General features: G+C 47.9%; 49 protein-coding genes, 1 tRNA gene and 2 pseudogenes (2 of these 52 cut by a window edge). 37 read left to right on the top strand and 15 right to left on the bottom strand.

Features of this window, described 5'->3' with window-relative positions:
• Positions 1-154: the end of a D-sedoheptulose 7-phosphate isomerase gene (lpcA, locus tag OGW16_RS14625; RefSeq protein ID WP_043015239.1), read on the top strand. Its footprint begins 425 nt before the window's first position; the window shows 154 of its 579 coding nt (coding positions 426-579); its start codon lies off the left edge, out of view; its stop codon occupies positions 152-154.
• A 163-nt stretch (positions 155-317) separates the two neighbouring features.
• Complete coding sequence (locus tag OGW16_RS14620; RefSeq protein ID WP_003031388.1) at positions 318-1,085, top strand: class II glutamine amidotransferase; 768 nt, start codon at positions 318-320, stop codon at positions 1,083-1,085.
• Here OGW16_RS14620 and dpaA read toward each other — a convergent pair.
• Positions 1,056-1,796: a peptidoglycan meso-diaminopimelic acid protein amidase gene (gene dpaA, locus OGW16_RS14615; RefSeq protein WP_043015241.1), complete on the bottom strand. Its 741-nt coding sequence runs from the start codon at positions 1,794-1,796 to the stop codon at positions 1,056-1,058. The genes OGW16_RS14620 and dpaA overlap by 30 nt on opposite strands.
• A gap of 349 nt (positions 1,797-2,145) precedes the next feature.
• Between dpaA and OGW16_RS14610 the strand changes: the two genes are divergently transcribed.
• Entirely contained in the window at positions 2,146-2,907 is a 762-nt protein-coding gene (locus OGW16_RS14610; protein ID WP_043015242.1) for a C40 family peptidase, read from the top strand.
• 38 nt (positions 2,908-2,945) lie between these two features.
• Here OGW16_RS14610 and OGW16_RS14605 read toward each other — a convergent pair.
• Positions 2,946-4,664 (bottom strand): annotated as a pseudogene (locus OGW16_RS14605) (flagellar biosynthesis protein FlhA); the annotation flags it as partial.
• On the opposite strand from OGW16_RS14605, the gene lafU reads away from it, so the two are divergent.
• The 3 genes from lafU (at position 4,576) to dinB (ending at position 7,309) form a co-directional block, all read left to right on the top strand.
• Complete coding sequence (gene lafU, locus OGW16_RS14600; protein WP_286518564.1) at positions 4,576-5,490, top strand: putative lateral flagellar export/assembly protein LafU; 915 nt, start codon at positions 4,576-4,578, stop codon at positions 5,488-5,490. The pseudogene OGW16_RS14605 and the gene lafU overlap by 89 nt on opposite strands.
• 55 nt (positions 5,491-5,545) lie before the next feature.
• Entirely contained in the window at positions 5,546-6,187 is a 642-nt protein-coding gene (locus tag OGW16_RS14595) for a DNA primase (RefSeq protein WP_075145145.1), read from the top strand.
• 66 nt (positions 6,188-6,253) lie between these two features.
• Positions 6,254-7,309: a DNA polymerase IV gene (dinB, locus tag OGW16_RS14590; protein WP_043015284.1), complete on the top strand. Its 1,056-nt coding sequence runs from the start codon at positions 6,254-6,256 to the stop codon at positions 7,307-7,309.
• A gap of 102 nt (positions 7,310-7,411) precedes the next feature.
• On the opposite strand, the gene pepD is transcribed toward dinB, so the two are convergent.
• Positions 7,412-8,869 (bottom strand): cytosol nonspecific dipeptidase, encoded by a 1,458-nt coding sequence (gene pepD / locus OGW16_RS14585; protein ID WP_043015287.1) that lies wholly within the window; start codon positions 8,867-8,869, stop codon positions 7,412-7,414.
• Between the two features lie 261 nt (positions 8,870-9,130).
• Between pepD and gpt the strand changes: the two genes are divergently transcribed.
• The 3 genes from gpt to crl all read left to right on the top strand — a co-directional run bounded on the left by gpt (position 9,131) and on the right by crl (position 11,393).
• Complete coding sequence (gene gpt, locus OGW16_RS14580; RefSeq protein WP_003031380.1) at positions 9,131-9,589, top strand: xanthine phosphoribosyltransferase; 459 nt, start codon at positions 9,131-9,133, stop codon at positions 9,587-9,589.
• Between the two features lie 100 nt (positions 9,590-9,689).
• Positions 9,690-10,934, top strand: a complete 1,245-nt coding sequence (frsA, locus tag OGW16_RS14575; RefSeq protein ID WP_043015288.1) for an esterase FrsA — start codon at positions 9,690-9,692, stop codon at positions 10,932-10,934.
• A gap of 57 nt (positions 10,935-10,991) precedes the next feature.
• Positions 10,992-11,393 carry a sigma factor-binding protein Crl gene (gene crl / locus OGW16_RS14570; RefSeq protein ID WP_087051686.1) on the top strand — a complete coding sequence of 134 codons (402 nt, stop codon included), beginning with the start codon at positions 10,992-10,994 and terminating at the stop codon, positions 11,391-11,393.
• 57 nt (positions 11,394-11,450) lie between these two features.
• On the opposite strand, the gene phoE is transcribed toward crl, so the two are convergent.
• Complete coding sequence (phoE, locus tag OGW16_RS14565) at positions 11,451-12,506, bottom strand: phosphoporin PhoE (protein ID WP_286518563.1); 1,056 nt, start codon at positions 12,504-12,506, stop codon at positions 11,451-11,453.
• Positions 12,507-12,795: 289 nt separating this feature from the next.
• Between phoE and proB the strand changes: the two genes are divergently transcribed.
• The 14 genes from proB (at position 12,796) to OGW16_RS14495 (ending at position 27,848) form a co-directional block, all read left to right on the top strand.
• On the top strand, positions 12,796-13,899 hold the full coding sequence (gene proB / locus OGW16_RS14560) for a glutamate 5-kinase (RefSeq protein ID WP_003031373.1): 1,104 nt from the start codon (positions 12,796-12,798) through the stop codon (positions 13,897-13,899).
• Positions 13,900-13,910: 11 nt separating this feature from the next.
• Entirely contained in the window at positions 13,911-15,161 is a 1,251-nt protein-coding gene (gene proA / locus OGW16_RS14555) for a glutamate-5-semialdehyde dehydrogenase (protein WP_286518562.1), read from the top strand.
• 283 nt (positions 15,162-15,444) lie between these two features.
• Positions 15,445-16,164: a Crp/Fnr family transcriptional regulator gene (locus OGW16_RS14550; protein WP_213732584.1), complete on the top strand. Its 720-nt coding sequence runs from the start codon at positions 15,445-15,447 to the stop codon at positions 16,162-16,164.
• A gap of 596 nt (positions 16,165-16,760) precedes the next feature.
• The gene (ecpA, locus tag OGW16_RS14545; RefSeq protein WP_003031365.1) at positions 16,761-17,348 is read left to right on the top strand and encodes a common pilus major fimbrillin subunit EcpA; all 588 of its coding nucleotides are present in this window, start codon (positions 16,761-16,763) and stop codon (positions 17,346-17,348) included.
• A 52-nt stretch (positions 17,349-17,400) separates the two neighbouring features.
• A complete protein-coding gene (locus tag OGW16_RS14540) occupies positions 17,401-18,078 on the top strand; it encodes an EcpB family pilus assembly chaperone (protein ID WP_087053123.1) in 678 nt (225 codons plus the stop codon).
• A gap of 58 nt (positions 18,079-18,136) precedes the next feature.
• Positions 18,137-20,629: a CS1-pili formation C-terminal domain-containing protein gene (locus tag OGW16_RS14535; protein WP_043017848.1), complete on the top strand. Its 2,493-nt coding sequence runs from the start codon at positions 18,137-18,139 to the stop codon at positions 20,627-20,629.
• 4 nt (positions 20,630-20,633) lie between these two features.
• The gene (locus OGW16_RS14530) at positions 20,634-22,250 is read left to right on the top strand and encodes a fimbrial adhesin EcpD family protein (RefSeq protein ID WP_043015293.1); all 1,617 of its coding nucleotides are present in this window, start codon (positions 20,634-20,636) and stop codon (positions 22,248-22,250) included.
• Entirely contained in the window at positions 22,247-22,942 is a 696-nt protein-coding gene (locus OGW16_RS14525) for a fimbrial biogenesis chaperone (RefSeq protein ID WP_043015294.1), read from the top strand. Before OGW16_RS14530 ends, OGW16_RS14525 begins: the two co-directional genes overlap by 4 nt.
• 144 nt (positions 22,943-23,086) lie before the next feature.
• Positions 23,087-23,818: a winged helix-turn-helix domain-containing protein gene (locus OGW16_RS14520; protein ID WP_043015295.1), complete on the top strand. Its 732-nt coding sequence runs from the start codon at positions 23,087-23,089 to the stop codon at positions 23,816-23,818.
• Positions 23,793-24,266 carry a FidL-like protein gene (locus tag OGW16_RS14515; protein WP_047413239.1) on the top strand — a complete coding sequence of 158 codons (474 nt, stop codon included), beginning with the start codon at positions 23,793-23,795 and terminating at the stop codon, positions 24,264-24,266. The genes OGW16_RS14520 and OGW16_RS14515 overlap by 26 nt, the downstream gene beginning before the upstream one ends.
• A 341-nt stretch (positions 24,267-24,607) precedes the next feature.
• Positions 24,608-26,056, top strand: a complete 1,449-nt coding sequence (locus tag OGW16_RS14510) for an EAL domain-containing protein (protein WP_043015297.1) — start codon at positions 24,608-24,610, stop codon at positions 26,054-26,056.
• A 192-nt stretch (positions 26,057-26,248) separates the two neighbouring features.
• A complete protein-coding gene (locus OGW16_RS14505; RefSeq protein WP_087051683.1) occupies positions 26,249-26,713 on the top strand; it encodes a methyltransferase family protein in 465 nt (154 codons plus the stop codon).
• A gap of 165 nt (positions 26,714-26,878) precedes the next feature.
• A tRNA-Thr gene (locus OGW16_RS14500) sits at positions 26,879-26,954 on the top strand.
• A 390-nt stretch (positions 26,955-27,344) separates the two neighbouring features.
• Positions 27,345-27,848: an ATP-binding protein gene (locus tag OGW16_RS14495; protein WP_286518561.1), complete on the top strand. Its 504-nt coding sequence runs from the start codon at positions 27,345-27,347 to the stop codon at positions 27,846-27,848.
• Positions 27,849-28,144: 296 nt separating this feature from the next.
• Here the strand turns inward: OGW16_RS14495 and OGW16_RS14490 are convergent, their stop codons facing one another.
• From OGW16_RS14490 to OGW16_RS14475, 4 genes and pseudogenes are all read right to left on the bottom strand, one after another.
• Positions 28,145-29,539, bottom strand: a complete 1,395-nt coding sequence (locus tag OGW16_RS14490) for a glycerophosphodiester phosphodiesterase family protein (RefSeq protein ID WP_286518560.1) — start codon at positions 29,537-29,539, stop codon at positions 28,145-28,147.
• A 22-nt stretch (positions 29,540-29,561) separates the two neighbouring features.
• Positions 29,562-30,941: a glycerol-3-phosphate transporter gene (gene glpT, locus OGW16_RS14485; RefSeq protein ID WP_075145105.1), complete on the bottom strand. Its 1,380-nt coding sequence runs from the start codon at positions 30,939-30,941 to the stop codon at positions 29,562-29,564.
• Positions 30,942-32,016: 1,075 nt separating this feature from the next.
• Positions 32,017-32,284 (bottom strand): annotated as a pseudogene (locus tag OGW16_RS14480) (VOC family protein); the annotation flags it as partial.
• Between the two features lie 233 nt (positions 32,285-32,517).
• A complete protein-coding gene (locus tag OGW16_RS14475) occupies positions 32,518-33,513 on the bottom strand; it encodes a LacI family DNA-binding transcriptional regulator (RefSeq protein ID WP_043015302.1) in 996 nt (331 codons plus the stop codon).
• Between the two features lie 264 nt (positions 33,514-33,777).
• Between OGW16_RS14475 and OGW16_RS14470 the strand changes: the two genes are divergently transcribed.
• The 6 genes from OGW16_RS14470 to OGW16_RS14445 all read left to right on the top strand — a co-directional run bounded on the left by OGW16_RS14470 (position 33,778) and on the right by OGW16_RS14445 (position 41,368).
• Positions 33,778-35,016, top strand: coding sequence for an MFS transporter (locus OGW16_RS14470; protein ID WP_286518559.1), 1,239 nt, complete (start codon positions 33,778-33,780; stop codon positions 35,014-35,016).
• A gap of 19 nt (positions 35,017-35,035) precedes the next feature.
• Positions 35,036-36,472: a glycoside hydrolase family 32 protein gene (locus tag OGW16_RS14465; RefSeq protein ID WP_043015304.1), complete on the top strand. Its 1,437-nt coding sequence runs from the start codon at positions 35,036-35,038 to the stop codon at positions 36,470-36,472.
• Positions 36,473-36,605: 133 nt separating this feature from the next.
• The gene (locus OGW16_RS14460; protein ID WP_373870749.1) at positions 36,606-37,838 is read left to right on the top strand and encodes an OmpG porin family protein; all 1,233 of its coding nucleotides are present in this window, start codon (positions 36,606-36,608) and stop codon (positions 37,836-37,838) included.
• 14 nt (positions 37,839-37,852) lie between these two features.
• Positions 37,853-39,346: a glycoside hydrolase family 32 protein gene (locus OGW16_RS14455; RefSeq protein ID WP_286518558.1), complete on the top strand. Its 1,494-nt coding sequence runs from the start codon at positions 37,853-37,855 to the stop codon at positions 39,344-39,346.
• 12 nt (positions 39,347-39,358) lie between these two features.
• Positions 39,359-40,372 (top strand): OmpG porin family protein, encoded by a 1,014-nt coding sequence (locus tag OGW16_RS14450; RefSeq protein WP_286518557.1) that lies wholly within the window; start codon positions 39,359-39,361, stop codon positions 40,370-40,372.
• 45 nt (positions 40,373-40,417) lie between these two features.
• Positions 40,418-41,368, top strand: coding sequence for a PfkB family carbohydrate kinase (locus OGW16_RS14445; RefSeq protein ID WP_286518556.1), 951 nt, complete (start codon positions 40,418-40,420; stop codon positions 41,366-41,368).
• 219 nt (positions 41,369-41,587) lie between these two features.
• On the opposite strand, the gene OGW16_RS14440 is transcribed toward OGW16_RS14445, so the two are convergent.
• Complete coding sequence (locus tag OGW16_RS14440; protein WP_286518555.1) at positions 41,588-42,037, bottom strand: GNAT family N-acetyltransferase; 450 nt, start codon at positions 42,035-42,037, stop codon at positions 41,588-41,590.
• Positions 42,038-42,163: 126 nt separating this feature from the next.
• Here OGW16_RS14440 and pdxR point away from each other — a divergent pair, with 126 nt between their 5' ends.
• Together pdxR and OGW16_RS14430 are read left to right on the top strand one after the other, a co-directional pair.
• The gene (gene pdxR / locus OGW16_RS14435) at positions 42,164-43,633 is read left to right on the top strand and encodes a MocR-like pyridoxine biosynthesis transcription factor PdxR (protein ID WP_043015310.1); all 1,470 of its coding nucleotides are present in this window, start codon (positions 42,164-42,166) and stop codon (positions 43,631-43,633) included.
• A gap of 190 nt (positions 43,634-43,823) precedes the next feature.
• Positions 43,824-44,537, top strand: a complete 714-nt coding sequence (locus OGW16_RS14430) for a GNAT family N-acetyltransferase (protein ID WP_075145099.1) — start codon at positions 43,824-43,826, stop codon at positions 44,535-44,537.
• A 155-nt stretch (positions 44,538-44,692) separates the two neighbouring features.
• Here OGW16_RS14430 and OGW16_RS14425 read toward each other — a convergent pair whose 3' ends face one another.
• The 4 genes from OGW16_RS14425 to puuD form a co-directional block, all read right to left on the bottom strand.
• Positions 44,693-45,973 carry an NAD(P)/FAD-dependent oxidoreductase gene (locus OGW16_RS14425; RefSeq protein WP_016155784.1) on the bottom strand — a complete coding sequence of 427 codons (1,281 nt, stop codon included), beginning with the start codon at positions 45,971-45,973 and terminating at the stop codon, positions 44,693-44,695.
• Positions 45,974-45,975: 2 nt separating this feature from the next.
• Entirely contained in the window at positions 45,976-47,463 is a 1,488-nt protein-coding gene (gene puuC / locus OGW16_RS14420; protein ID WP_200007633.1) for an aldehyde dehydrogenase PuuC, read from the bottom strand.
• A 138-nt stretch (positions 47,464-47,601) separates the two neighbouring features.
• Positions 47,602-48,159, bottom strand: coding sequence for an HTH-type transcriptional regulator PuuR (gene puuR, locus OGW16_RS14415; RefSeq protein WP_003830877.1), 558 nt, complete (start codon positions 48,157-48,159; stop codon positions 47,602-47,604).
• Between the two features lie 25 nt (positions 48,160-48,184).
• A complete protein-coding gene (puuD, locus tag OGW16_RS14410) occupies positions 48,185-48,949 on the bottom strand; it encodes a gamma-glutamyl-gamma-aminobutyrate hydrolase (RefSeq protein WP_286518554.1) in 765 nt (254 codons plus the stop codon).
• A gap of 212 nt (positions 48,950-49,161) precedes the next feature.
• Here puuD and OGW16_RS14405 point away from each other — a divergent pair, with 212 nt between their 5' ends.
• The 4 genes from OGW16_RS14405 (at position 49,162) to OGW16_RS14390 (ending at position 53,889) form a co-directional block, all read left to right on the top strand.
• Positions 49,162-50,580, top strand: coding sequence for a glutamine synthetase family protein (locus tag OGW16_RS14405; RefSeq protein WP_043015314.1), 1,419 nt, complete (start codon positions 49,162-49,164; stop codon positions 50,578-50,580).
• 343 nt (positions 50,581-50,923) lie between these two features.
• Positions 50,924-52,312, top strand: coding sequence for an APC family permease (locus tag OGW16_RS14400; RefSeq protein WP_087053110.1), 1,389 nt, complete (start codon positions 50,924-50,926; stop codon positions 52,310-52,312).
• Between the two features lie 177 nt (positions 52,313-52,489).
• On the top strand, positions 52,490-53,080 hold the full coding sequence (locus tag OGW16_RS14395) for a YiiX/YebB-like N1pC/P60 family cysteine hydrolase (protein ID WP_051642623.1): 591 nt from the start codon (positions 52,490-52,492) through the stop codon (positions 53,078-53,080).
• Positions 53,081-53,325: 245 nt separating this feature from the next.
• On the top strand, positions 53,326-53,889 hold the full coding sequence (locus OGW16_RS14390; RefSeq protein WP_043015316.1) for a DJ-1/PfpI family protein: 564 nt from the start codon (positions 53,326-53,328) through the stop codon (positions 53,887-53,889).
• A gap of 48 nt (positions 53,890-53,937) precedes the next feature.
• Here the strand turns inward: OGW16_RS14390 and OGW16_RS14385 are convergent, their stop codons facing one another.
• Together OGW16_RS14385 and OGW16_RS14380 are read right to left on the bottom strand one after the other, a co-directional pair.
• Entirely contained in the window at positions 53,938-54,684 is a 747-nt protein-coding gene (locus OGW16_RS14385; RefSeq protein ID WP_286518553.1) for an SAM-dependent methyltransferase, read from the bottom strand.
• 10 nt (positions 54,685-54,694) lie between these two features.
• Complete coding sequence (locus tag OGW16_RS14380) at positions 54,695-54,952, bottom strand: YjhX family toxin (RefSeq protein ID WP_286518552.1); 258 nt, start codon at positions 54,950-54,952, stop codon at positions 54,695-54,697.
• Positions 54,953-56,264: 1,312 nt separating this feature from the next.
• Between OGW16_RS14380 and pepT the strand changes: the two genes are divergently transcribed.
• Together pepT and dcuC are read left to right on the top strand one after the other, a co-directional pair.
• Entirely contained in the window at positions 56,265-57,521 is a 1,257-nt protein-coding gene (gene pepT, locus OGW16_RS14375; protein ID WP_047413179.1) for a peptidase T, read from the top strand.
• A protein-coding gene (gene dcuC / locus OGW16_RS14370; protein WP_286518551.1) for a C4-dicarboxylate transporter DcuC crosses the window boundary here: on the top strand, positions 57,518-57,671 show its 5' end (the start). The gene runs 1,208 nt beyond the window's last position; only the first 154 of its 1,362 coding nucleotides appear in the window; it begins with the start codon at positions 57,518-57,520; its stop codon lies beyond the right edge, outside the window. Before pepT ends, dcuC begins: the two co-directional genes overlap by 4 nt.

Genomic DNA, 57,671 nt, shown 5'->3' with positions numbered 1-57,671 from the left:
CACCCTGACCGGGAAAGATGGCGGCAAAATGGCGGGCAGCGCAGATATCGAAATTCGCGTGCCGCACTTTGGCTACGCTGACCGTATTCAGGAAATTCATATCAAAGTGATCCATATCCTGATTCAACTGATCGAAAAAGAGATGGTTAAATAAGCCGATAATTTTTGCCGGTCTTATCGGGCCAGGAACTTGTAGGCCCGATAAGCGAAGCGCCATCGGGCATTGTGCCGGATGGCGACGCAAGCGTCTTATCCGGCCTACAAGCTGTGCTTTGCCGGTCTTGGCAGGCAATTAACCGTTTTAAGGTAGGTGATGTATGTGCGAACTGCTCGGGATGAGCGCCAATGTGCCAACCGATATCTGCTTTAGCTTCACCGGGTTGGTCCAGCGCGGCGGAGGTACCGGGCCGCACAAAGACGGCTGGGGTATTACGTTTTATGAAGGTAAGGGCTGCCGTACGTTTAAAGATCCGCAACCCAGCTTTAACTCGCCTATTGCCAAACTGGTACAAGACTATCCCATCAAATCCTGTTCCGTGATTGCCCATATTCGTCAGGCGAATCGCGGTGAAGTAGCACTGGAAAATACCCATCCCTTCACGCGTGAGCTGTGGGGACGTAACTGGACGTACGCCCATAACGGACAGCTCAGCGGCTATAAATCGCTGGAAACCGGTAATTTCCGCCCGGTTGGGGAAACCGACAGCGAAAAAGCCTTCTGCTGGCTGCTCCACAAGCTGACAGAGCGTTATCCGCGCACGCCTGGCAATATGACGGCAGTGTTTAAATATATCGCGATGCTGGCAGGAGAATTGCGGGAGAAGGGCGTCTTCAACATGCTGTTGTCTGACGGGCGTTATGTGATGGCCTTCTGCTCGACCAATTTGTTTTGGATCACGCGCCGTGCGCCGTTTGGCGTAGCGACACTGTTGGATCAGGATGTGGAAATCGATTTTAGCTCAGAGACCACACCCAACGATGTGGTCACCGTGATTGCCACTCAGCCGCTAACCGGCAATGAAACCTGGCAAAAGATTATGCCAGGCGAGTGGGCATTATTTTGTCTCGGGGAGCGTGTAGTTTGATGCCAGCTGCGGCTGAACCACTTCGTGACTCAACGGCTTGCTGATAACGTAACGGCCATCGACGACGGAAACGGTCGGTGGCTTACGCGTCTGTTCAAAGTAATCGTATCCCGGCTTTAGCTGCGACCAGAACTCTTTGTAATACGAGAACTTATGGCGCTGCATGTTGGCGTCGGTCATGCGGAACGGATAAATGCTAACCTGGACGCTGGACTGTCCGAACACCAGCGCGCCGGTGACAAACTGGAAAATCTCATCAATGCCGTTGTCGGTCATCGCGTAGCAGCCGACGGAAACACAGGCGCCGTGGATCATCAGGTATTTACCTTCATAACCGTGGGCGCGGTCGTAGGCGTTAGGAAAACCAATGTTAATCGCTTTATAGAAGCGGCTATCCGGTTTCAGCTGTCCACGCTGTACGCTGTAAAATCCTTCCGGACTTTTGAAATCACCCTGACGCTGTTTCGGCCCTAAGCCGCCGGAATAATTGCAAATCTTATAGCTGTCGAGCAATTGATACTGTTCGCCCATCTTGACGTACAGATCCAGCGTGCGCTCTTCTTTGAAGATCTGGATATAGACGGGGGAGCCCATTAATTGCTGCTTATATTCTTTGCTGACAGGCGTAGTCGGGCTGCTGCTGCTCAGCAAACCGGCAAATGAAACGCACGGCAATAAAAGCATCGCAAGAAAAAATGCGATTTTACGCATACTGCTTATTCCTTGATAAAACGATTACACACGCCAGGACGGCAAAAAGAGTCCCCAAATCGGATAAATCTGGATCTGGAGCGCTCACATTATCACCCAGAGAGTTTTTCGCAAGTCTCTCGTGCGGCGTTTACACTTTAGATTTTCTTTATACGGAAAATTGTACTTAAAGGCAGTCAGACAGCGGCGTATTTTGCGCGTGAGCGCACTTCATTTAGTCTTATGAGTGCAGAATTCCTAATGTATTGAATTTAAAAAATTAATAATTTAATAATCGAATATTAAAATGGAATACCCGGCAACAGCGGTAGACTGCGCCGAACGTGTTTAATTAGGTATTTTTGTTTTCATGTCTTTTGTCTCTGCACCCCGACGCTTTTTGCCGGGTCTGCTGTCTTTGTGTGTTGTGTTGTCCTCACCGTCTGTCGCCAAAGTTCAGCCCCTCTTATCTGACGCCCATTTAAGCTATGCGGCGCAAATGCGCATGCGTAACCGCGCCCGGCTGCTTAAGCAGTACCACGCGCAGGTAAAAAAGCAGGCAAGTTATGTGGTGGAAGGAAATGCGCAAAGTAAAAGCGCGCTGCGACAGCAGAACAGGACGCTGATTAAACAGCACCCGGAGTGGTTCCCGGGGCCGCTGAAAGCGAGCGATCATCGCTGGAAAGAGCTGGCTGAGAATGACCATTTTCTCAGTAGCGATCATCTGCATAACATGACCGAAGTGGCAATCCATCGTCTCGAGCAGCAGCTGGGTAAACCTTATTTGTGGGGAGGGACCAGCCCGGATCAGGGCTTTGACTGCAGCGGGCTGATTTTTTATGCCTACAACAAAATCCTGGCGGCAAAATTGCCGCGTACGGCGAATGAAATGTATCACTATCGGCGGGCGACCATCGTCGCCAATCGCGACCTTCGTCGTGGGGATTTATTGTTCTTTCATATTCACAGTCGGGATATTGCCGATCATATGGGCGTCTATTTGGGGCAGGGACAATTTATTGAATCGCCGCGTACCGGAGAAACCATTCGGGTGAGTAATTTATCCGATGACTTCTGGCAGGATCATTACCTCGGCGCCCGTCGTATTCTTACGGAAAATACCATTCTGTAATCAACAAGGCGGTGCAAATGACACCGCCTCGTCAGGGGTTAACTCAACGCCCCCATGATCTTTAATTCTAGCTCGTCCGGAACTTCGTTATAAGACAACACCTGCAAACCCGGAGCGAACAGGCGCGCATAGCGCGCGAGCAGAGGACGTAGCTGCGGTGCGACCAGCAGGACCGGCTCTTTACCCGCGGCTTTCATCTGTTCTTTAATCTGCGGCATATTGGTCTGGAATTGATTGAGCATATTCGGATCGACCGGTACGCTATCGAGCACCACTTTGCCGCTTTGCTGCGCCTGATTCACCACATTTGCCAGCAGATTCTCCAGCTCATTATTCAGGGTGTACACCGCCAGCTCATCTTTGCGTACAAACGGATGGGTAATGCTGCGACGAAGCGCCAGACGCACATCTGCCGTTAACAAAATATGATCTTTGGTGACGGCGCTACTGGCGACCAGAACGGTAGCAATAGTGACGATATCGCGCAGCGGCACACCTTCGACCAGCAGTGCCCGGTAAACCTTCAGGAGCTGGCTGTAATTCAGCGCCGCGCTCAGATCCTCCGCCAGACGGGGCGCCATCGAAGAGAGGCGGTTATGCAGTTGCGTAATATCGTCGTAGTTAAACAGGTCGGGAATATAGTTGCGAATGATCTTATTCACGTGCGTTGCAATAACGCTGGCGCTATCAATGACCTGATACCCCATATTTAGCGCTTTGGCTTTTTGCGCCGGGACAATCCACGTGACCGGCATACCGTAGGCCGGATCGTGACCTAAAACACCATCGATCTCACCGTAGGTTTCACTGGAAGGCAGCGCCATCAGCTTATCTGAGGGAATATCGGCCTCATCAGCCTTGATCCCGTTGATAAAAATGGCGTACTGGGTCGGTTTTAGACGGAAGTTTTCCCGAATGCGAATTTCCGGTAGCAACACGCCGTTCGTGTCTGAAATAACCTGCCGCACACCGCGAATACGTTGGGTGAGCGGATTCCCTTTAGATTTGTCCACCAGCGACACCAGCTTGTAGCCCAGGCTCAGGCTGATTGGCTCAATCAAGGGGATCGTTTCCCAACTGACCTGTTGCTCAGTGGTTTCAACGATAGTTTTGGTCAGCGTCTCAAGGTTTTTCTCTTCGGTCTCAGCCACCTTCGGGCGCTTGCTCATACGCCAGGCGGTGAACCCCAGCAGGGCGCTGAACACCAGGAATGGGAAATGCGGCATTCCCGGCACCACCGCCAGTACAAACATAATGCTGGTGGCGGTATAGAGCACGGAGGGGCTGGCCAGCAGCTGGCTTCGCACGTCAGTGGCAATATCGCCGCTGTCGCTCACGCGAGTAACGATAATCGCCGCCGCCGTTGACAGCAGCAGAGACGGGATCTGGGCGACCAGACCGTCACCGATGGTCATCAGTACGTATTGCTGGAATGCAGCTTCGGCGCTTAAATCGTATTTGAAAATACCGATACAGACGCCGCCGATCAGGTTAATGGCCAGGATCATCATCCCGGCGATGGCATCACCGCGCACGAACTTCGACGCACCGTCCATTGCGCCATAGAAATCCGCTTCGCCCGCCACGTCTTTACGTCGCGCCTGCGCCTGGGCCTGATTAATCAGCCCTGCGTTCAGATCGGCGTCGATCGCCATCTGCTTGCCGGGCATGGCGTCGAGGGTAAAGCGGGCCGAAACTTCGGAGATACGCTCGGCGCCCTTGGTCACCACGATAAAGTTGATTGTGAACAGCGTCAGTAAAGCTGACCGTGAAAACATCGTGGCAGCGCTGCATGGCCAATCAATCTTTAACGGTGGCGGTATGGCGCCGTTAAACAAGCTGGGCAAGCAGCCGATAGCGCCGGGTGCGCAGAAGAAAAACGTCACGCGCAACAAACTCGATAAAACCGCCAACCCGCAGGAGACGGCGAAGATCACGGAAGAAAACGCGAAAAAGGCGTTAGACGTGAACGAGAAAACAACGTTACTGAAGCAAAAATCAGCCCGTGAATTGGGCGAGCTGGCGACCGACATTAATGCCATCGCCCGCAACGCGCATATGGAAACTAACCTCGAGATGGAGATAGTTCCTCAGGGGCTGCGCGTACTGATTAAAGATGACCAGAACCGTAATATGTTTGAACGCGGTAGCGCCAAAATTATGCCGTTCTTTAAATCTCTGCTGGTTGAGCTGGCTCCCGTGTTTGACTCGCTGGATAACAAGATAATCATCACCGGGCATACTGACGCGATGAGCTATAAGAGCAATATTTACAACAACTGGAACCTCTCCGGCGACCGCGCATTGTCGGCACGACGCGTGCTGGAAGATGCCGGAATGCCGCAGGATAAAGTTATGCAGGTCAGCGCGATGGCGGACCAAATGTTGCTGGATGCGAAAAACCCGGAAAGCGCCGGTAACCGTCGCATTGAGATCATGGTGTTGACGCAAAGCGCTTCCGATACGCTGTATCAATATTTCGGTCAGCAGGGAGAGAAGGTTGTGCAACCGCTAGTTGATAAGCTGGACAAGCAAAAGCAAGTGACTTCTTTACGTCAACAATCTGCTCCCGTCACGCATTAATTCTGTTCCCGTCCCCCACGCAACGTGGGGGCAAATTATCCCTCAGGAAGGCAATGTGATAGATGTAACCCATATTATTCCCTTGGATATTGATACTGATAACGTCACCGATGTGGCCTGTCAGGGCGCGCATTTCGACAAAGTTTCAGGTATCTGGTACACCGAACCCCATGAGCTAAACGGGGCGCTGCGTGACTATGTCTACGACACCGACAATTTCAATATCGTCGCCCCGTACTATCTGGTGATTACCTCGAAGATGCACTGCTGGAGCTGCCACCAAATTACCCGTATTCATGGCGTGATGTTTACCCGCTTTATTAAGAAAAATCAGGATGGTCAGGGCTGGCAGTCGGTCAGGCGTAACAGCTTTTTGTTCCACATTAATTCTCTGCCTGAAGAGATAAAAAAGAACATCAAAGCCAGCAATTACTATCTCGATAAAAGTAAAACCACCGGGCTACGCTACTGGATGAACCATTGTGAAATTTGTGGCGAACGTCTGGGCGATTACGAGCTTTTCTGCGTTGAGAATGATGCCTTTCGCCTGATGACAATCGAAAAACTGCTGCGGGCAAATATTCGCAAAGTAAATAAACTGTTTGTCAGTACGGCGGGCAATCCAGCGGAACATACGAAAACGGATATTGTGCGTTACCTGTGCGATGCGCGCTTCGTCATGAATGGTCCGGCGTAAGGTATAATCATACTTCTCACACCATAAAAATACTGTATACTTAAACAGTGTTGTGGGAGGCGAGTGATGCGCAAAATCATACATGTTGATATGGACTGCTTTTTCGCGGCGGTGGAAATGCGCGATAACCCCGCCCTGCGAGACATTCCCATTGCCATCGGCGGCAGCCGCGAGCGCCGGGGAGTTATCAGCACAGCCAATTACCCGGCGCGCAAATTTGGCGTACGTAGCGCGATGCCAACGGGAATGGCGTTAAAGCTGTGCCCGCATCTCACTTTATTGCCTGGTCGCTATGAGGCTTATAAAGAAGCTTCCCGGCAGATTCAGGCGATCTTCTCTCGCTATACCTCACTGATTGAACCTCTTTCGCTGGATGAAGCCTATCTGGATGTCACCGACAGTACCCACTGTCACGGTTCTGCTACGCTGATCGCCCAGGAGATCCGCCAGACGATTTTTAACGAGCTGCAGCTCACCGCCTCCGCCGGAATTGCGCCGGTTAAATTCCTGGCAAAAATTGCCTCCGATCTCAACAAGCCCAACGGGCAATATGTGATTACTCCTGCCGACGTTCCTGAATTTCTCAAAACGTTACCGTTAGGCAAAATTCCCGGCGTCGGCAAAGTCTCCGCCGCTAAGCTGGAAGCAATGGGATTACGTACCTGCGAGGATGTTCAAAAATACGACCTGGCAATGTTGCTCAAACGTTTTGGTAAGTTTGGTCGCGTGCTGTGGGAGCGTAGCCAGGGCATTGATGAGCGGGACGTCAACAACGACAGGCTGCGCAAATCCGTCGGCGTGGAGCGCACGCTGGCGGAAGATATTCACGAGTGGCCAGAGTGCGAGGCAATTATTGAGCGGCTGTATCCCGAACTGGAACGGCGTCTGGCAAAGGTAAAGCCGGATCTCCTGATCGCTCGCCAGGGGATAAAACTCAAGTTTAATGATTTTCAGCAGACCACGCAGGAGCACGTCTGGCCGCGCTTAAATAAAGATGACTTGATTGCGACGGCGCGCAAAACCTGGGATGAACGTCGGGGAGGGCGTGGTGTGAGGCTGGTGGGATTACACGTCACGCTGCTGGATCCACAAATGGAAAGACAGCTACTGTTGGGGCTGTGACTCAGAACAATTACCGGATGACGGCATAAAAACTTTCTCAGGCCTACAAATTAGCGTGTAGGCCGGATAAGCACAGCGCCATCCGGCATTTAGCGCAGAACCTTACTTCGCTGGAATAGACTTCAGCAGTTCAGTCAGAAGCGTCCAGTAGTGGCCGACGCTTTCAATATGAACCTGCTCATCCGGGGAGTGCGGACCCGTGATGGTTGGCCCAATGGAAACCATGTCCATTTCTGGATACGGTTTCTTGAACAGACCACATTCCAGACCGGCGTGGATAATCTGGATGTTCGGCGTTTTGTTGAACAGACGCTGATAGGTTTCGCGCACCAGGTGCATAACCGGGGAGTTAGCATCCGGCTGCCAGCCAGGATACGCGCCTTTGGCTTCCGTTTTGGCACCCGCGAGCTTGCCGAGTGAATCCAGCATGCTCACCACGTAGTCTTTACCGCTATCGATCAGCGAGCGAACCAGACAATGGATCTGTACATTATCGTCAGTCATGGTGACCACACCGACGTTCAGGGAGGTTTCTACCACGCCTTTTGCTACGTCGGAATTGCGGATAACGCCGTTCGGGGTGGCGTTCAGCAGACGCACGAAGCTGTCGCGAGACTGAGCGGTCAGCGCGGCTTTATCTTGAGTCACGGTATCCAGCACCAGAGCCAGGTTCTTTTCTTTGGCATCCAGTTCGTTTTTCAGGATTTCCTGGTAGGTGCCGACCAGCGCTTTTAACGCATCAACTTTATCTGCAGCTACGGCGAGGGTAGCAAAGGCTTCACGCGGAATCGCGTTGCGCAGTGTACCGCCGTTGAAATCAACCAGACGCAGATCCAGCTCTTGGGCGTGACCCGCCAGGAAGCGGACCAGCAGCTTGTTGGCGTTACCAAGACCCACGTGGATTTCGCCGCCGGAGTGGCCGCCTTTCAGGCCTTTCAACGTCAGCTTAAAGCTCTGGAAGCCAGCCGGGATTGCTTCACGGGACAGCGGCAGATTAGAGGTAAAGTCGATACCGCCTGCGCAACCCATGTAGATCTCACCTTCTTCTTCAGAGTCGGTGTTGATCAGAATATCTGCCTGCAGCCAGTTAGCCTGCAGACCAAACGCGCCATCCATACCCGCTTCTTCGGTCATGGTGAGCAGGACTTCTAACGGGCCGTGTACCACGTTGTCATCAGCCAGAACGGCCAGCGCAGACGCCATACCGATGCCGTTATCCGCACCCAGCGTGGTGCCACGAGCTTTTACCCATTCGCCGTCAATATAAGGCTGGATAGGATCTTTAGTGAAGTCGTGTACGGTGTCGTTGTTTTTCTGCGGGACCATATCCAGGTGCGCTTGCAGAACGACCGGCTTGCGATTTTCCATGCCTGCGGTAGCAGGTTTGCGAATCAGGATATTACCGACTTGATCGCGCTCGACGTGGAAACCTTTCTCCTGGGCCCAGCTCAGAATGTGTTCAGCGAGCTGTTCTTCATGGTAAGACGGATGAGGAATAGAACAGATTTTGGCAAAAATATCCCACAGCGGTTGCGGGGATAACTGAGACAGTTCAGACACGTTGAGTCTCCTTGGCGATGTCCTACAAAACTTGCTTGCAGGCCACGGGGTTAGCAGAATTAAAAACATCACAAGTCAGGCTTGCGCGATGCGATTGAGAATACCACTTTCTCCGCTGACGGCTAGCATAAAGCATGCAAAAAGAGGCGTGGATTCCGCGAAACACTGGTTTTTAGTGCTTCAGATCTCTATAATCTCGCGCAACCTATTTCCCCCTCGAACACTTTTTAAGCCGTAGATAAACAGGCTGGGACACTTCACATGAGCGAAAAATACGTCGTCACCTGGGACATGTTGCAGATCCATGCACGTAAACTGGCAAGCCGCCTGATGCCTTCTGAACAATGGAAAGGCATTATTGCCGTTAGCCGTGGTGGTCTGGTGCCGGGCGCATTGCTGGCGCGTGAATTGGGTATTCGTCATGTCGATACCGTATGCATCTCCAGCTACGATCACGACAACCAGCGCGAACTGAAAGTGCTGAAGCGTGCCGAAGGCGACGGTGAAGGTTTCATCGTCATTGATGACCTGGTTGACACCGGTGGTACTGCCGTTGCGATCCGCGAAATGTACCCTAAAGCGCATTTCGTTACTATTTTCGCTAAGCCGGCTGGTCGCCCGCTGGTGAATGATTATGTTGTTGATATCCCTCAGGATACCTGGATTGAGCAGCCGTGGGATATGGGCGTAGTGTTCGTCCCGCCGATCTCTGGTCGCTAATCTAAAAAGTTTTCAACGCCTGGCAACTGCCGGGCGTTGTTCTTTTTGCACTGTGTCAGGTTACACTATGCCTTAGTGAGTACTCATGGAGGCTGCAATCATGTCACAGGCTAACCTCAGCGAAGTCCTGTTTAAACCCCGCTTCAAACACCCTGAAACGTCAACGCTGGTTCGTCGTTTTAATCACGGCGCGCAGCCATCCGTACAATCCGCCCTGGATGGCAAAACCGTTCCACACTGGTATCGCATGGTGAATCGCCTGATGTGGATCTGGCGTGGCGTCGATCCGCGCGAAATCCTCGAAGTCCAGGCTCGTATCGTCATGAGCGAAGCCGAACGCACGGATAAAGAGCTCTATGACACGGTCATCGGCTATCGCGGTGGAAACTGGATCTACGAGTGGGCGAAGCAGGCGATGGACTGGCAACAGAAAGCGTCTATGGAGGAGGATCCGCAGGTAAGTGGACGCCACTGGCTGCATGCTTCCACGTTGTACAACATTGCCGCGTATCCACACTTAAAAGGCGATGAGCTGGCAGAGCAGGCGCAGGCTCTGGCCAATCGCGCTTATGAAGAAGCTGCGCAGCGTCTGCCGGGCACGCTGCGTGAGATGGAGTTTGCCGTAACCGGCGGCGCGCCGATCACCGGTTTCCTGCATATGCCAAAAGGCGACGGTCCGTTCCCGACGGTGCTGATGTGCGGTGGCCTCGACTCCATGCAAACGGATTATTACAGTCTGTATGAGCGTTACTTTGCCCCGCGCGGTATTGCTATGCTGACGCTGGATATGCCGTCGGTCGGGTTCTCATCAAAATGGAAACTGACCCAGGATTCCAGCCTGCTGCACCAGCACGTATTAAAAGCGCTGCCGAATGTTCCATGGGTGGATCACACCCGCGTGGCGGCCTTCGGTTTCCGCTTTGGTGCTAACGTGGCGGTACGCCTGGCGTATCTGGAATCATCGCGTCTGAAGGCGGTTGCCTGTCTTGGTCCGGTAGTGCATGCGCTGCTAAGTGACCCACAACGTCAGGCAAGCGTCCCGGAAATGTATCTTGACGTTCTGGCCAGTCGCCTCGGGATGCACGACGCATCCGATGAAGCGCTACGCGTTGAGCTTAATCGCTATTCATTAAAAGTGCAGGGCCTGCTGGGTCGACGCTGCCCAACACCAATGCTGTCGGGGTTCTGGAAAAACGATCCATTTAGCCCGGAAGAGGAGTCGCGTTTAATCACATCTTCATCTTCCGACGGTAAGCTGCTGGAGATTCCATTCAACCCGGTGTATCGCAATTTTGACAAAGGCCTGCAGGAAATCACTGGTTGGATCAATCAGAGATTGTGTTAAAAGTTTGCTAAATTTTATCGATTTGGTAAAACAGGTGCTTCACCTAAGGAGATCGTAATGACGTTACCGAGTGGGCATCCGAAAAGTAGATTGATCAAGAAATTCACCGCGCTTGGCCCGTACATCCGGGAAGGGCAGTGCGAAGATAATCGGTTTTTTTTCGATTGTCTGGCTGTTTGCGTCAATGTGAAACCCGCCCCTGAAAAACGCGAGTTTTGGGGCTGGTGGATGGAACTGGAGGCGCAGGAAAAACGCTTTACCTACAGCTATCAGTTTGGCTTGTTTGATAAAGACGGGAACTGGACGGCGGAGCCGGTGAAAGAGACTGAAGTGGTAGAGCGACTGGAATACACCTTACGTGAATTTCATGAAAAATTACGTGGGTTGTTAACCTCGCTGAATCTGGCGCTGGAGCCTGCTGACGATTTTAACGATGAGCCGGTTAAATTAACGGCGTAATGAACAGTAAAATGCCGGATGGCGGCGCAACCCCATCCGGCATTTTTTTATGCTATATCAGAACTGGTAGACCATACCGACAGCAACGATATCATCATCGTTGATGCCCAGCTTATTATCGCTATCGAGCTGGTTGATTTTATAGTCGACAAACGCGGACATATTTTTGTTGAAATAGTATGTTGCGCCCACGTCGATATAATTCACCAGATCCTCATTACCTACGCCTTCAATATCTTTACCTTTTGACAGCACATAACCCAGTGACGGACGCAGACCAAAGTCAAACTGGTACTGAACAACCGCTTCGAAGTTCTGTGTTTTATTGGCGAAGCCGCCGGAAATCGGCGTCATATTGCGTGTTTCAGAATAGAACGTCGCAATATAAATATCATTGGCATCATATTTTAAGCCGGTTGCCCAGGCTTCTGCTTTATCGCCTGTACCACGAGTTTGCAGATTCTGCTGGTTGGTACGATCGGAGTTGGTATAAGCGCCGCTGACCGCGAAATCGCTGCCGCCAAAGTCATAGGTAACGGAGGTACCAAAGCCGTCGCCGTTCTGTTTTTTCACATCGCGGTCCTGGTTTTTACCCTGGTATTGCAACGTGAGATCCAGACCATCCACGACGCCGAAGAAGTCCGTATTACGATAGGTCGCCAGGCCGCTGGCGCGTTTGGTCATAAAGTTATCGGTTTGTGCGGAGGAGTCACCGCCGAATTCCGGGAACATATCGGTCCACGCTTCCACGTCGTACAGCGCGCCGAGGTTACGACCGTAATCAAACGAGCCAAGATTTTTTAATTTCAGACCGGCGAAGGCCAGGCGAGTTTTTTGCTGGTTAGAGTCGCTTTCGGCTTTATTGCCGGCGAACTCTGCTTCCCAGCGGCCATATCCCGTCAGCTCATCATTAATTTGCGTTTCGCCTTTAAAACCTAAACGGATATAGCTCTGGTCGCCATCTTTGCTGTCATAATCCGTCATGTAATGCATGGCTTTTACTTTACCGTACAGGTCCAGTTTATTACCGTTCTTGTTATACACTTCCGCTGCCTGTACGGATGCCGACACAACAATACCCATCACCACTAATGCCAGAGTGCTCTTTTTCATTTTCATTCCTGATTAAAAGTACGCGCTAATATTCACTGGGTGTGATCCCCGTTAAAAGACAGGAAGGTTTTTAACGTCTGGCAATGAACGTTTTATGACAAAGTAAGAATATTTTTAAAAAAGGATGTTTTTTTGTTTCTGTAATAAATGCGTCAAAATCTGCCGTTACGCTTGCTGATCCTGCGCAATAAAATTTCATGCTTTGTGCGCTGGTTGTTGGCAACCGGGGCCAGTCCTGCTAAAACGTTCGTTTGATATCATTTTCCCCAATTTTGAATGGCAGAGAATCATGAGTGACAGCCAGACGCTGGTGGTAAAACTTGGCACCAGTGTGTTAACGGGCGGATCGCGCCGCCTGAACCGCGCCCATATCGTAGAGCTGGTTCGCCAGTGCGCGCAGCTCCATGCCGCAGGGCATCGTATTGTTATCGTTACCTCGGGCGCGATTGCCGCCGGACGTGAGCATCTTGGTTATCCTGAGCTCCCGGCAACGATAGCCTCGAAACAGCTGTTGGCGGCGGTAGGGCAGAGCCGACTGATTCAACTGTGGGAACAGCTGTTCTCGATTTACGGTATTCATATCGGCCAGATGCTGCTGACGCGTGCGGATATGGAAGACCGTGAGCGCTTCCTTAATGCCCGCGATACCTTGCGCGCGCTGCTGGATAACAACATCGTTCCTGTCATCAATGAGAATGACGCGGTGGCGACCGCCGAAATTAAAGTCGGCGATAACGACAACCTATCTGCGCTGGCGGCGATTCTGGCCGGGGCCGATAAGCTGCTGCTGCTGACCGATCAGCAAGGGCTGTTCACCGCCGATCCACGCACCAACCCGCAGGCTGAGCTGATCAAAGACGTGCACGGTATTGATGATGCGCTGCGCGCCATTGCCGGAGATAGCGTTTCGGGTCTGGGAACCGGTGGCATGGGAACAAAACTGCAGGCTGCCGATGTCGCGTGCCGCGCCGGGATCGACACCATTATTGCCGCTGGCAGCAAGCCTGGCGTTATTGGCGATGTGATGGAAGGCGTTTCTGTCGGGACGCGTTTTCATGCTCAGGCCTCTCCGCTGGAAAACCGTAAACGCTGGATCTTCGGCGCACCGCCTGCCGGGGAAATTACCGTCGATGAGGGCGCGACCGCAGCGATTCTGGAACGCGGTAGCTCATTACTGCCAAAAGGCATTAAAAGCGTGACAGGCAACTTCTCTCGTGGTGAAGTGATCCGTATCTGTAATCTCGAAGGGCGCGATATTGCCCACGGTGTTACACGCTATAACAGCGATGCGCTGCGCCGTATTGCCGGACATCACTCACAACAGATCGACACCATCCTGGGCTACGAATACGGTCCGGTTGCTGTCCATCGCGACGATATGATCACCCGTTAAGGAACAGGCATATGCTGGAACAAATGGGCATTGCTGCCAAAGCTGCGTCATACAAGCTGGCGCTACTCTCCAGTCGTGAAAAAAATCGCGTACTGGAAACCATTGCTGATGAGCTGGAAGTGCAAACGGAAAGCATCCTCAGCGCGAACGTACAAGATGTTGAGCAGGCGCGAGTTAACGGCCTGAGCGAAGCGATGCTCGATCGCCTGGCGCTGACTCCTGCGCGTTTGAAAGCGATTGCTGACGATGTACGTCAGGTCTGTAATCTCGCCGACCCGGTCGGGCAGGTGATTGACGGTGGTCTGCTGGATAGCGGCCTGCGCCTTGAACGTCGTCGCGTTCCGCTGGGTGTGATTGGCGTGATTTATGAAGCGCGCCCAAACGTCACCGTTGATGTTGCTTCCCTGTGCCTGAAAACCGGTAATGCGGCAATTCTGCGCGGTGGGAAAGAGACGTACCGGACCAACGCCGCGACCGTGGCGGTGATCCAAAAGGCGCTGGAAGCCTGCGGTTTACCCGCAGCAGCGGTGCAGTCGATAGATAATCCGGACCGCGCGCTGGTCGCTGAAATGCTGCGTATGGACAAGTACATCGATATGCTGATCCCACGCGGTGGCGCGGGCCTGCATAAGCTGTGTCGTGAGCAGTCGACCATCCCAGTCATCACCGGCGGCATTGGCGTATGCCATATTTATGTTGATGATTCTGCTGAGATAGCCCCGGCGTTAAAGATTATCGTTAATGCCAAAACTCAGCGTCCAAGCACCTGTAACACCGTAGAAACTCTGCTGGTGCATCAGGATATCGCTGAGCGTTTCCTGCCTGCATTAAGCCAAAAGATGGCGGATAGCGGTGTTACGCTGCACGGTGACGAAATCGTGATGCAGGTACTGTGTGGCCCGGCCAAACGGGTGCCGCTGAAACCGGAAGAGCTGGATAACGAGTTTCTGTCTCTGGATCTGAACGTAGTGGTGGTCGAAAATATGGATGGCGCAATCGCCCATATTCGCGAACACGGCACCCAGCACTCGGATGCTATCCTGACGCGCACGCTCAGCAACGCCAACCGTTTCGTGAATGAAGTGGACTCTTCTGCCGTGTATGTGAATGCTTCCACCCGTTTTACCGATGGCGGTCAGTTCGGACTGGGGGCGGAAGTGGCAGTTAGCACGCAAAAACTGCACGCGCGTGGCCCAATGGGGCTGGAAGCGCTGACCACATATAAGTGGATTGGCTTCGGTGACGACACGATCCGGGCGTAATTGAAAACGGGCGATGCCATAATAGTGCTCTTAATTTTAAAGCTATTAAGGCATCTCCCGCTTAATTCTAACCTTCACTTCGCTGCCGCATTTATTTTTCTATCCTGCGTTTTAACATCATCCGCATCAGTCTGTTTTTGACCTATGCTCTCACCGGCGCCCGAAAGGCGACGTATCACAGAATTTTCCCTGCCAGCATGAATTTTCCTGGTCTGCCGTTCACGTATTGTTCCTATGGTTCGATCTATTAGAATCAGTCTCATTTTTTATGAGGAGTTGTTGCGTGAAATCGGATATTCACAAACATCGCATTCCTGTTGTGCCGCTCGGCAACCCGTTTCCCCCCCGCCATTGTTCGCTGTGTCCAAAGGGAGCGGCAATTGATCGTGATAATCAACACCGATTAATAGACAAAAGAAGAAGGTTTAAAGCAGGGGAGATACTCGCCCGGCAGGATGAATCCGCAAACATGCTTTTTGTTATTCACGAGGGATACTGCAAGTCCAGCGTGGAATGTGGCGATAACGTTTTGATCAGCCGCTTTTATGTTCCAGGGGATATCATGGCGCTGGATGCTGTCGAAGGGGGGAAGTACCTGACAACGATTAAGGCGGCAACGGCTGCGGAGGTATGTCATATCGATATTGCGCGGTTGTTCAAAGTAGCAGAAAAGGATCCGTCGGTTGCTGCCGCAGTCATCAAGTTTCTCTGCAGGGACAATGGATTCATTGTTGAAAAACTGCGGCGCTATGCGAATAAACAGGCTGAGGCCAGGATCGCTGCTTTTCTGGTGGAGTTTTACGAGATGCATGTACGTATTGGCAGGCCAGAAACGACGCTTCACTTGCCATTCTCCCGGGAGGAAATTGCCAGTTATCTCGACCTTAAAATTGAAACCGTTAGCCGGTCATTTAAATCCCTCGAACAACAAAATTTGATTACCCTACATCGGGTGCGTACGGTAACACTTAATAGTTATTTGGGATTAAAAGGTTTCAGCTAAATCCCTCCAGGTTGAACGTTATATAACACTTGATATTCCAGGAATATTCTTTTTATATGGAAAATTCCTGGTTTTATTTTTGTGAAATAATTATCAATTCGAATACTAATCCTCCAGCTTAATGATTATTTTATAAGAATATTCCCCCTCATATGAATATTTTATGAGAATTTTCTTGTGAAGTTAAAAATTTAGCATAATTGCAACAAATAATAAGCATTATAGAGAAAATATGGAGGCGTTAATTATCTTTATGTTTTGTAAGGGTTTTGCTTAGGTGATATTTGTATGATCTTTTTGATATTTATCAAAAACATAAAAAAGATGAATTGTTTGGTATTACTTATTCGTGTGGGTGATAATTCTGAAACAAGGCGCATTTAAAGTAATTTTATCTTAGGAAACTTCTTAGATAAATTTTTTTGTGGGAAAATTCTTAGTTTTTTGTAATTTTTGCGTTTCAGGGTTTGTTGAGATGTTACTTAATTCAAATGATAATTTTTTGGCGCGGCAATTCTGGCTCGCAATTAATGGAACCGCTGGAGTGACTTAAAAATAAGACTCGGTGGTGAGTTTGTTCTTAGGAGAAGATAAAAATGAAAAAATTATTATTAGTAACCTCTCTGGCTTCTGTATTTGTTGCAGCAAATGCAATGGCAGACGTTACTGCTTCTGCAACTGCCTCGTGGGACGCGACGGCAACAAAAGATACCACCAGTATGTTGGTTGTCACCCCGCTGAACTCTTTGACTTTCCAGTATGCTGAAGGTCTGAAAGCCTTCAACTCTCAGGACGGTGCTTTTGATGTGACTATTCAGGGTCAGGAAACGGCAACTGATTTTGAGCTGACTGCTCAGATCATTAGTAACACGCTGACCAACGCCAGTGGCGATGCGTCTACCCTGAACGTAGGGGTGGCATGGAATGGCACCGCGCTGACTAACTCATCAGATACTGTCCTGGTTAACTCCAGCTCGACTTCTGGTCTTGAAAGCCTGATGGCTGATGGCGCTTATAACGGTGCTGCTCGTGTCAGCGATCAATCCAACTTCAAATTCACCATCGCGTCAGCGACTTCTGATGGTAGCCAGGCAGTAACGGATTACTCTGCTCTGCCAGACGGCTATTGGACTGGAGATGTAAAAGTACAGTTTAATGCAACCTGGACGACTCCGTCTGCCTAAGTAATAAAAATTCGGGAGAATTTTTTCTCCCGAATTTATCAGGAATGGCGTCATGAAAAAATATTTACCGACAGCGATGTTGGTAGGGTTAGTAGTATCTTTTCCCGGATTGGCAATTAATGTGGGTGAAATCACATCGATAATGACTTCTGCTGAGAGTTCATTATCGAAAGAAATTACTAATACAACTGATGCAGCGCGTTATGTCAGTGTTTCGGTAAAACAATTGTCATCACCTTTGGCGGGGGGAGTCGAAATAAAACCTGTCAATTCCGGAGAGTTACTTTCTACACCTGCCAATCTTATTCTTCCTGGTCAGGCAAAGGATGTTTTTCGCTTCTTTTATAAAGGACCTGCAGATGATCTCGAACGTTATTATCGTCTGCAATGGATAGATGAGCCGGTCACCGAGAGCGCGGAAACTCGGGCGAATAAAATGGCGGTTGCAACAGCGTCGGCTGAAATTGGCACTATTCTGGTGGTCGCGCCGCGAAAAGAGCGTTTTGAATATAGCCGAAATGGCGATGTTATTACCAATACTGGCAATGTTTCGTTTCGTGTGATCGCCTATGGCGCGTGTAAGGATAAGGCTCGCGATCAGGGACGAGGTTGTCGCGAACGTTATTACATTATGCCGGGTACGAAAATAAAATTACAGTTTACCGACATCAGCAATAGCCGTTCACGCATTGGTATTTGGCACGGTAAGCAGTTTATTACAGTGAAGTGATGGTCGATTGCAGCCATCTGTACGGGATAAATAAAAATACCGGAATGTAAGGATGCATATGACAACAACAAATATTGTCGGCGGTAGCATTTGTTTTTTTCTTGCGCTGACACCAGGATTTTCACATGCAGCCCCAGTAAAAGTGGGTAATTACGTTATTCCCAGCGCTTTCGCCCGTTCACTGGAGCAGGGAATGACGGTGCCGGTATATATTCGTTACAACGAGACTGACGAGAAAAGTCAGCAAAAAATTGCCGATGCGGTGATTTCACTTGTTGATGGCAATATTACAGTTAAAGCCCTGACTCTTGCTGAATTGCCTAATAATGCCGTGTTATCTGGAAAAACTCGTGCGTTGGTAGAAAAAATTCGTGATGTGAAATTTCACGATAACACCAATATCGAGCTATCGGACAATGCACGCCTGCAGCTCAACGTTTCTTCATTTCACCTGGAGATGATTGTCAGCAAAGATGCGTTAACTGAAGCGATTGTCGCACGCAGTAGCCTGCTTGGACCTTCCAGCGTGGAGTCTCTCTCTAACGTCCTGAACTACAACTTTGGTACCTACTACAACGATTATCATAATGGCAGCAGTACCCGCAGCTATCTGACGGTGGACAACACCACATCGCTGCGTGAGCACCATATCAACATTAACGGTTCGTTTTACGGCATCGGCGACAGCAACGGCACCAGTAAACTCTATCGTGCGATGTATGAGCGTGATTATGACGGGTATCGACTGGCGCTTGGGATGCTCGACACATGGAATGTCCAGTCTATTGCCAGCCTGAATGCGCTGAATGGCGGGAAAATTTACGGTGTGAGCTACGGAAACAAAGGAAGTACGGTTGTTGAGAATACCGCGCTTTCACTCACGCCGATTACCGTATTTTTGCCAGCCGCTGGCGAGGTTCATGTCTTCCGTGATGGGCGTTTGCTCAGCGTCCAGAACTTTAATATGGGCAGTTATGAAATTGATACCAGTCGTTTTCCGTATGGTGTTTATGACGTCACGGTAGATATCGTGGTCAATGGCCGGACAATTAATAGTCGTATCAGCAGGGTTAATAAAATCTTTGCCCGCCAACAAGCTGCCGGGATTGATCAGCTCTCGTGGCAACTGTTTGGTGGCTCACTGGATTATGACCGTGTGAGTTATAAGCGAAATCATTATCAGGATTTGGGCAGCGAGCAGACCTGGATTGCCGGGGGGGCCGCATCGGTGACGCTGGCGATATTGTCGGGGCTGGGCCTGAAGTCCACGCTCTACGGTTTTGACAACAATGCGGTTAATGAAACGGATGTCACGCTCAATGTGAATGAATACGTAAGCATTGGCAATCAGACGCTGGTGGCGAACGATTCGTCATGGCGAAATATCAGTAACATCAACCTTAATGTACCTGAGGGATACGGTTCCCTTTGGGCATCTCGTGAAGACAGTAAAATTGGCGATCGTCTGCCCATGCAGGAGCGTGATAATTATTCCATTGGCGGGACTCTTAACCTCGGAAAGTTTATTCCTCATGGCGGCTCGCTCACCGTGAGTCAGACGGAGAATCGCTACTCGGGAAATAAATATCGTAATCTGGACTACAGCACGACCCTTTATTCAGGCAGGTATGCCACGGTTGGGTTGCGTGCAGGTATTCAGCGTTATTACTACAACAACCGGAATGACGATGGGCGGCAGGAACGTTATGTCAGTCTGGATTTATCGTTGCCGTTGGCATCCTGGTTGAGTATGGGCGTCTCCCGCGATCGCTATGGCAGTACTCAGGGTAATCTCAGCGCGCGCAAGCAGTATGCTGAGGGCCCGATTAAATCGGTCGGATTGTCGGCATCAACGCGTCTGAGTGGCGAACAGTATTACGACAATAATTATTCGGTAAACGGCAATTTGAGTTATGACACGAAATATAACGCCGGCACCGTATCGGTAACGCGTTCTGCTGACAACTCCACCAATATGAACTTCTCTTCCCAGGGTTCTCTGGCGTGGGCAGGTAAAGATTTTGGCCTGAGTAAAGAGCGGCAGCGGTCTGGCATCATTGTGAAAACAGATTTGACCGGCGAAGGGAAACTGGCTGCGAAGATTAATAACCGCAATTATCTTCTCAGCGGTAAATCAAATTTCATTGCACTGCCGCCCTATGCTCAGTACAAGCTGGAAATCCTTAATGATAAAAACTCTGAGGACAGCTTCGATATTGTTTCAGGACGCAAACAGGAGCTGACGCTATATCCGGGTAACGTGGGTGTTATCAACCCTGAAGTGAAAAGCATGGTCACCGTATTCGGGCGCATTCGTTATCCCGATGGACAGTTGGCTACAAATACCGATATCCATAACCACATCGGTAAAACGCGTACGGATGAAAAGGGTGAGTTTGCTATCGATATCGATAAAAAGTATCCGGTCATCACGTTAATTTCAGCCAATGGCAGTATATGCGAAGCCGATCTTGATTTGGAAAAAGCACGCGGCGCAGCGTGGGTTGGTGATGTGAAATGTGCAACGCAAACCACGATGGCGCAGAGGTAATAAAATGAAAGTATTAATTAAATTAGCTACTGTAATCTGTGCCGTAGGGAGTTTTTCACCTGTACCTGCTTTGGCGTTGAATGCAATCTCTTCCGGCTCAGTCAGTAATAACTATTTGTTTATCGAAAATGCCATTGATAGTGAATACTTTATTACCCCATCGGCACTTGATCCGCGTTTCAGCGGGTCAAACACGTGGATAAAATACGGTACCTCTCAGGTGAGTCTCGGGTATTTAGGTTTTGTCGGCTGGACTGCGCCTGGAAATTATTATCAGGACATGTGGATTGATAACTCCCCGATTAACGGGCCTTTCCGGGGAATCCGTTGTTATAGTGGTACCCAGTGCCCATCAACCGGGTTTATTGCCGGATTGGGCACTGACAAAAACGGTTTTTATCATGCGCAGGTCGGCTCTGTCGCAGGCGTTATTGGTGGCGCCTACGGATTCGCTTCCCTGACCGATACTGCTTATGAGTATTTCCGCAATGTGCCTACCGGTAGCAGCGAAACCTATGTGTTCAACCGCTGTTATACTTCTGTAAATTATGATTATTCTTCCGGACAACGGTGCAAAGACCAATCGACAGGATCATGGAATTACGTCAATTACACGTTAACTAAACGCGGTCATCTGTCACTTGTCTCGACTAACGCATTTCAGGAGCTTTGGGTTGCCAGCGATGGTACGCCGAGCATCACCAAAGACTCTGGTTATTGCGAACTTGGCGTGGTGGGTGGTACTGACGGTGTGATTTGCAAAATGGTGAGTTATAACTTGCAACAAACGGCCAATCTGACCGGCTCCTTGACGTTTCGCGCTTTTGTCGACACGGCGATGCTTGGTTTTACGCCTGGAGCGGCCACCGTGAGATACTCCGGGAATGGTTCAAACTGGTATAACTATGGTACTTCAACGGCTTATTACAACGTTTTTACCACCTCTGGAGAATACATTTATATTTTTCTGTCAAAAGCATTTTTGAAGAAGCTTGTTGATTCAGGGATCAGCATTACTAACAGTCAGCCGTTTACCTTCGGCTTTTATAATGGCTTAACACCAGAGTCAGGACACTACCAGTTTACCCCTTCGCTACAGCTCAATATTGTGCCGAAGGAGTATGGGATCAGTATCGTCTCTTCGGACAACACAGCTTCTGCGAGCGGTAGTGGCACGATTGGCAATGCCGCTCCTATAGAAATGGATTACACCGTAACCGTATCAGGCCCCCGTCAGGCCGACAGTATTACCGCGCAAGTTATTGGGGAAAGTACGACGATAAACAGCGTCCCTTATTGTCTGTTTACGTCTGCGCAAGGCGGGCTGTCCGTCCCAATTCCCGCTTTTCTGCAGTACAACAGTCAGTCGGGGGGCGTGGTGCAAAAACGAAATAGCTGCAGTGAAGCGGCAGTCAGTATGAGAGATGCGCAGTGGCAACAGACGCCCTGGGACGCAAATAACAATGACGATGGAAGCTATTATGCTACTGATTTGAAGTTGCTTTTCCCAATGAATGATTCACGTTCGATGTTAACCGTATCTGGCGCTGACTGGGAAGGTGTCGTCAGCGCCAGTGGAGAGATAAAAGTCACGGCGAATTGGGTGGGAGTAACGCCATGAACCGCCGCCGTCTGGCGCTTAGATGGGTATTTATTCTACTTTCCGGTCTGACAGCATTCTCTACACAGGCAGTCTACCTGGAGTCGACCATTTATGAGATGCCATCGGATAAATCATTTATCAGTAAACGAATCTATAACGATAGCCAGAAACAGAATTTATACAGTATTGGCGCAGTAAAAATTGATAAGCCGGGACCGGGAGGTGAAAACAGAAGTGCTATTGCTGAAGGCGAACTTCTGTTTACTCCGCTGAATTTTTCACTGGCTCCGCAGGCGAGTGAGTTTTTTAAGATTTTCTACCGTGGGCCGCAGGATGATAAAGAACGCTATTACCGAATTCTGTTTCGTGAAATGCCGATCACGCTGTTTACCGAACGTAATCAAGGGAAAGGCGGGCAGGCTCTCCCGGTGATCGCTATGGACACCATATTGGTTGTTCGCCCGAGAAACATAAATCTGGCTTACACCATTGATGAGGCTAACGGAACACTGAAAAACACCGGGAATACTTTTTTTAAAATCATCGTACACCAGGGGTGCAACTCAACCGATGATGAAGCCACCATGCGTTATGTATTGCCGGGTGAAACCTGGCGTAGTAGTGAGCTGAAAACAAAAAACCGAAAGTTTATCGTAGCGTTGCAGAAATACATCCCAGTAGGCCAGGGGTGCTTCAAACTCAATCAATAGTAAGCATTGAGTCTGATCCGATATGTCATGGTTAGATATCGAACCTATACTGTAACTATCTTTATACAATGCAGTAATCAGCTCGGCACAGATGAAACTTTGGTCATTTGTACTCCATGTCACGGTATTTAAGAGTCAGGTAGTATGAAAAGTATAATTAATGATCAGGTTGAGTACGATTCCACCAGAAAAAGCCTGAAACATCGCGATACTACAATAATCCTTTCGGCATCTACAGCGAGATTACTTGAGCTATTCATTGCCCATAAAAATCAACAACTCCACCGTGAGTTTATCATTGAAGAAGTATGGAAAAAGCATGGTATGGCCCCATCGGGTCATAGCCTTAATAAAAGTATCAGTATATTGCGAAAAGCATTTAGTGAGTTGGGGGCCGAAAATCCCATTGAAACGTTGCCCCGGCAGGGATTTTTGTTCCATGCTTCGGTCAATGATGAACAGTCATCTTTCAGTGGAGATGTACCTGTTCGTTCGGTAACAGAAACGGTGAACTCACCCGCAACACCGAAACGCAAAAACATTCTTCTGTTCATTTTATTGTTTGCCTTTCTTGGGAGCGCGGTTTTGATATTGCCAACTCTTAACTCAGGTACCACGAATTTTATCTATATCAGGGCAATAGGTGATTGTGAACTTTATACAGCCGATGACAATAATGCTGATAAAACGAAAGCGTTTTTATCTTCTGATATGTGGCGAAAAGTAAATGCGACCTGTCATGATGGCAAGAAAACAATAGTTTTTTATGATGACAATAATTTATCGGCAGGTAATGATCTTAAAGAGAATTTTTTGGGGATCTGTACGCTTGATAAAGGAGGGGCTGCCCGTGAATGCGAAAATTATATTTATTAGCGGGGCGATCTTTCTTGCTGTGATAACAGCATACTTTTTTTATCGCCATCAAGAACCTGAGACGCTGACCTGCTCTGCCAAGAATTACCTTCATCTGCAGGCGCAAACTCAGGGTGTAAAAATTGAAGGTGAAGTTCTGTTGGTTTTTCGTATTTCATCTGCTACCGAAGGGCGGGTATCCCAGGTAGGGAGCCTTAATATTCAGGGTAAGCACTATGCCGTAGATCGTAATGTTGTCCTGAATTTTATTGGCAAAGACCGCGACGGATATGTGCAGACTCGTCGCCTGGCTATTGTCAAAAATAAAAACGATAATGTTCCCGATGAAATTACCGAACTGCTTATGTCTCAACAGGATATTTTCTATTATAAGGTCATCCGTATCGCCGGGAATGTCTATGCGATAAGAGATCTGCGACGTACGCTCATGGTTTGTCGGGCAGCATGAATCGAGGTAATATGTTAGTATTTTGATTTTGGTAGTTGTATGTTTTGCTGTTAATGATATTTGTGGTCTTTTGTTTTGTCTTGTGGTGAAAATGAGTAAAAGGATTTGTACTGGTGAAAATTAGGAATTTTCCTTTTTCGATATTTAAAATGGATTTACCATTTAATGGGAATACGCATATGGATAATTGTGATTATAAACTCTGAAACTACGTGATATGACTTATGGATAAAGTTAATTCACGAACCGCCTTATAATTGCTGGAGGCTGAAGGTGTTGTATATTCTCTCGTGTATATAACGAGGGACCTGCTATGCCATAAATTTAAGTTGGTGGTAACTATGAATACGAAAAAGGTTTTTCTGCTCAGTTATGATATTTTTCTTTTCTCGGGAATAAAAGCGTGGCTGCCTAATTTGGTACTGGTTGATGCGCGATCATTTATTTCTGGTACCCAGTCAGTTATTCCACGATACCCGTCCTGTTTGCTGGTGATCGATAACCGGTTACCATTGCTACTGGTCAGAAAATGGTTTCAGAGAAATAGCACGCAGTTTATCAACATAAACTGTATTGTTCTTCGGATGAATGAAACTCGTTCTGTTAATCGAGGATATGAGGAGTATGCATTCATTAATGGAAGAGAATTATCTGATCAATTGATTTCTCAGCTCAGAGCCAATTTAATGGCACCCAATGAGGTTGTGGAGGTCACTAAAGGTTCGACGATGTTTACTTTTCATTTGACTGAATTTGAAGAGGAAATGTTGTATGCATCATTCACAAAAGAAAAATTGCACGATTTTTGTATTGCTAACTCACTAACAACTAAGTCAGTGTATCGATATCGGGAAAGGATAACCGCTCGACTGGGATTTTCTCATTTTAATGAAACCATCATTTTTTTAACCAGGAATAATTTATTGCATGAAGGTTACCCGACAAACAATCATTCTGGTGAGAATGTAATTTACGGCGATGCATATGATGTCTCAGATTCTGGCCGACTGAGTATGGCAATAAGGAATGAAGAAATCATTCCTTATTTTCAGCCCATCGTAAATATCAGTGGGGATGTCTGTGGTGTTGAGGTTTTAGCTCGGTGGCCACAGGGCCATAATTATGCGATTTCTCAGCGTGAGTTTATACCTCTGGCTGAAAAAAGTGGCTTAATGAATGAGTTAACGAGCTATTTAATGACCACCGTTGCGCGTAATCTGGTCGACGGAAGCGAGGGTATAAATAAAACGCTATTCGTCTCCTTTAATGTCAGTCCATCAGGTTTAAGTAATCCCGTTTTTTATTGGGAATGCCTTAATTTTATGGAGATAACGCAAAGGCTACCGATAAAATTAATGATTGAAATAACCGAAAATCAGACTCTCACTATCACTCCAGCCATCAAAGAGCTGATACGATCGTTGCGAAACCGAGGGGTTCTGTTTGCTTTAGATGATTTTGGGACGGGATACGCTAACCTCTGCTATCTCAATGAGTTAGACCTGGATGTTATCAAAATTGATAAAACGTTCATCAAGGCTATTAAAGAAGCTGAGCAACATATCCCTATGCTCGAGTCAATCATTCATCTTTCCGGGCTCCTGGGATTACGCATGGTGGCGGAAGGCGTTGAATACGGCTATCAGCAGCAATGGTTGGGGAAAAATAATGTGGATTACCTGCAAGGCTATCAATTTTTACCGCCAGTGATGTTTGATGATTTTATGCGTTTTTACAAGCAGTCTGTAGGGCTGTTTGAATCAGCGTCGGATTCAACTTTTTCAGCGTAAACCTGTCGGGAACATCAGGGGCGGATGCCTCTGATGCCGGTATTTTTGCAGAGGTTAGTGCTACAGATCCTGCCTGTCTGGTGAAGGCGAAAGCCTGTTGTGAATGAAGCATCGTTTGTTTATGTGTCTTTTACAGGGTATTTATAGCGGTATCAGCGTTAATCAAACCGCTTCCGAGGTTAGTCCATAGCCATGCGTCATTTCCTGCAAAAATTAAGAGTCTGGTTTCCGCCGCCATTCATCTTAGTACTTTTCCTCGTTGCCGATGCGTTGACGGCGAGCCCACGTTTCACATTTGGCGCGGTAAATATCGTGATAAGCGCATTACTGGCCAGCGTCAGTTTGTGGATGATACTGCATACCGCATGGCAGATGCGGATGAAACGTACGACCCTGAACCCGCTTCATGCAAATAAATCGACCACGCTTGTTACCGGCGGATGTTACGCCTGGAGTCGCAACCCGATCTACCTTGGTATGAGCGGGCTCCAGCTTGCCTTTGCACTGTTCGTCGGCAGCCCGGCTGGCGTAGTGGCAGTACCGCTGTTTATGCTGGCGGTTGCCAGATTGCATATTGATTTTGAAGAGGAACAATTGCGAAAACATTTCGTGCTGGAATGGGAGCGCTATGAGCGGCAGGTTCGCCGCTGGCTATAGTCTTACCCGACCGGGTACAAGCATTCCTGTCACGACACGATTCGTGCGTTATTGAAACCGGATGATGCAAAATTAGGCGTTTGATTCACAAGGCCATTGACGCATCGCCCGGTTAGTTTTAACCTTCTACCCCGTACTCACATTCGTGGACATGTCCTTTTCAGGGCCGATATAGCTCAGTTGGTAGAGCAGCGCATTCGTAATGCGAAGGTCGTAGGTTCGACTCCTATTATCGGCACCATTTCACATTTCTCCCTGGTTTACCGAAATCAACGTAAAGTCCGTATACTGCGGTTTCTGGCCCGTGTCTTATCTCCTGTTATCAACTGGACTCACCGGAATCAAGTCACAGTTGGGGGCATAAGTGGGGGCATTCTGTGTTCGGTTTAGGGAGATACCCCCAATGAAGGTTAATGCGTGACAGGTAGACGTTGTTAAACCTGAGATAGGCCTATAAGCTCGCAGATTATGTTGATTTGTATTTGGAGGTCGTTTTTTCTATTCTCGATAAGTGCACTGGTTTAGGTTATGGTAATAGTTAATGAGCGCTAAAATTGACTTTGAGTGCAAATCGGAGGAAATTTCGATTGTGAATAATTATACTTAATAACCAATTATAAAAGAGTAGAAAATGAAAAAGGTTATTATTATCAATGGTGCGATGGGGGTTGGTAAGACGACAGTTTCAAGAGCTTTATGTGAAATCTTACCCTCTAATGTTTTTTTAGATGGTGACTGGTGTTGGGATAGCCATCCCTTTATAGTCAATGATGAAACGATTGAGTTGGTTAAAAAAAACATAACAACATTACTTAATAATTTTATTGGTTGTTCCGCCTATCAGTTCGTCGTTTTTTGTTGGGTACTGCACGACAAGCTACTGTTAAATGATATTTGTAGCAAGATAGATAAAGAATCATGCAATATACATATTTATACTCTTACTTGTTCTGAAACGGAGCTGCTGAAGCGATTAAATAAAGATATATCTTGTGGTGTTCGTAAAATCTATATTATACCGCGAGCACTTTCTCGGCTAAAGTCGTGTAACTTATTGGAAACGCAGAAAGTTGATGTCGAGGGCCAAACTGCAGAACAGGTAGCCGCTTCACTCAAAAAAATGATTATGAAATAATATGACAGGACCGCATTGTTGAAAATAACGTTGAGAACATGTCATCGCTGTAGGCAATTGCTCTAAATTTTCATGATGTTACACAGACGACCCAACGCCACCTTCTCAAAATACGCGCAAGCCAGACGCAGAATATTGATACTGCTGCGCAGCTCGAAGTTTTTTCCCGCTCTGGCATCTTTCGAGTGCTCACGTTCATTGGTGTTTAGTCAGCCTGCCAGTCCCATTTCTCAATGAGTTTAATTTCCAGGATTCCCCCGACAAAGCCGGGGGTTACCAAATTTAATTATCAATTATCATAATTTAGTTAAGTTTGAATCCTCCGTTGAGGACAAGGGTTTTATCGCTCCCTCAAATATACCACGCGCATCTATAGCTGTCCCAGTATAATCAGTAAACACCCCATCAATACCAGCCTCATAAAAGTCAAGAAGTTCATTAATTGGTTGGTTATGGTAAATACCTGCCAAATACTGTTTTTCATTCCTGAAAGTAAATGAATGTACTAATAATCCTAATCTATGTGCATTAGCAATTACTTCATTAGGCTTAACTGAATTCACTAACTTCATATCATTGCGATTACCTGTTTTTTTTGTGTTGAGAAATGTCATGACTTCCATTTTCCATGGCCCAATAATATCAGCGTATGTAGCAATTTCTTTTAATCCTGCGGGTGTAAACATACTTCCAAAATAATCAGGGTTTCCTTCAATAGTCCAGCTGTATGGACGACCAGAGACAAACGTAAGATAGTTATTTGTATTATAAATAACTTTCCCTGTGTAATAATCTACATTATTTCCATCCATTAACTGAATAACCCTGGTCTTTAGCCCTTTAGACCTTAAATATTTTAGGCTTTGTGGATCAAAACTTTGTACTATAATTGGAGATTCTTTTGAGTTTAAGTTGTTTTTTTCAATGACTTTCAAGATAGAATCTTCGAATGGATGTGAACCTAATGTCCCACATCCATTTGCGATAGCCTGACCATTATTCCAGATCGGGTTTTTTGATTCAGGGTAAATACCAATTGTACGTCCTGTACGCTTTGTTTCTTCCTTGGCTATATCAATAACTTCCTGGAAAGTTAAAATTGGGAATTTACCATTTAAAGAAGATGGTCTATCAGTAGCAGCATCAAATGATGTACCACCTATCCAATCTTTTAATTCTTTAAGCGTAAAGTCACTAACAGCCCAATCATTAGTATGATCTTCACCGTCTACAATTAATGCTTTTAAGCGTGATTTATAATCGTTAGGATCAACTAAATCAGTCAAGTATTTATCCGGACCATGATCTTTAACTTCACGCTGCCATTTTATGTCTACATAACGTCCTGGAGTGGTTCTTTTCCTTTTAGCAACCTCTGGATTAGTTTTAGCAACTTCCTCAATATTTGTATTATCCTTCATCCAGGGATTATGACGTGCAATTAATTGACAATCCTTTGTCATGTGCAAATCAAGTTCAAGGTAATCAGCACCGTTTGTTGCTGCTGACTCATAAGAAGGTCGTGTCTCTTCTGGCATTATACCAGGATAACCACGATGTCCTATAACTAAAATATTATGACCGATTTTTGTCTTATTAAATGCGATATCATCTTTAGTAGTAACCTCTTGTGCCAATAGCATTTTAGGTAACAATGCCATCATTAAAATGCTTAAAATTTCCTTTTTCATAAATATTATGCCTTATATATTGTTAAATGCCTTTTGGTGCCAATAATTCGGCTTCTTTTTTTTGAATTTCTAAATGATGCCTTTTCTCAATCAGCATGGTCCACGCAAGTAAAATGATTGCAATGATACAACCTATTATCATTGTTAAAAAACCGCCATTCCAACCAAAATGGTCAACCATTATACCAACTATAGCGTTTGCAGCAGTAGAACCCCCTAAATAACCGAACAGGCCTGTAAACCCTGCCGCGGTACCTGCAGCTTTCTTAGGAACAAGTTCTAGCGCATGTAAACCAATCAACATTACAGGCCCATAAATTAAAAAACCTTCTGCTGTAATACACGCAACATCTATTCCATAATGGCCTGGAGGATTAAGCCAGTAAATAATAGTACAGATAAGTACTAAAATCATAAATACTACTCCAGCAGCTCCCCTATTTGTTTTAAAGATTTTATCTGATACCCAACCACAAATTATAGTGCCCGGGATGCCTGCATATTCAAAGTATGCATAGGCCAGAGATGATTGCGTTACCGTAAAATGTTTAACTTCCTGTAAGTAGGCGGGTGACCAGTTTAGTATTCCATACCGCATCAGATAAACGAAAATATTTGCCAGTGCAATCAACCATAATGCTTTATTTTTCAGAACATAAGTGACGAAAATCTCCCTGGCACTGAACTCTTCCTCATCTCTTTTAGCATCGTAATCTTCAGGGTATTCGTTTTTCCATTCCTCTACCGAAGGCAATCCACAGGACTGCGGGGTATCACGTACCAGTATGAAAGCAATAATTGACAATACAATGGCCGCAAATGCGGGAAGGTAAATAGCAGATCGCCAATCTTTTAACCACCACATACCTAAAATAAATAGCAGAGAAGGTACGGCACCACCAACATTATGTGCACAGTTCCACACAGCGACAATTCGTCCTCGCTCCTTCTTCGTCCACCAGTGAACCATAACTCGTCCACAGGGCGGCCATCCCATTCCCTGCAGCCAGCCATTAATAAACAGCAAAATAAACATAACTGTCACGCTTGACATGGCCCAAGGGACAAATCCCATAAATAACATGACAAGCCCGGACAACAGCAACCCGAAAGGAAGGAATATTCTGGCATTGGCCCGGTCAGAAATGTTGCCCATAAAAAATTTCGACAGTCCGTATGCTATCCCTACCGCAGATAGCGCAATTCCCACATCGGCATGCGAAAATCCCTGCTGAATAAGATGTGGCTCAGCCAATGCAAAATTATTCCGTACGAAGTAATAACCAGCATAACCAAGAAAGATACCAATAAACAGTTGAAAGCGCATTTGTTTATATTCGCCATCAATTTTCTTATCGGGGATTTTTTCTTTGTGCTTAGGTGGTTCAAATAATTTCCACATAATTGATGCTCCATCAAAAAATCACTGATTTCTCTAACGACTCCCAATTGACACCATAGTCTTGTAATAATGCGTAATGCTCAGAAAAATGATTTGCCTTGTCTCAAGACGATAGAATGCATGACAGGAAAAGCAATTCATTCATATCCAGAAACATAAAGTTCCTGGGTAAGAAATATTCCCCTGCCATAGATTAGAAGTCGAGACTTAATACTGCAGGTAGACCTTATAGCATGCAATATGTGCTATGTTGTGACCACATTCACATTACATTATTAATTTCGAAATTAACTACAAAAATAAATTAAGTCCTGGTGTGAATTTAATCAGTTAAATCAATCAATTAAATCATAACTTGATGTCAATACTCTAATTCGGAATTTCAATATTTAAATGTATGTACAATTTTCACCGTGATACAAAATGTAATATCAAAAGTGAAATAATTTATTTCGACTGTAAGTTGTGTAAGTACCTATATCTGTGTTCATTGGAGTTGCTTGATTTAGGATGGGGAGATCATTAACGTTGAACTTTTCCCTGTGCAGGTTGTTGCCTTTGTGATCCGCCACAGACAGAATTTGTTATGTAATGTTGTCGGCTCTGGGCTGTTCAATGACAACGATTGCGCAGTACCAGATTATTAGTGAAACGCCTGCTCTTTGCCATATATGGGATTACCCTAATAAAGGTAAACTGCCTTCTGAAAATAGAGCCCGCAGGCATCTCAGTTCTATGCAATTCACATAACTTACTCGTCTTTTGACCGACAACGTTCATCTTACAACTGTGAGTATCGTTACCTTTGTCATGTAACGATTACCACGTTTCACCCCTCGTGTCGTATTCATGTCTTTTCATCTTAGGGGAAGGATTTAATCCGCTGTTTGGTTCTAAGTTTTTTGAACATGTCTTGCGTGCAGTCGTAGAGCAGCAACTTTTTATAAGGGATCACCTGGGCTGAAATAGTGATCTCGTTAAGTATCCCCGTAGACAGAACTGCTGAGTAATGCATCCGTCCGGGTACTGCCGCATAATAGATAGACGCGAGCTTATTGCCATCCGGATCACATACTTAGGTACTACTGTAGTAGCCCTGACCATACTGCGGGCCCATGCCCCGGCGCGCCTTCATCTTTGTTGCCCAGGCTTAGTGCGAGTAGGTACAACTGCTTAGTATGCTAGACGGAATGCGCTTTCAGCGCCACCAACGTGCCGTTACCAGCTCTGGCAGGTTGTCAATCAAAGGGGCAGCCGATGCACAGGCCAACGGAGTGGTTGCCGTTGAACGTTCCTCACGGCACACCTTCTTCATCACGCCTGGCCTGCGGTTGCCCAAGTAGTTTTATTCTGATTAATAAACATACAATTGATGGCGAGAGGACTTAGGGGGGGGAACGATTTTTGAGCACTGGTGAAATCAAGACTCGAATTCAACTCAATCGCTATGGCAACGGCCCGATATCAGGAAAGAGGAATATAAAGATGAGTTTCAGGTCATAATCATAGCCTGCGCCAGCAGTACCTGATGGTTATCCCGTCATAATGACGTAAATGGGGGAACCTGTCGGCATGTTCAAAATGATTCTCGTTGTAGCCAGGGGCTGTCGACCAGAATTTTCTCCCGGTGGCTGTCGCCATTGATAATGTGCAACGTACTTAACCGACCAATCTCATAATGTGGTAACTGGACTGTGGATAGCGGCGGTAAGAATAAATTTCCAATCCCGACGAGGTTATCGTATCCCAGAACGGCAATGTCCTGTGGGATGCGGATCCCCTGTGTTAACAGGGTCTGATATACCATAAATGCGATACGGTCATTACCACAAATTACCGAATCAAATTGTGGTATGCCCTGAACTATATATCTCAGCAAAATGTCCGGAATATCACGATAGTGTTCATCTCCATATTGCATATAGCAGTGATTGAGCGTGTCAGGATTAATATTGGCTTCACGGCAGGCACGATCAAGCCCCCGACGGCGGCGTCGTGTTGCTAAATGGTTGACCGGTAAATGCAAGCAAAGAGGGCGACAGTACCCCGCTGATAATAGCGCCTTTACTGCCGTATACTGCCCTTGTTCATCATTGGGAATATAGCTGGCAACTGGTTCTCCTTTATTCTCACAGTTGGCCAGTACGCAAGGATGCTTCAGCAGCCTGGAAGGAACGTTCACCTCACGCAATCCCATCGTGGTGAAAATGATCCCTCCGGGTCGGTGTGCGAGTAGTAGATCAACAATATCGTCAGGATTGTCATCAGCAAACATGTTAACCACGAAGCTATTCCAGCCGTACGCGCGTGCGGTTTCCTCGATAGACAACGTAATGTCCACTGAAAAAGGGGTTGTGACAGTATCCAACGCGAGCACGCCAATCGTTTTATTCCTGGAACCGACACGACGAACCTGGCGGGCAGAGAGGTCCGGTACATAATTGAGCTGTAATATAGCCTCCTGTACCCTGGACAGGGTTTCTGGCTTCACACGTTTCGGATCGTTCAGCACCCGAGATACGGTCATTAGCGATACATTGGCCAGTCTGGCCACATCTTTTAGAGATGCCATAGTCTTCCGTAAAAATACTAACTACCCAATCCAGATTTTGTACCCAATCCATCTATTAACGGGTTGTGAACAAGGACAAATACCTATTCTAGGCATCGAACCATGAAGAATTGCAAGCGACGATAAAAAATGTGAGCTTGATCCTAACATAATAATGTTAACGTTAACTTTTGTGATTAACATCGATTATCGCGCCAAAATCAAGTGTACCTGCAAAATGTTAACGTTACCATCCTGACATGTCATTTCCCTGAGATTACGTAAATGAAAAAAAGACCTTCTCGCAGCTATCTGCTGCTCAGCGCGCTGTTGTTCTTTTTCTTTGTGACCTGGTCCTCATCAAGTTCACTCCTCTCTATTTGGCTGAATCAGGAAGTGGGACTAAAGGCGTCGGAAACCGGAATTATCTTTTCCGTGCTATCCGTCTCCGCGCTGTTTGCTCAGGTTTGTTATGGCTTTATTCAGGACCGACTAGGCTTACGCAAACATCTGTTATGGTGCATCACCACATTACTCATTCTCTCCGGTCCCGCTTATTTGCTGTTTAGCTATTTACTGAGTATCAACATTTTGCTTGGGAGCGTATTCGGCGGTTTGTTTATCGGGCTGACATTTAACGGCGGTATTGGCGTTCTGGAGTCCTACACCGAGCGTGTTGCGCGTCAGAGTACCTTTGAGTTTGGTCGGGCACGCATGTGGGGGTCTCTGGGCTGGGCTGTGGCTACGTTTTTTGCCGGGCTACTGTTTAACATTAACCCTGACCTTAACTTCCTGGTGGCTTCTTGCTCTGGGATAATTTTCTTCTGTCTGCTGGCCCGCTTAAAAGTCGCGGCTCCGGCAAGCATGGAAAAACTCGAAATCGGTGCTAAAAAAGTCTCTCTGGAAGATGCTCTGAATCTCCTTACTCTTCCACGTTTCTGGGCGTTGATATTCTTCGTGGTCGGCACCTGCATTTACGGCGTATACGATCAGCAATTCCCTGTCTATTTCTCTTCACAGTTCCCGTCATTAAGAGAAGGGAATGAAATGTTTGGCTATTTAAACTCTTTCCAGGTTTTTCTGGAGGCCGCTGGCATGTTTTGCGCCCCCTGGTTGGTTAACCGTATTGGCGCTAAAAATGGCTTGATATTCGCAGGAATGGTGATGGCGATGCGTATGATCGCTTCCGGGCTGGTGGAAGGGCCACTGCTTATTTCCATTACAAAATTACTTCACGCTGTCGAACTGCCGATATTGTTAGTCGCCATTTTTAAATACAACAGTCTGAATTTTGACAAGCGTCTGTCCTCCACGATTTATCTGGTTGGATTCGCCTGCACCAGTTCAATTATTGGCACCGTACTGTCCCCACTGGCAGGCTTTAGCTATGAAAAATTTGGCTTCGCCCAATCCTATCTAATCATGGGAATTATGGTGTTTTGCACCACGTTTATTTCCATTTTCCTTTTGCGCTCAAATAAGTCCTCATCTGAGCCATCCTTTTTGCAGCAAAACGTTGCGTAATGTACTGAGAGTAAAGACGATGACATCCTTGTTAGAACAGACCGAACAGACGCTTGAAAAAGCACAAGCCGATATTAATCCGCGTTGGTATCCGCGGTATCACCTCGCTGCTCGCGCAGGCTGGATGAACGATCCTAACGGCCTGGTATGGTTTGATGGGTGGTATCATGCGTTTTATCAACATCACCCTTATTCTCCTGAATGGGGACCAATGCACTGGGGGCATGCTCGCAGCAAAGATCTGGTGCACTGGGAACATATGCCAGTCGCGCTGGCGCCGGAAGGTCCAGCAGATGTGGACGGCTGTTTCTCCGGCTCCGCCGTGGTGGATGGCGATACGCTGGCGCTGATTTATACCGGACATAAATTTCACGGTTCGCCAGACACAGACGACAATCTCTACCAGGTGCAGTGCCTGGCAACCAGTCGTGACGGTATCCATTTTGAGCGACATGGTATGGTCATTGATACACCGTCAGGACTGCATCATTTTCGCGATCCGAAGGTATGGCGCGAAGGTGAGCGCTGGTACATGGTGGTCGGTTCCCGTGTGGAAAATACGGGGCAGGTTCGTCTGTATAGTTCATCCGATCTCCGTAAATGGCAAGACGAAGGGATATTTGCCGAGGCTGATGAAGGAATGGGATATATGTGGGAATGCCCTGATTTCTTTACTCTGGAAGGGAAGCGGGTGCTGATGTTTTCTCCGCAGGGGATCGCGGCGGAAGGTTATCGCAATCGCAACCTTTTTCAGAGCGGTTATTTACTTGGTGAATGGCAGCCCGGTCAACCATTCACCCATGATGGACAATTTATTGAGCTGGACCACGGTCATGACTTTTATGCTCCGCAAAGCTTTCTGACTCCGGATAATCGTCGCATTGTTATCGGTTGGTTGGATATGTGGGAATCGCCGATGCCTGAGCAGCAGGACGGCTGGGCCGGAATGTTGTCTCTACCGCGTGAACTGAGCCTTGGTGATGACTATCGGGTGAGGATGAAACCCGCTGACGAAGTCACCGCGCTGCGTGGCAGCTATTATCCAACACCCGCGTGTTGCCTGCGTAATCAGAAAGTCCTTATTACGGCTGATGCCGAAGCGGTCGAGGTACAACTGGTATGGGATCTGAACGCCTCTACGGCTGAACAGTTTGGTATGGCATTAGGGGATGGACTAAGAATTTACGCCGATAATCAAGCCCAGCGTCTGATAGTGGAGCGTCGCTATCCAGAATATTCGCTGGTAGGAACTCGCAGTATTCCGTTGCCAGCAGACGGTTTACTGACATTACGTATATTTATCGACCGCTCATCAGTAGAGGTATTTGTTAATGATGGTGATGCGTGCTTAAGTAGCCGAATATATCCTCACCCGGCCCAGCGCGATCTTTCACTGTTTGCGAATCATGGAGTTGCCACATTACAGCAAGCCGGATACTGGTCTTTAGATAAATAATATAGTCCCGATTCGCTTTACCTCTTACATTGTGAGCTTTTATTTGTGCCAGTCTTTGGCTGGCATATTTTGCCTAAAATAATGAGATAACGAAATGGATGAAATATTAATGCCTCACTATCGCGTTTCTGCGATGAATATCAAAAGGCTTATTTTAAAACAGAAGATACTAGCCTGTGTTATAACGTCTGTCACAGCGTTTTCCGCTATCGCTGAGGATAATACAGAACAACCAGTTACTTATACAGGAAACTATCAAAGCTATTTCCTGGATGAATCTGAAACCAACGTAACGAGTACATCGCCAACAATTAAAGGTAATGAGCAAACGTCACGTAACGCTGTAGGTAAAACGGCGCTGCCAACGACGTCGTCCAAGCCTGCAACGTTATCCGCAGCAACTGAAAATAAAACCTATGAGGTGAATGCGAATAATAAAGGAGATTCCCCAGAAGATGTCAGTCTGTTGCGTTTAAGGCAGGAAGATCCTCCTGTTCACTGGAACAGTATTGGCCGCAATATGGAGGCTGGTGGTCTACACGGAAATATTGGAACTCAGATAGAGATTGATGATGTTCGTTGGAGCGATAATAAGAAAAATAGTGGCAAATTCAAACTTGCCACTATTCAGGCTTTTTTAAGGCACGACGAGCTACCCAATTGGTACTTTGGTTTCTGGAACGCCCGCGAGGATAGCTATAAAGGTCAATTTAGTAACCAGGATTACAAGGGCACAAATACGATCAATGAGTTTTTTGTCGGTCATATTTTTGAAACCTGGCGCGGTAATATCGGCACGGAGGTCATGGTTGGTTCAGAAACGGCAACTAAACGTTGGAAAAACAGGTATAAAATCTGGCAAGACCTGCGACTGAGCAACAAATGGAGCCTGGCCGGTTACGCCTATGGTGAATACCAGCCGCAGGGCAACGAGCCGGGGAATGGCGATCTTGAGCAATATATTTTTGAAATCGAGCCTGCTATTCAATATCGCGTGAATCCCGATCTTGGTCTGTATTTGCGGCCCTATTATTACTATAACCGGCAGGAACGCGAGAGCTGGGGCGATATTGTAGAAGAAGAATGGAAGGTTACGGCTGGACTCTGGCGAAACTGGTATCCTCTGTTAACCTCCCTGTATTTAGGCTTCGGTCAGGACAAAATAGATAACGCCAGCAATGCTAAAGAAATTTTTTATGACGGTCGTTATAAATTCATTGGCGGTACCATCAGCTATCCAGTCTTTGGTGAAGTTCGATTATATGGTGAATTCAAAGCACAATTCACAAAAGAGTCCGGGCTCTGGACTTCTACCGGCCATTCGTGGAATCCCTTTACCGTGGTTGGCGTGAATTATAACTTCTGATATTCAGGTGTGATATGAAAAAAATAATATTAGTGGTATCTGCCGCTCTGTTGGCGCTTTCGCTTATCAATATGCCAGCCTGGTCGCAGCCGTCTAAAGAAACATTACACAATAAAAGTATTAGCTATGTTAATAATTTTTTTCCGCGGGTAGAAGGTTCTTTTATTGGTGACCCAATGCCTGTTTATAATGATGGTGAATTTGATATTTTTTATCTTAATGATGTGCGCGGTGGTAGCGATTTGGGGGTCCATGCTATTCATTTGCTATCGACTACCAATTTATATAACTATCAGAACCATTCCGAAGTGATTCCTTACGTTAATGACGTTGACGACCCTGAACTATTATTAGGAACCGGTTCGATTGTGAAAGTTGGCGATACCTGGCATGCCTGGTATACCGCGCACAATGAAAATGTGTTTCCGGTTGAGTCTATTATGCACGCGACCAGTAAAGACCGTCTTCACTGGGTGAAACATCCACAAGATACGATCCTGCCAGGCGATAATTATCGCGGGAATGACTTCCGGGATCCTCATGTTGTTTGGGTCGAAGAAAAGAAAGAGTACTGGATGTTAATTACTACCCGTCGCGACGGGCGCGGTGTCATTGCCCGGTACAGTTCAACCGATTTGAAGAACTGGGAAGACCGTGGTGTATTTTTTGATAATGACACGATTACCAGTAACTCTAACCTCGAATGTCCGACACTGGTTTTCTTTAACGGACGTTGGTATCTCAGCTTTAGCGACCAATGGCCGCTACGCCTGACCCAGTACCGGGTTGCGGATAATCCTGATGGGCCGTGGCGAAAGATGGACAATTATGCGGTCGATGGCTCGGGGTTTTACGCGGGAAAACTGGCGCTTAAAAACGATCGTCTGTTTGTTTTTGGTTGGATTCCAACCAAGGCAGGAAGCAGTGACAGTGGCAACATTGATTGGGCTGGAAATTTGGTTGTTCATGAGCTCATCGCGGATGAGCAGGGGCAGCTCAAAAGCATCCTCTCGCAGGAACTTCAGACAGTCATTAATGACAACCCCGGTCCGGTGACCACCTTAAAAAGCGGTAAAATGCTAAAAACAGCAACACAGTTTGGTCCATTACAATCTGCGGTATACCCACCGCTGCCCAAACGAGGTGAGTTAAGTGCAACGATAGATATCCCCTCTGCCGGAATGGTGATGAGTTTTGGTCTGATTGACGACAGGGTGAGCGACGCAAAGCTCAACGTTGTGTTCAATAAGAGCAAAGGCAAGGTCTATTTTTTCAATGCACCACTTGCCTCTATTCATCAGGCGAACGCGGAGTCATGGGTAAATGTTCCTCTTGATGAGAAAATAGAGTTACGTGTTTTGCTTCAAGACTCAGTTGCTGTTTTTTATATAAATAACAAAGCCGCATTCAGTACCCGAATGTATTCCATGCCGGAGAAACCATGGAGTATTAGCCTGCCGCAAAATGATAATTTTCACGCCACATTGAAAATAAAAGAAATAATATAACGAGATATTACTATGAAAAACTATCATGCCCTGTCTGTTATTTTTGTTCTTCTGTTTCCGTCGCTGGCGAATGCGAGCATGAGTATCATGAAGGATGCATCGGGAAAAGTTATTGCTGTGGATCCATGGTCTTATCTGGATGAAGACGTGATGTGGACCTCAACCCGTTCCTCCAACCCCGCCGGTGGTCGTGTTCATGGTCAACTGAAAATGAAATATGCCATTGAGGACAATAACTGGCGTAACAGCCATTTCCACAGCGGAAATGATTCACTGACATTTGTACAAGGGGTGATGCGCCATGATGCGTTACCCGGCTGGTATTTAGCATTTTCTGAAGGTAGAACCACCAACTATAACGGGACATGGGAGGATCAAACATACCTCAGCCAAAATCAGTGGACTCAGTTGATTATCGGCCATGAATATTTCTACAAGCGTCTACGCTATGGCTGGGACGTCATGGGAGGAAGTTCTTCCATCGAGGATCGGTGGCAGGGACGTATCAAATTCTTTACCGATCTGCGTGTTACGGACAGCTTCTCATTCTTTAATTACCTGTATCAGCAGATTGACCATCGTCGTAATGGAGGGGCACAAAATGATCGGGATATACGTTCTTTTCAGATTGAACCTGGCGTTCAATACATTATTAACAATACCACCGGAGTTTGGTTCCGCCAGCAATTCGCTTCTGCAATTTTAGACCGCGCGCAATGGGGGGATATTGATGAAAAAAGTTGGACAACATCAGTCGGCGTCTGGCGTAACTGGGGTAAATTATCCACAACATTTAGCGGTGGATATGGGCATTATAAGAAAAATAATGCGCGGGATGAAGATGGAGAGGTATTCCAGAATACCCGTAACCGTTTTCTGAAATTGTCAGCAAATTATCCATTGACCTCTCGGTTTACGGTGTCCGGGGAGATTACCGGTTCGTTAATAAACCAGAGTGGCAGTTGGGTCACTAATGGTGATGCCATAATGACCGACTATAAGCTGATGCTGGATTATAACTTTTAACAGTCACGTTTAAATAAATGCGTTAATTATTGTTGAGGAAATACCATGATTATCTGGACGCTTGGCGATGCGGTGGTGGATCTTTTACCGCTTGCAGACATGCAATATCAAGCTTGTGCAGGAGGAGCGCCATTCAATGTGGCAATTGGTACTGCGCGTTTAGACAGACAAAGTGGTTTTATTGGCCGGGTTGGTGATGACGATTTTGGCCATTTTCTGAAAAAAACATTGTTCGATGCAGGCGTCTCAACCACAAGCCTTCAGTTGGATAATCAGCACCAAACCAGTACGGTGCTGGTCTCGCTGGGTAACGGCGGAGAACGCGGATTTACATTTTTAACTAATCCCTCCGCGGATCAATATTTAACACCCGCTGCGCTTCCAGACTTCAGCGACGATATTCTGCACTTCTGTTCCCTGGCTCTGGTTGCCGAGACTTGCCGTGATACATTGGCTACCGCAATCTGTCAGGTTAAGAAATGCGGCGGATTACTGAGTTTCGATGTGAATTTACGCGAACAAATGTGGCCTGATAAATATGAAATGCTCAAGGTGGTGCGCCAGTATTCTTCACAGGCTGACATTCTTAAGCTTTCAGAAGAAGAGTGGTACTGGATGACGGGTACACACGATTTTGCCCATGCGCTCGACGGCCTTAAAGCGCTTCCTGCACAATTGAAAGTTGTGACCTACGGAGCGCAAGGCGCAATGGTGCTTTGGCAGGATAATGTGATCCATTTCAACGGCTATACCGTCGATAGCATTGATACAACTGGGGCAGGGGATGCTTTTGTCGCCGGTTTGCTGGCATGGCTTGCAGACAACCGGATGCCAGAGTCCGTTGAGCAGCTCCACCAGGCTATCGCCTGGGCCAGTGGCTGCGGTGCGCTCGCGACAACCCGCAAGGGGGCGCTGACCGCACTGCCGGATATCGAAGCGCTGAATGCTTTTATTACGCAATGTCATCTACCGGACTACGAAATAAAAGACGTTTAAGCATAATAACGGCGAGTTTAATAATTTTAACTCTCTATGATCTTTGTGAATGTCCCCGCATCCTCATCGGATGGCGGGGATTTTTACTTTATTTTTGCCATACCGGCTCTTTACCTTTTTGATGCTTGATAGATACATCCTCTGAGTATATCTACTCAGAGGCTAATCTTTTATTTTTTAGTATTGAATAATTAATATTTGTCCTGAGTATTACTTTCCTCACATACGATATTCGATCATCCCGCTCTTTTGGGCAACCCAGTCATACAGTCGTTGTCCACGCAGGTTAGTTTCATGCGTGTGCCAGTATAATCTTGACGCGTGGTGATTCTGTGCTTGCTGTTGAACATACTCGATAAGTTGTTTCCCGATATGTTGACCACGAACCTCTTCACTAACAAATAGATCTTCGAGATAGCAATAATTTGATTCTGCCCAGGTTGAGCGGTGAAAGAGATAATGCACCAGACCCACTATTTTGCCATTATATTTCGCGACAGCACAATAAAGAGGTTCACTCGGCGTAAGGAAACGCTCCCATGTTAATTTTGTTACTTCATCTGAAATTTTAGTACGATAAAATGTTTGGTAATTTATCCATAAAGGAAGCCAGTTGTCGTAGTCTTGCTGTTTTGCGGCTTCAATAGTAATACTGTTTTTGTTGTTCATATATCTCTCCTGATATTTTATAAGAACAATGTGTTAGGATGATGATCCTAAGATTTTTATAAATTATCGTAAAGAGACACTTTTCATCTATTGATAGGATCCACTTTTAGCGTAAAGGTTAATACAATGAAAAAAAATAATGCACCTTTATTTCAAGGATTTGTTTTAGGAAAAGGTGTCGTGAAAGAACAAGTCTACCACACTCTTCGTGATCACATTCTTGCAGGCCGATTACCAGCAGGAACGAAGATGCCTTCAACCCGGGCGTTGTCCGAGATGATGTCAATTTCACGAAACTCAGTGATTGCCGGTTATGACCGGCTATTAGATGAAGGGTATATCCTGACCCGCAAAGGGTCTGGAACGTATGTCGCACACAATATTCCGGATCGGAGTATCAGCAATAGCTACCCAAATGTGCAGTCGGGGGGCGTCGTCGCGCCTGATGAACAGGTTCACAGCCGAGATAATCCTGTTCACGATTTATGGTCAAATGAGTATGAAGGGCGCGGCATGAACCGCCTATTCGCGGTTGGCGTTGGCTGTACGGATCTCTTCCCGCATGCATTATGGGGCAAGTTGCTGCAACGGGTCTGGAGACAATCCCGACATCAACTGGGGGCTCACACTCATCCTTGCGGATACCTTCCTTTGAGAAAAGCAGTTTGCCACTACATTAAAACAACGCGTGGAGTGAACTGTAACGAAGAACAGATAATCATCGTAAATGGTATTCAACAGGCATTGAACATCACTGCACGAGCGCTGCTGTCGACAGGAAGTGAGGTTTGGCTGGATGACCCGGGTTACAAAGGCGCCCGAGGGGCTTTTATGTCTGTTGGCGCAATGGTGAGGCCGGTACCGGTAGATAGCGAAGGAATGAACGTCCGCTATGGTATTGATCATTTTCCTGACGCTAAGCTCGCCTACGTTGTTCCGTCGGATCAATACCCTTTAAGTGGAACGTTAAGTTTCTCCCGGCGTTTTGAGTTGCTGGAATGGGCGAGGTCTAACCGGGCATGGATATTTGAAGATGATTATAATAGTGAATTCCGTTATGCCGATCGTTCTTTACAAGCATTGCAGGGATTAGATCAGAACCAACGGGTAATTTATGCCGGAACGTTTTCTAAAATGATGTATCCAGAGTTTCGTTTAGGTTTTTTAGTTGTCCCGCCAGGCTTACAAGAACAGATTATGGTGACGAAATATTTTACCGATCTCGGTACCAGCTATCTTGAGCAGGCAGTGATGGCCAATTTTATTGGGGATGGACATTATGCCAGCCATGTGCGTCGAATTCGCAAGGCGTGTTATGAAAGAAGAACTGTGCTGGTCAACGCCATTCACCAATATCTGGCTGATAAAATGATTGTCCAACCTTCGGACTCTGGGGTTCATATTGTGTGCTGGCTTCAAAACGGATTGACCGGAAATGAAGTCGAGGAGAAAGCCAGAGCTCTCGGAATGGGGATACTATCACTGAGTCGTTATTATCAGGGAGATGTCTCGCGACAGGGAATTTTGATTGGTTTTGCTAATCATCCTTCTGAAGCAATTATTGATGGAATACGCCGTCTGGCTCAGGTTATTTAAATTATAGTGTATTCGGCTCTTATCATTAATGCTGTCGTGCGCTTTTTTGACTACGCCTAAAATATGATGTCTGTTTTTTGCACAATGAAATACTGTGGATCCGTAAAAAACACGCATTGTGGTTCTTTTGGTCGGGTTGGTTTGATCATATTCTGCGCGGGTTTAGTCCTGTTTTGTAAGAGGTGTGGATATGTCGGGCAGCTTTAATCAATTCCATCAACCCGTAGGTCAGTCTTTGTCTGACTGGAAAGGTGCTCCCTTTCCACTGGTTCAGCAAATGGCAGGTCGCTATTGCAAGCTTGAACGTATTAACGCCGAACGCCATGCAAAGGATCTTTATGAAGCGTACGGCGAAGCAAGCGATAATCGTGACTGGACATATCTGCCAGTTGGGCCTTTTGAAACATTTGATGTCTTCCTGGTTTATGTAAAAAAGATGGAAGAACAGACAGATCCAATGCATTTTGCTGTGATCGATTTAGTCAGTATGAAGCCTGTTGGTACGTTTGCACTGATGCGTATTGATCCCGCAAATGGTGTGATTGAGGTAGGGCATGTTTCTTACTCCGTTCGCATGAAGCGCACGCGAATTTCAACGGAAGTCATATCCTTGCTTTTAAAGTACGTTTTTGAGGATCTGGGCTATCGCCGTTTTGAATGGAAATGTGATGCCCTCAATGCGCCTTCCCGTAGGGCGGCAGAGCGCTTTGGCTTCAGTTTTGAAGGTATATTTCGGCAGGCTATCGTTACCCGCGGACGAAATCGTGATACCGCATGGTACTCAATCATTGACGGCGAGTACCCGATACTCCGTCCTGCCTACGATTTGTGGCTCGATGAGGGTAATTTCGATAGCCAGGGACGGCAGATTAAACGTCTTGGGGAACTGATGGAAAGGGGATAAAAGGCTCCCCGAATAAACGGGGTGATTTTGGCGGTGAAGATCACGCTGACCAGGGTCAGTGAAGCGCACAAAAATCGCCACTGTTTTTCGCTTCCCAGGAATAAAAAAACGCACAGGGGGGACCGCCCTGTGCGTCGGGTTTATCGCGGAAGAACTTAAACCCCAAGGCGATCGCGTAAGCTGTAGTATGCCGCCCCCATGGCGGTAAACGGAATGCGCAGGCTGCGGCCTCCCGGGAACGGGTAGTGCGGCAATTTGGCGAACGCGTCAAAGCGCTCGGCGTCCCCGCGCAGCAGTTCCGAAATCAGCCGTCCTGCCAGGTGGGTACAGGTCACGCCGTGACCGCTGTAGCCCTGCATATAGTAGATGTTGGTATCAAGACGCCCGAACTGCGGCATGCGAGACAGCGTTAACAGGAAATTACCGGTCCAGCGGTAATCAATTTTTACCCCCTGCAATTGCGGGAAGGTCTTCAGCAGTTTCGGCATCACCAGACGCTCAATATCGTCCGGATCGCGAGCGCCGTAGACTACGCCACCGCCGTACAGCAGGCGGTTATCGCCGGTCAGACGGTAGTAATCCAGCAGGTAGTTACAATCTTCCACACAGTAGTTTTTCGGGATTAGCGAGCGCGCCATCTCCGCAGACAGCGGTTCGGTGGTTAACACCTGCGTGCCGCACGGCATGCTGCTTTTTGCCAGCGCAGGCTCCAGTTTGTCACCGAGGTAGGCATTTCCCGCGACGATCACAAAGCGTGCCGTCACCTGACCTTTTTCCGTGCTGACCACCGCCGGGCTGGTGTGCTGAATTCGGGTAACCGGCGACTGTTCAAAGACGCGCCCGCCGTTCAGACGAATGGCGTTAGCTTCGCCAATCGCCAGGTTCAGCGGATGAATATGGCCACCGCTGTGGTCAAGCAGCGCGCCGACATAACGATCGCTGCTGACTTCGCGGCGAATTTCACTGCTGTCTAATAGCTCAAGCTGCGTGTTGCCGTAGCGTTCCCAGTTCGACTTCTGTTCTTCCAGCGTTTCCATCTGTTTGTGGTTCAGCGCCACAAACAGCCCACCGGGACGATAATCGCATTCGATCTGATAACGCTTGATGCGTTCGCGGATGATATTGCCGCCTTCAAACATCATGCTGCCAAGCATTTTGGCAGCATCCGGGCCGTAGGTGCGTTCGATGACGTCGATATCGCGACTGTAAGAGTTAACCAACTGACCGCCGTTGCGTCCGCTGGCCCCAAAGCCAATCCGCGCGGATTCCAGTAACACCACGTCGTAACCCATCTCGGCTAAGTGCAGGGCTGAGGAGAGGCCGGTATAGCCACCGCCCACGACGCAAACATCACAGCTCACCGATTCGCTGAGGGTGGGAAACGGTTCGTACTGATTGGCGCTTGCGGCGTAATAACTGCTGGTATGTTCAGTCATGATTAAGACTCCAGGGAGATCCAGATGGTTTTCAGTTCGCTAAATTTTTCCAGCGCATGCAGGGACTTATCGCGCCCGTTACCGCTTTGCTTATAGCCGCCGAACGGCACGGTCATATCACCGTCGTTGTAGTTATTCACGAAGACCGAACCGGCCTTCAGGCGCCGGCTCATACGGTGGGCGCGCGACAAATCGCGGGTCCAGACCGCAGCGCCCAGGCCGTAGTCACTGTCGTTGGCCAGCTTAAGGGCTTCGGCTTCACTGCTAAAACGGGTGACGACCAGTACCGGACCGAAGATCTCATCGCGGCTGACGTGGGTTTGCGGCGAGGTATCGACAAAAATAGTCGGGCCGATAACCGCCGGATGTACGTGGCTGCGGCCATCCAGCGCCAGCGTGCCTTGCGCTTCACCGTCGCGAATAAAACCGTGTACGGTGTCGGCATGCGTGTTGTCGATAAGCGTGCCCATCGTGGTTTCCGGATCCAGTGGGTTGCCGGGCTGCCAGTTTTTCGCCTGCTCTTTCAGCAGCGCGATGAACTCATCGGCAATACTCTCTTCCAGCAGCAGACGCGTACCGGCGATGCAGACCTGACCCTGGTTATAGAAGATACCTGCCGCAGCATTCGCGGCGGCTTTCGGTAGATCCGGACAATCGGCAAACACGATGTTGGCGCTTTTACCTCCGGCCTCCAGCCAGACGCGTTTCATATTGCTGTCGCCCGCGTCTTTGAGCAGTTGCTTGCCGGTGCGGGTCGAGCCGGTAAAGGTGATCACATCAACATCCGGATGCAGCGACAACGCCTGGCCCGCTTCGTGACCATATCCGCTAACAACGCTGAGAACGCCATCGGGCAAACCTGCTTTTTTAGCCAGCGCAGCAAGGCGAATGGCGGTCAGCGGTGATTTTTCGGAAGGTTTGAGGATCACGCTATTGCCGGCAGCCAGTGCCGGGCCAAGTTTCCAGCAGGCCAGCAGCAGGGGAAAATTCCACGGGACGATAGCCGCAATCACGCCCACCGGTTCGCGCACAATCAGCGCCAGATCGTTCACCGAGGTGGTGGCAACTTCGCCATAGACTTTATCTATCGCCTCGGCGTACCAACGGATGGCACGTGCGGCGCCTGGAATATCATCACGCAGGCTATGGCGAATCGGTTTACCGGTATCGAGCGTTTCCAGTAGCGCCAGTTCCTCGTGATGCTGCTCCATTAAATCGGCGAGTTTGTGCAGTACCGCTTTGCGCTCCGTGGGTGAGGCTTGCGACCAGTCCCCGCGTTCAAATACGGTACGGGCTGCGGTGACCGCGCGGTCCACATCCGCTTTTTTACCGCGGGAGACTTTAGCCAGTGGACGTTGTCCTGCCGGATCCAGCGTAATAAAGGTTTCGTTATCAGCGGCGGTACAATATTCGCCGTTAATAAATAAACGGGTTTCCGGCGAATAATGGCTGGCTTTATCACGCCAATATTTAAGATTCTGAAAGTTCATAGCTACTCCTTTTATATCAATAAGATAAAGTTCGTTGCTGATCTTTTTCAGGCAAAATCAGGCTGCACGATGCCCCAGGGATGTACCCTGCTAATGCGCGTTATTTAAGAAGGCCTGAGAAACTCAGGCCGCTACTTATTAGAAAGTGGTGGGAGTGTGGGCACTGATGATGCGGCAGATCCCTGCCGAGGTGTTGCTGAAGCTGTGTGGTATGCCGGTGTTAATGGCATAGCTTTGCCCAGCAACAAGAGGATACGTTTGACCGTTGATGGTCAGTATCACTTCACCTTCCAGTATTGTGCCAATCTCTTCACCCTGATGTTTAATTCTCTCCCCGGTTGTCGTGCCTGGCTGATAGGTTTCAAACATCATTGCCAGCGTACGATTCGGATTTCCGTTGTGAACTAACTTCATGGATACTCCCTGACTCCCGATCTCAATCAAATCATCCTGATTGATAACCACCTGCGGTTCGTCAGGCTTTTCCGGTTCCGCGAAGAACTCGGAGAGCGACAGCCCATATACTTTCAATAGCTTTTGCAGCGTACTGATGGCAGGACTGACTTTATCCTGCTCTATGGTGCTGATGGCGCTATGCGTTAACCCAGACAGTTCGGCGGCACGACGCTGCGAAAGACCCAATTGCTGGCGGATCTCTGACAAACGTTTACCCGGCGCCAGGCCGTCATCGCTCATAATTGCATTTCCTTAACAGTAGTGGTCAGAGTCGCTGTTTTTCAGCGAGGTGGTTCTGACAAGCGGTGATAAAACCTTCAAGTAACAAACGCGACAGGGCGTATTCGCTACTGTTCCATTCCGGGTGCCACTGCACGCCGAGCGCGAAAGGATGGTCGTGAACGCTGGCTGCTTCCACTAATCCATCCTGCGAGCGTGCTTCCACGCGCAGCTGCGGGCCGAGCGTTTTTGCGCCCTGACCATGTAAGGAGTTAACCCAAAACGTGCTGCAACCTGGTATTAACTGAGATAGCAATCCTCCCTGTTGAACCTGAACTTCATGAGATGGCGCATATTGCTGCTCCACCGGGAGTTCTGCATCTTCACGATGTTCCAGGAACTGTGAGTGATCGCACAGGCGACGATACAGAGTCCCGCCAGTGGCGACAACTAATTCCTGTAAGCCCCGGCAGATGGCGAAAATGGGAATGCGCCTTTCGAGCCCGGCGGTAATTAGCGCCATGCTCAGAAGATCACGCCCGGGATCGGCGTCAGACTCATCGCCATTTTCACCATAGAGGTGCGGCTGCACATTGCTTGGGCTTCCTGGCAGGAAGATACCATCCAGTTTCGGTAACAGTTCGTTTAGCAATTCGGGTTCCGCGAGCGCATGGGGAAGCGCTATCGGTAATCCACCGGCATTTAATACCGCATTCAGGTACTTTTCTTGCAGAGTCTGGGTCTGGTGACCCTTAAGCCTGTTCCTGCACATCACGACACCAATAACTGGCTTGTCAAATATATTGCCCATGATCGACCTCACGTTTTGGAATAAATTATTGCCAAACGGTTCCTTGTTGCGCCATTCCGTTCATTATTTTCTCAATCTAGCAGCGGAATAACCTTCTAGCAAACTTAATTTAACATTTGACAAACAATTTGTTTGCATCCAGAGTCGAAGAGTGGACATTATATTTAACAGTCAAATCACAGAACAGCTTACCAGGCCAACGGCGGTGAATCATGGAAACCAATATCGTAGAAGTTGAGAATTTTGTTCAGCATTCTGAAGAGAGACGAAGTAGCGCGTTTGCGCGTGAAGTTAAACAGTATCTGGAACGGTATCCCAATACGCAGTATGTGGATGTGCTGTTAACCGACCTTAATGGCTGTTTTCGCGGTAAGCGCCTTCCGGTTGCAGGATTACATAAGTTAGAGAAAGGCTGCTATTTCCCGGCATCCGTTTTCGCGATGGATATTCTTGGCAATGTGGTCGAAGAGGCTGGATTAGGCCAGGAGCTTGGCGAACCGGATCGGACCTGTGTTCCGGTGGCCGGCACGTTAACCCCTTCGGCCGCCGATCCGGAGTTTATTGCGCAGATGATGCTGACGATGCTGGATGAAGATGGCGCTCCCTTTGACGTTGAGCCGCGGAACGTACTTAACCGACTCTGGCAGAAACTACGCCAGCGCGGTCTGTTCCCCGTCGTAGCGGTAGAGCTGGAGTTCTATTTACTCGATCGTAAGCGCGATCCCGAAGGTTATCTGCAGCCGCCGTGCGCGCCGGGAACGGACGATCGTAATACCCAAAGTCAGGTTTACTCTGTTGATAACCTGAACCACTTTGCAGATGTGCTCAACGATATCGATGAACTGGCCCGTTTGCAGCTGATCCCGGCAGACGGCGCGGTAGCTGAAGCCTCCCCGGGGCAGTTTGAAATCAATCTCTACCATACCGATAACGTACTCGACGCCTGCGACGACGCGCTGGCGCTGAAACGCCTGGTACGGCTGGTGGCAGAAAAACACAAGATGCATGCCACGTTTATGGCAAAGCCTTATGAGGAGCATGCCGGTAGCGGGATGCATATCCACATCAGCATTATGAATAACAAAGGCGAGAACGTGCTGGCAGATGCGAATGGCGATGATTCCGCATTACTTAAGCGTGCGCTTGCCGGGATGATTGATCTGATGCCCGCGTCAATGGCGTTGCTGGCGCCGAACGTGAACTCTTATCGCCGTTTCCAGCCGGGGATGTATGTTCCGACCCAGGCTTCCTGGGGGCACAACAACCGTACGGTGGCGCTGCGTATTCCCTGCGGCGATCGTGATAACCATCGGGTTGAATATCGCGTGGCGGGGGCGGATGCTAACCCGTACCTGGTGATGTCGACCATTCTGGCGGGGATCCTCCACGGTCTGGATAACGAACTGCCGTTGCAGGATGAGGTGGAAGGCAACGGACTTGAGCAGGAAGGGCTACCGTTTCCTATCCGCCAGAGCGATGCGCTGTGGGAGTTCATGCAAAATGACAATCTGCGTGAATTGCTCGGGGAGCGTTTTAGCCATGTGTATCACGCCTGTAAAAACGATGAGCTTATCCAGTTTGAACGCCTGATAACCGACACCGAAATTGAGTGGATGCTGAAAAACGCCTGACCGTTGTACAGGTCATTGAAAAAGAAGTCGCATCATGCGGGCTGAGCGGAGCCAGCCCGTAAAAATTGCAGGATCACCTGCCATTTCCCGGATGTCGCGTAATGGAGCGCGGGCGACAACGGGTCTTCAGATAACCGACAGAGTTTGTGACGAGGAAATGTGATGATGCCAATGTTTAAAAACCCGCCCCGCGTGAGCATCCATGGCTCCCGCAGTAAGTACGGACCGCTCCTGTGCGGTGCAACATTGACGCCTTTCTTATGGCTCTCCTCCCCGACACGACCCAGGTCTGCTGTACCCACGTTTCGAACGCAGATCAGGGCTCGTCGCGGGGAGGAACGCTATGTCGACTAATCCTTCTGCGGATCATGCTGCCCAGCCGGGCAAAGCACAGCTGCGAAAATCCCTGAAGCTGTGGCAGGTGGTGGTGATGGGGCTGGCCTATCTCACGCCGATGACGGTGTTTGACACCTTTGGCATTGTTTCGGGTATCAGCAACGGCCATGTTCCGGCCTCTTATCTGCTGGCCCTGGCGGGAGTACTGTTTACCGCCATCAGTTATGGAAAGCTGGTGCGCCAGTTTCCACAAGCCGGTTCGGCCTATACCTACGCGCAAAAAGCGATTAATCCGCATGTGGGGTTTATGGTCGGCTGGTCGTCACTGCTTGACTATCTTTTCCTGCCGATGATTAACGTCCTACTGGCGAAAATTTACCTTTCCGCGTTGTTCCCGGGGGTTGCGCCATGGATTTGGGTAGTGATGTTCGTGGCGATCCTCACCGCGGCCAATTTGAAAAGCGTTAACCTGGTGGCGAACTTTAATGCGCTGTTTGTCCTGGTACAGGTGGCGATAATCGTGGTGTTCATTTTCCTCGTGGTACAGGGGCTGCATAAAGGCGAGGGGGTAGGGACCGTCTGGTCGCTGCAACCGTTTATCAGCCAGAATGCGCATTTGATCCCGATTATCACCGGGGCGACCATTGTCTGTTTCTCGTTTCTCGGTTTTGATGCGGTAACGACGCTCTCTGAAGAGACGCCGGATGCCGCACGTACCATCCCAAAAGCTATTTTCCTCACCGCGCTGTACGGCGGACTGATCTTCATTGCCGCTTCGTTCTTTATGCAGTTGTTCTTTCCAGACATTAGCCGATTTAAAGACCCGGATGCGGCGCTGCCGGAGATTGCGTTGTACGTCGGCGGTAAACTGTTCCAGTCAATTTTCCTGTGTACCACCTTTGTGAATACGCTGGCGTCAGGTCTGGCGTCGCATGCCAGTGTTTCGCGTCTGCTGTACGTGATGGGCCGCGATAATGTCTTCCCGGAGAAGTACTTTGGCTATGTTCATCCGAAATGGCGTACACCCGCGCTGAACGTCATTATGGTCGGGATTGTGGCGCTGTCGGCCCTGTTTTTTGATTTGGTGACCGCTACGGCGTTGATTAATTTTGGCGCGCTGGTGGCCTTTACGTTCGTTAATCTCTCCGTGTTTAACCACTTCTGGCGTCGTGAAGGACGCAAGCATACCTGGCAAGAGAAGCTGCATTATCTGGTATTGCCGATGGTCGGTGCCGCCACCGTTGCCGTACTGTGGGTGAATCTGGAGGTGACATCGTTGACGCTGGGACTGGTATGGGCCGGGTTAGGGTTGGTGTATCTCGCCTGGCTGACCGGACGTTTTCGCAAACCGCCGCCGCAGTTTGATGCCGCGAAATCTGAGCGGGCCTGGGAGTGATGGGGAATAAATCAGACGACGAACCACATTGCTATTTCGGGTATTAACAACAGGGCGTGCCGTCAAGGGCGCCCTCGGCCGTAAAAAGAGATCCGGTATCGTTATTTCGTCGTAGAGAGATATAGCAGCAGGTTGGATAAACTTTTAATACCATCCTTTTTTCTCTTCGAGGTTCACATGCCAAATCATATTGATTTAGCACAAGTCAAAGCGATGAAAGTGGTTAATTATGCCACGTTGCGTGAAACGTTAAAATCAGGTGACCTTTTTTTCGCCTCCGGAGACTACCTGGTATCAAAAGCAATTGAAAAGATGACTGATTCACCATGGAGCCATGTGGGGATTGTTTTTGTTTTACCGCAAATAGATCGCGTGTTGCTCCTGGAAAGCGTGGAAGATATGGGGGTACGACTTGCTCCATTATCAAAATATCTATCTGATTATGATGATATTGGGAAACCTTACAAAGGCCGGGTTGTTCTCGCCAGGTATGATGCGTTGTCTAAGTCTGCCGTTGAGCAAGTAGCCGCTTTTGGTCTTAATGAACTAACCCGTCCATATGATAAAGAAGAAATAGCACGCATCCTTGCGAGGATAGCACTTGGGAAGGGAAAATCGAAAAAGGACAGGGAATACATCTGCTCCGAACTCGTCTACGCTTGCTTCAACAATGCCGGAATTAGCATTGCATATAATCCGAAAGGATTTATTAGCCCTGAGGATGTATGGCAGGATTCTCATATTTCTTTGATAAACAGAATATTGTAAAGGCCGCCATTATTCAGAATAGTATCTAATACTGGTGCAATCACGGCATCATTATAGAGATTAAAATGGGTTCAGCCGGCGGTGAATCATCACATGCCTGTATCTGATGGAGGGACAAGGATAACTACTTTCTGACGTCGGGTGACGGCGTGTTCTGTTGTATTTATTAATGCCGTGAAATGCGTGGGCTATAGTAAAGATGGCCATTATTTCTCATCATTAATAATCGTGAGCGGGGGATGTGAATGAAGAAGATACTGATGCTGGTCGGAGATTATGTCGAAGATTATGAAACGATGGTGCCTTTTCAGGCACTGCAAATGCTGGGCCATCGTGTTGATGCTGTCTGTCCGGATAAAAGCCAGGGTGACTACGTTCAAACCGCTATTCATGATTTTGATGGGGCGCAGACCTACAGTGAAAAGCCCGGGCATCGTTTTACGTTGAATGCGAATTTTGCCGAGGCGCGGGCCGCAGATTACGACGCGCTGCTGATCCCTGGCGGACGTGCTCCGGAATATCTCCGGTTGAATCCGGATGTCATCAAGCTGGTGCAAGATTTCAACGCAGCCGGTAAACCTATCGCCGCGGTTTGTCATGGGCCTCAGCTGTTAGCGGCGGCGGGGGTGTTAGAAAATCGGACCTGTAGCGCCTATCCGGCCTGTGCGCCAGAGGTTCGTCTGAGCGGTGGACATTACGCAGACATCGGTATTGACCAGGCCCACGTTGATGGCAATCTGATTACCGCGCCGGCATGGCCCGCGCATCCGCAATGGCTGGCTAAATTTGTTGAAGTATTAATGAAGTAAGCCATGAGAAAGTCGGTACAACCTGCCTGGCTATACCGACTTTACCTATTACCTCTGCATAAGTGCGAACACGCCCCAGCCAATGTATTCACGGGTGAATGCAACGTGGCGTGCTGGTGAACCTCTCAGTTGTTCTCTGACTTCCGGGGCAAAGTCATCGTTCGGATTTGCCTCCAGCCACCGGCGCATCGTTAACCATTTTGCCGCCTCGTATCTGTCCCAACCCTCCTGGTCAGCCAGTACCATTTCAACCACGTTATAACCGAGCTGGTCGAAAGATGAAACGAGCTCCGGCAGAGAGAGGAAATCAGTCACTGACGTCGCGCCGCAAGTCTGGGCAATCTCCTCCGTTGCGGGCATCAGACGCCAGTATGGTTCGCCGATGAGTATGATCCCGTCGGGTTTGAGACTTTGTTCCAGCTGTCTGACCGTTCCGGCAACGCCGCCTGCAATCCAGGTTGCGCCAACGCAGGCGGCAATATCGAATTTTTCTTCAGCGATATAACCTGTTGCATCGGCATGAATAAAACGCACGCGCTCAGTGACGCCCAATTCTTTGGCTCGTAGAGTGGCTTGCTCACTGAACAGCATGCTCATATCGAGACCTACGCCGGAAATATTATGATCGCGTGCCCAGGTGCACAACATCTCACCCGATCCGCTGCCAAGGTCCAGGATGCGGGTGCCTGAGGCCATTCGCAAAGCCTGACCTAACGTGGCGTATTTCTGCGCGGTGAACGGATTATGAATGCGATGTGCGCTTTCGCTGATTGTAAAAATCTTCGGGATATCCATTTCTCTCTCCTTAGCGATTATCCAGTTGGGCGCGAACGTTGTTCAGCCCGGTAGCATTGATACGGTAGGGCTGACCATTGACGGATTTGATCAGCTTTTTGGTTCTGAGCTTTTTGAATACGTCGAGTGTGCAGTCGCAGAGAAGCAATCCTTCGCGGCTATAGCATTCGACGGAAGTGACGCGGCCTGAGGCATCGCGGACGTGAGCAATACGACCACCTTTGGCGAGAACGTGTAAGGTACGTTGTTCCTGACGGGATAAATTCATACTGGAAAACCTGTTTAATCATCATGTGCAAAACGTGCAAACACACAGCGGTGTCCGCATTCGATTTCGGCGCATTGATAACCAGTCCGGCCTGAAAAGGTCGGGAAGCTGATTATCAGATGATTACATTCTCCAGCATCAAAGCCTCGGGTTGAGTTAGAAGGTATTTACCTGCTGAATCATACCAGCAAGGAACAGCAGGGGGAATCTCCCTGTGGACGAAGTGTGATCAGTAACGAAAAAGTGTATTTTGCTTATTTAACGACTTTTTAATTCTTGTTATGTGAAAATGCGTTGATGTATCAATATAATTTAATATTTGAACATCGTAAATATCGTCATCGTTAGCCACGCAGCGTTGCTGTTTAATTATTATGACATCATTGATTAATGCGATTAAAGTTTTCTGTTGCTTGCTTTTTTGCTTTGATAAATACTTCTTGATTATAAAAGTGGTTTTAAATTAAATTTTTAATTTCATTGCTTTAAGAATTTTCTTAATGTTGCTAAGTGTGTATACTCGATCCTGCAAGAAGCTCTTCTGTTATCATTAAAACTATAAATATGTCCTTAACACCCGTATTACCTCTGCCCTGAATCTCTTCTCAGGGGAGAGGTTTTTTTTGTATGTGGATAAATTTGTTAAGCACTTTGAATAAAATATTAATATTGTTGTTGGAGCCTTTTTAATAATGTCTTGTGAGATCTTTGTTCAACGGGTTTTGTAATATTGAAATAGTACCGCTATGAACATATTCCATTGTGAATAGTATGAATCCACCTTAATTTATATGGGTATTATATGATTTCTCTTATAACTAACTGTTTTTCATGATAATGAGAAAAGCGTGATTTTGAAGTAATTGTGATTTTGTTCACGGATTTTAGTGCGCTAACTGGCTATTTGTAGAGAAGTGCAAACGGTTGCATGTAGCTGTAACAGTATTCGTTCATTAAAAAAATATAGCGATGGTACGTCTTATACCGGTGCAGAATACAGGAATCTAAATGATTTCTATTATCTCTTAGGTATACGGATAATATTTATGACTTCTGTTAGCTCAACACCATGGGAAATAGCAGTAAAAACAGACAGGGAATATGATTTCATCAATCAGAAAGGAGTTTTTAATCACAGGTACAACCACTGGCCTTTTTATCTTCCTTTATATAAATCGTTGTCGTAGTGCCCATAAAATCAGCGTTCTGGGATGAACGCTGATTTTATTCGGTTTTCAGATTCATCAACCCGCGCTGCATGCTGGTCTTCTCTCGCAGTACCTCTTAAATGATACATTAAGGATCACCTGGAATGGATATTGTTGAACGCTTTATAAACTACACGAAAATCAATACCACGACATCAAGGGAAAACGGCGCTAATGGGATAATGCCTTCTTCCCCAGGTCAAATGGAACTGGCAAAACTGCTTGCAGCAGAACTTGAAGCATTAGGAATGGAAAACATTGAGGTCAGGGATACCGCTATTGTGACGGCAACCTTACCTGGCAATACCGATGACGCGATCCCGGTGGTCTCCTTTTTTGGTCATCTGGATACCAGTGCGGAACAGACCGCAGACACCAAAGCACAGCGTCTGCATTATCGCGGGGGGGATTTATGCCTGAATAAAGAGCTGAATATTTACCTGCGCGAAAGTGAATTTCCAGAACTGAAAAATTATATCGGTGATGACCTGTTGGTAACGGATGGAACCAGTCTGTTAGGAGCAGACGATAAAGCCGCCATCGCCGCAATTATGAATGCCCTGGAGTATCTGATTACGCATCCGGAGATTAAACATGGGCCGGTGAAAGTCGGTTTTGTCCCGGACGAGGAACAGGGCCTGCGTGGCGCAAAAGCGTTTGATGTTGCGGCATTTGGTGCTGATTTTGGCTATACCCTGGACTGCTGCGGTATCGGTGAGTTTGTTTACGAAAACTGGAATGCAGGTGATGCGGAAATCATCTTTACCGGGCAGTCCGCACATCCGATGTCGGCCAAAGGTAAGCTCAAGAACTCACTGCTGATGGCGCATAAGTTTATTGCGATGCTACCAGGGGGAGAAGCGCCTGAGTATACGGAAGGGCGCGAAGGTTATTACTGGGTAAAACAGCTACAGGGTAACAGCGCCCGTACGGTCCTTAAGCTGGATATCCGCGACTTCAGTGAAGAAGGTTATAAGGCGCGAATGGCGTTTATCCGTCAGCTTGCCGTAAGCACCTGTGCGCTGTGGGGAGAAAACAGCGTGGTCTGTCATTTAGCCGATCGCTATCAGAATGTGTTTAATAGCCTGCAGGGTGATGCTCGCTATCCGATTGATATTGCATTACGCGCTTATCAGAAATGTGGCATTACCCCAGCCCCTGTCGCTATGCGTGGCGGGTATGATGGCGCGGTTCTGTCGCAAAAAGGATTGCCGTGCCCAAATATTTTTACCGGTGCTCATAACTTCCATTCAATTTATGAGTATCTGCCGGTGCGTTCCTTACGGGCTGCCAGCGATGTCGTGGTGGCGGTCATTGAGGAAACGTATACTGAGTTCTCGCAGCGGAGAGCTCAGCCATGATTCAGGTGTTAATCGCGCTTCTGGTTATCGTGATGGTGGCGCGTCTGATTCTGAAAGGTTATCGCGCTGAACCTGTGCTATTTATTGCGGGCTTAGTTCTGATGATTTGCACCGCGTTAACCGGATGGGGGACGGTATTACCGAAGGGCG

The organism is Citrobacter sp. Ce104, assembly GCF_030334595.1.
In the GTDB taxonomy this organism is placed as follows: Bacteria; Pseudomonadota; Gammaproteobacteria; order Enterobacterales; family Enterobacteriaceae; genus Citrobacter; species Citrobacter europaeus.
The sequence above is the reverse complement of the archived record's forward strand: the minus strand, read 5'-3'. Positions and strand labels throughout refer to the sequence as shown.

Excerpts from the sequence above, each read along its gene's own strand:
- OGW16_RS14450 (WP_286518557.1), top strand. The coding sequence starts at position 39,359 with ATGAAAAACTATCATGCCCTGTCTGTTATTTTTGTTCTTCTGTTTCCG.
- OGW16_RS14380 (WP_286518552.1), bottom strand. The coding sequence starts at position 54,952 with ATGAATTTATCCCGTCAGGAACAACGTACCTTACACGTTCTCGCCAAA.
- OGW16_RS14520 (WP_043015295.1), top strand. The coding sequence starts at position 23,087 with ATGAAAAGTATAATTAATGATCAGGTTGAGTACGATTCCACCAGAAAA.
- puuC (WP_200007633.1), bottom strand. The coding sequence starts at position 47,463 with ATGAACTTTCAGAATCTTAAATATTGGCGTGATAAAGCCAGCCATTAT.
- lafU (WP_286518564.1), top strand. The coding sequence starts at position 4,576 with ATGGCGTCGAGGGTAAAGCGGGCCGAAACTTCGGAGATACGCTCGGCG.
- OGW16_RS14460 (WP_373870749.1), top strand. The coding sequence starts at position 36,606 with ATGAATATCAAAAGGCTTATTTTAAAACAGAAGATACTAGCCTGTGTT.
- OGW16_RS14445 (WP_286518556.1), top strand. The coding sequence starts at position 40,418 with ATGATTATCTGGACGCTTGGCGATGCGGTGGTGGATCTTTTACCGCTT.
- puuD (WP_286518554.1), bottom strand. The coding sequence starts at position 48,949 with ATGGGCAATATATTTGACAAGCCAGTTATTGGTGTCGTGATGTGCAGG.
- OGW16_RS14530 (WP_043015293.1), top strand. The coding sequence starts at position 20,634 with ATGAAAGTATTAATTAAATTAGCTACTGTAATCTGTGCCGTAGGGAGT.
- OGW16_RS14475 (WP_043015302.1), bottom strand. The coding sequence starts at position 33,513 with ATGGCATCTCTAAAAGATGTGGCCAGACTGGCCAATGTATCGCTAATG.
- proB (WP_003031373.1), top strand. The coding sequence starts at position 12,796 with ATGAGTGACAGCCAGACGCTGGTGGTAAAACTTGGCACCAGTGTGTTA.
- OGW16_RS14525 (WP_043015294.1), top strand. The coding sequence starts at position 22,247 with ATGAACCGCCGCCGTCTGGCGCTTAGATGGGTATTTATTCTACTTTCC.
- ecpA (WP_003031365.1), top strand. The coding sequence starts at position 16,761 with ATGAAAAAATTATTATTAGTAACCTCTCTGGCTTCTGTATTTGTTGCA.
- OGW16_RS14510 (WP_043015297.1), top strand. The coding sequence starts at position 24,608 with ATGAATACGAAAAAGGTTTTTCTGCTCAGTTATGATATTTTTCTTTTC.
- dpaA (WP_043015241.1), bottom strand. The coding sequence starts at position 1,796 with ATGCGTAAAATCGCATTTTTTCTTGCGATGCTTTTATTGCCGTGCGTT.
- OGW16_RS14620 (WP_003031388.1), top strand. The coding sequence starts at position 318 with ATGTGCGAACTGCTCGGGATGAGCGCCAATGTGCCAACCGATATCTGC.
- puuR (WP_003830877.1), bottom strand. The coding sequence starts at position 48,159 with ATGAGCGATGACGGCCTGGCGCCGGGTAAACGTTTGTCAGAGATCCGC.
- pepT (WP_047413179.1), top strand. The coding sequence starts at position 56,265 with ATGGATATTGTTGAACGCTTTATAAACTACACGAAAATCAATACCACG.
- dinB (WP_043015284.1), top strand. The coding sequence starts at position 6,254 with ATGCGCAAAATCATACATGTTGATATGGACTGCTTTTTCGCGGCGGTG.
- crl (WP_087051686.1), top strand. The coding sequence starts at position 10,992 with ATGACGTTACCGAGTGGGCATCCGAAAAGTAGATTGATCAAGAAATTC.
- OGW16_RS14505 (WP_087051683.1), top strand. The coding sequence starts at position 26,249 with ATGCGTCATTTCCTGCAAAAATTAAGAGTCTGGTTTCCGCCGCCATTC.
- OGW16_RS14390 (WP_043015316.1), top strand. The coding sequence starts at position 53,326 with ATGAAGAAGATACTGATGCTGGTCGGAGATTATGTCGAAGATTATGAA.
- pdxR (WP_043015310.1), top strand. The coding sequence starts at position 42,164 with ATGAAAAAAAATAATGCACCTTTATTTCAAGGATTTGTTTTAGGAAAA.
- OGW16_RS14385 (WP_286518553.1), bottom strand. The coding sequence starts at position 54,684 with ATGGATATCCCGAAGATTTTTACAATCAGCGAAAGCGCACATCGCATT.
- glpT (WP_075145105.1), bottom strand. The coding sequence starts at position 30,941 with ATGTGGAAATTATTTGAACCACCTAAGCACAAAGAAAAAATCCCCGAT.
- OGW16_RS14440 (WP_286518555.1), bottom strand. The coding sequence starts at position 42,037 with ATGAACAACAAAAACAGTATTACTATTGAAGCCGCAAAACAGCAAGAC.
- gpt (WP_003031380.1), top strand. The coding sequence starts at position 9,131 with ATGAGCGAAAAATACGTCGTCACCTGGGACATGTTGCAGATCCATGCA.
- OGW16_RS14470 (WP_286518559.1), top strand. The coding sequence starts at position 33,778 with ATGAAAAAAAGACCTTCTCGCAGCTATCTGCTGCTCAGCGCGCTGTTG.
- proA (WP_286518562.1), top strand. The coding sequence starts at position 13,911 with ATGCTGGAACAAATGGGCATTGCTGCCAAAGCTGCGTCATACAAGCTG.
- OGW16_RS14455 (WP_286518558.1), top strand. The coding sequence starts at position 37,853 with ATGAAAAAAATAATATTAGTGGTATCTGCCGCTCTGTTGGCGCTTTCG.
- OGW16_RS14610 (WP_043015242.1), top strand. The coding sequence starts at position 2,146 with ATGTCTTTTGTCTCTGCACCCCGACGCTTTTTGCCGGGTCTGCTGTCT.
- OGW16_RS14495 (WP_286518561.1), top strand. The coding sequence starts at position 27,345 with ATGAAAAAGGTTATTATTATCAATGGTGCGATGGGGGTTGGTAAGACG.
- OGW16_RS14535 (WP_043017848.1), top strand. The coding sequence starts at position 18,137 with ATGACAACAACAAATATTGTCGGCGGTAGCATTTGTTTTTTTCTTGCG.
- phoE (WP_286518563.1), bottom strand. The coding sequence starts at position 12,506 with ATGAAAAAGAGCACTCTGGCATTAGTGGTGATGGGTATTGTTGTGTCG.
- OGW16_RS14430 (WP_075145099.1), top strand. The coding sequence starts at position 43,824 with ATGTCGGGCAGCTTTAATCAATTCCATCAACCCGTAGGTCAGTCTTTG.
- OGW16_RS14405 (WP_043015314.1), top strand. The coding sequence starts at position 49,162 with ATGGAAACCAATATCGTAGAAGTTGAGAATTTTGTTCAGCATTCTGAA.
- OGW16_RS14400 (WP_087053110.1), top strand. The coding sequence starts at position 50,924 with ATGTCGACTAATCCTTCTGCGGATCATGCTGCCCAGCCGGGCAAAGCA.
- OGW16_RS14465 (WP_043015304.1), top strand. The coding sequence starts at position 35,036 with ATGACATCCTTGTTAGAACAGACCGAACAGACGCTTGAAAAAGCACAA.
- OGW16_RS14490 (WP_286518560.1), bottom strand. The coding sequence starts at position 29,539 with ATGAAAAAGGAAATTTTAAGCATTTTAATGATGGCATTGTTACCTAAA.
- OGW16_RS14540 (WP_087053123.1), top strand. The coding sequence starts at position 17,401 with ATGAAAAAATATTTACCGACAGCGATGTTGGTAGGGTTAGTAGTATCT.
- frsA (WP_043015288.1), top strand. The coding sequence starts at position 9,690 with ATGTCACAGGCTAACCTCAGCGAAGTCCTGTTTAAACCCCGCTTCAAA.
- OGW16_RS14425 (WP_016155784.1), bottom strand. The coding sequence starts at position 45,973 with ATGACTGAACATACCAGCAGTTATTACGCCGCAAGCGCCAATCAGTAC.
- OGW16_RS14395 (WP_051642623.1), top strand. The coding sequence starts at position 52,490 with ATGCCAAATCATATTGATTTAGCACAAGTCAAAGCGATGAAAGTGGTT.